Here is a 57671-nt window from a genome sequence, read left to right as displayed (position 1 = left end):
TCGTTTAGGTAACCATTGTCCAAACAAAAAAGGGCGACCTAAAGAAGCAAATCCATTAACAACAATCAATGGGACTACTTGAATCAATTTTAACTCGACCAATTGCGTCCTAAATTGTAGCATAATAATGGAGAGAAAAAGCGCTAACAAAGAAGCAAAATCGCCATACCAAGCAAACGACAAACAAGATAAGACAGAAGTAAAAACTAGCCACCAATGGGATTTGTTTGCGAACTGATTTTTAAAAAAATAAACAATCATTACCGTCAGAAACAAACCAAAAATAGCAAGGTTTAAACCAACAGATTGATTGTAAAAAAGCAAGGTAAAAACGAAGCTTGAGGCAAAAATGAAATGGTGTTTTTTCATAATTTAAAATTTAAAAGTACTTTGCATTTCAAAGTAATTAGACAAAAAAATAGTTATTTAGTTTTCAATAATTTTTCAAGACTTTTGAGATGTTGTTCAAAGGTAACACGCCCTTTATTCGTTACTCGATACGAAGTTTTAGGTTTCTTACCTACAAATTCTTTTTTAACTTCAATATATTCTCCCTTTTCTAAAGCACTGGAATGGCTAGCTAAATTTCCATCAGTTATATCCAATAGCGATTTCATTTCGGTAAAATCTACCCAATCGTTAACCATCAAAATAGACATAATGCCCAATCTGACGCGACTCTCGAAATCTTTATTTAGTTTATCTATAATTCCCATCGATGGTTATTTATATTTTTTGAATAATAATAAACCATAGAAAATGTGCAATATACCGAAACCGAGAATCCAAAATACCAAACCGTATCCCACAAAAAACAAAGCAATACTTCCTAAAACTACCTCTGAAAATCCTAAGTATTTAATATCTGAGTAAGTATATTTCTCTGCATTTAGCAAGGCTAAACCATAAAAAATCAAGGTGCTAGGTGCTACCAAAATAAACATCTGATGATAAACAAGTGCAAAACAAAAGACAGCACCAGCAATTAGAGGAATTGTTAAATTTAAAAGCATGTTTTTGGTAGCTGAAGTCCAGATTGGCAAGTTTAATTTTTTACTTTTTCTAACGGTAAAAAAAATACCAAAAGCAAATGCAAAGAATAAGATAACAAATGCTGTAAGGATTAATTCGGTAATTAAACTAGTAGAATACAACTGATGATTGTCTTCAAAATACTCGATACCATTGGCTTTAAACAATTGATAAACATATACACCGCCTAGTAGAGCAGACAAACCAGCAAAAACGCCAGACAAACCGCTTAAGGAAATAAAACGGGAAGAACGCTCCATCATGGAACGGATATGCACTAAATCTTCTTGATGCTTTTCAGTCATAATAAAAGTACTTTGAAACACAAAGTTATATAAATAAATGAAATATAAAAGAAAAAGTTGGCTTTTTTAAAACCATCTTTTCTTTTTAAACAAAAACACACCAAAAACCGATAGAATGATAGAAACAAGTATAACTATTGGCAAACCATAAGCATTGCCTTCGAGATTATTGGGCACGTTCATTCCATACAAACTGGCAATTACCGTAGGAATCATTAATATAATAGAAATAGACGTCATTTGCTTCATAATCGCGTTCAAATTATTAGATATCACTGAAGCATAAGCATCCATCATTCCGGTCAAGATATCACTATAAATGTTTGTCGTTTCTTGTGCTTGTCGCAACTCAATCTCAACATCCTCTAACAATTCAGGGTCATAAGAATCTCTTTGGGATTTTAGATTTTTTATTCGGTGTAGTAAAATATCATTTCCTTTTAAAGAAGTCATAAAAAATACTAAACATTTTTCAATTTGAAGTAACGCTTGCAATTCCTCGTTTTTGATAGACTCTTCCAAATTGTCTTCGGCCAGCTTAATCTTTTGATTGACTTGTTTTAAATACTTCAAGTACCAAACACTAGAGGACAATAGCAATTTCAAAACTAAATCAAAGTTATCTTTGATGTTTTTTCCTTTACGCTGCGTGTACACCACAAAATCCGTCAACATTTCTGTTTTATGAAAACTGATTGTCACACAAATGTCACCTTTAAAAACGATTCCAACAGGAATTGTATTGAAAGGGAGTTTTACATTATTCGTATTTACTGGAATTCTGATGATAATCAATGTCCAACCGTTTTCTGTCTCGATACGTGGTCTCTCGTCAATATCTTCGATATCATTATAGAATTCTTCGGGAACTTTAAGGTCTTCTAGGAGGTATTTCTTTTCATCTTCTGTTGGACATTCAACATTAATCCAACAATTAGGAGTCCATTCTTTTGACTCAAACAATCCGTTATTGTTTTTGTAAAACGCTTTCATTTCAAAAATCTACAGGTTAAGTTATAGCTTCTTGAAATGATTTTCAAGAGCTTTATTTTTTCAATTTTTCCGAATAATAATCGTCCATTGGGGCTGCTTATTTTAAGTGTTGCAAAAGTATTGTTTAAATTCCGAATAACCCTTTGATGCCTACTATTTATGCAAATCTTAAGACAAAAAAAAGCCCAAACTTACGTTTGAGCTTTATCATTTTTATGAAAGAATATTATTTCATTCTCATTTTTCTCGCTAATAATGTATTTTGCAACAACATCGCGATGGTCATTGGACCTACTCCTCCAGGTACTGGAGTGATGAACGATGATTTTTTGCTTACTCCATCAAAATCAACATCGCCGGTGATTACATATCCTTTTGGATGCGAAGCGTCCTCCACTCTAGTGATTCCTACGTCGATAACAACAACGCCGTCTTTTACCATATCGGCTTTCAAATAATTTGGAACCCCCAATGCGGTGATGATTATATCTGCATTTTTAGTAAATTCTTCAATGTTTTTGGTTCTACTATGAGTTAAGGTAACCGTTGAATCACCTGGATTCCCTTTACGACTCATCAAGATACTCATCGGACGGCCTACGATATGACTTCTTCCAATTACAACTGTATGTTTTCCTACTGTATCAACTTTATAACGTTCTAACAATTGCATGATTCCGAAGGGCGTAGCTGGAATAAAAGTATCCATATCTAGTGCCATCTTTCCAAAATTAGCTGGATGGAAACCATCTACATCTTTGTCAGGGTCAATTGCCATTAATATTTTTTGTTCATCAATATGTTTTGGCAATGGTAATTGTACGATGTAACCGTCTAAATTATCATCTTCATTCAATTCTTTTATTTTTAACAACAACTCAGCTTCGGTAATACTTTCTGGCAAACTCACCAAAGTAGATTCAAAACCAATTTGCTGACAAGAACGCACTTTACTACCAACGTAAGTTAAACTTGCACCATCTGTACCCACAATTACTGCAGCCAAATGAGGCACTTTCTCCCCATTGTCTTTCATTTGTTGGACTTCAATGGCTATCTCTTTCTTGATATCTTCTGATGTTTTTTTTCCGTCTAGTAGTTGCATTTCTATTGTATTTAAAAAAATTAAGAGTTTAAACGTTTAAAGGTTGAGTTGACTTTAAAATAAACTTATAAAAGTGTGTGTTGCTATTAAAAAATAAAGTTCAAAACTTTAAACAAAATTAAACTTTTGAACTTTATCCAATTTTATCTCATTCCGGGCATTCCAGGCATTCCTTTCATTCCGCCCATCATTTTCATCAAATTCTTTCCGCCTGGACCTTGCATCATTTTCATCATTTTACTCATTTGGTCAAATTGCTTCATCAATTGATTGACTTGCTCCACTTTTGTACCAGAACCTTTTGCGATTCTAATCTTACGTTTAGCATCAATTAATGCTGGTTTGCTTCTTTCTCCAGGTGTCATTGAATAGATAATGGCTTCAATATGTTTGAATGCATCGTCTTCAATTTCGATATCTTTCATAGCTTTAGAAGCACCTGGTATCATTCCAACCAAATCCTTCATATTACCCATTTTCTTTACTTGCTGAATTTGAGTTAAGAAATCATCAAAACCAAATTCATTTTTAGCAATTTTCTTTTGTAATTTTCTAGCTTCTTCTTCGTTGAACTGCTCTTGAGCACGTTCTACCAAAGAAACAACGTCTCCCATTCCAAGGATACGTTCTGCCATACGAACAGGGTAGAATACATCAATGGCATCCATTTTTTCTCCTGTTCCTACAAACTTAATCGGTTTGTTTACAACAGTCTTGATAGACAATGCTGCTCCACCACGAGTATCACCATCTAATTTCGTCAAGATAACTCCATCAAAATTCAGACGGTCGTTGAAAGCTTTGGCTGTATTTACTGCGTCTTGACCTGTCATAGAATCTACTACAAACAGGGTTTCTTGTGGTTGAATGGCTTTGTGAACGCGTTCGATCTCGTTCATCATTTCTTCATCCACGGCCAAACGACCTGCGGTGTCGACGATTACCACATTGAATCCGTTGGATTTGGCGTGTTTAATCGCATTTTGTGCAATCTCTACAGGATTTTTGTTTTCTGGCTCAGAATAGACCTCAACGGCTATAGAATCTCCAACAACATATAATTGTTGAATCGCTGCTGGACGATAAATATCACAAGCAACTAAAAGGACTTTTTTATTTTTTTTGGTTTGAAGATAATTGGCTAATTTTCCAGAGAAGGTAGTTTTACCAGAACCTTGCAAACCTGACATCAAAATTACGGATGGATTGCCAGACAAATTGATTCCAGCAACATCGCCTCCCATTAATTCGGTTAATTCGTCTTTGACCAATTTTACCAAAAGCTGCCCTGGTTGCAAGGTTGTCAATACGTCTTGACCAATGGCTTTTTCTTTAACTTTTGCTGTAAAATCTTTGGCAATCTTAAAGTTAACATCGGCATCTAGCAACGCACGACGCACTTCTTTTAAGGTATCGGCTACATTGACTTCGGTGATTTTTCCGTGACCTTTAAGAATATGGAACGCTTTATCTAACTTATCGCTTAAATTATCGAACATAATTTTCTATTTTTTTGAGATGCAAATATACTATAAAGGTTTAGAGGCACAAAGATTTGAACTTTAAACTTTGGAGATTTTAGACGTTTTTGGAAACTAAAAAAAAGTAATTACAAGTTCTTCTATTTTGTTTTTTAGTATGAATCCAAAAAAGCTTTATGCTTACTTTCTAGCCCCGATGGGAACGGCATCCTCCTGACTTGTGACCAAACAAGGCAGGAGATATAGAGGACAGCGGGAAACCTGCCTACAAAAAAAGCCTTTTGCCTCCGCTCCTAAAAAGTATGGTTTGCTAAAACTGGAACAAACAAAATACACAACTAGCTTAAAAACAACGAAATAACCACCCAAATTGAAGAAAAGATAAAGAGTAAAAAAACAAGTCTTATGATTTTACTAAAAAATACCTAAGATATTCTTAAATAACAATCAACATTATGGAATTCGTATATATTTGCAGCTCATAATGGAAAAAAAGTATCTTCCTATGCGCTCAGTATTGATATGGCTTATAATGCTACTACTCTTTGTTGACACTACTGCACTTGCTAGTACAGGAGCATATTCCTCTTTTTCATTAAACGATAAAAAGAATAAACAATCTGTTTTGAATTATTTATCGACTACATCTAAAGATACAAACTCAGACTCACCGCTTGAAACAACAAATGATAGCGAACAAAACTCTGTAAACGAAATTGAGGATAGTTTCGAGACGTCCTTATTCCCTTTTAGCTTTCATTATCAGTTACCATTGGCTTGCAATTACAGAAAAGTATCTGATAATTATATCCATATAGAGCCACGTCAGTATTACCAAGATATTGTTCCTCCGCCTCCAGAAAATTAAATAATTATTACACTAAGTTGCTGTTTTGTTGTGCATCCTAAGTAAAAGGATTGTCGATAAAGCAGAAAAACACTGTACTTACTATTATTTAATTTTCATAAAAATGAACAAAATTATTTTGATTTTTGTCCTAGTTCTTGCTATTGGGACCACTTTCTCTTGCAACTCAAACAAAAGCGAAAAAATCGCTTTAGAAAAATACCCTACTACTAATCCTATTTTGGTAGACACCACTTTTACGATAGACCATGTAGCAGAAATACAATCCCTTCAAAATGTTGAGATTAGAACAAAAATTAATGGCTACATCGAAAAAATATACGTTGATGAAGGTAAACCTGTAAAAGCAGGCCAATTGTTATTCAGTATAAATAGTCAAACATTAGAAAAAGAGGTACTTAAAGCGAAAGCTATGGTCAAAAATGCTTTAGCCGAGGCAAAAACTGCTGAACTTGATTTGCAAAATGTTAAAACTCTAGCCAACAAAAACATTGTATCCAAAACAGAATTAGAGAAAGCACAAGCCGCTTATACAGCCGCTTTGGCTCGTATTGATGAATATCGAGCGAATCAATCTAGTGCAGAAATTCAAGTTTCGTTGACCAAAATAAGAGCTCCTTTTGATGGTATTATCAATCGAATCCCATTTAAAATTGGAAGTTTAATTAATGAGGGAACGCTACTTACCACAATATCCAATAACAGCTCTGTCTATGCTTATTTTAATGTATCCGAAAAGGAATACCTGCAATTTAAAGAGCAAAAAAAAGAGAATAACGCAGCAGATATTACTTTACTCCTAGCCAATAACAAAGCACATGCTTACAAAGGAAGCATTGAAACAATTGAAGGAGAATTTGACAAAACTACCGGAAACATAGCTTTTAGAGCCAAATTTCCAAACCCTGATTTACTATTAAAGCATGGGTCAAGCGGAAAAATTCAGCTGACCAATACTATAAAAAAAGCCTTGCTTATTCCTCAAAAAGCATCCTTTGAAATACAAGACAAAGTATACGTTTATGTCGTAGATGACAACAACATTGTACGCGCAAGAAATATTGAAATCAAACAACGCATTCAACACTTGTATGTAATCGAGTCGGGATTAAAAACATCGGACAGAATTATATATGAAGGCATTCAAAACTTGAAAGAAGGAGATAAAATTTTTCCTGAAACCAAACGAATGCAAGAATTAATTTCAAAACTATAAAGTCTGTGGGCTTTAAAAAAACAAAACAATGTACTCAAAATTTATACATAGACCTGTACTATCAATAGTTATCTCGTTAATTATTGTTCTTTTAGGGGTATTGTCATTGACGCAATTACCCATGACCCAATTCCCAGATATTGCTCCACCAGAAGTGACGGTTACCACAAAATATACTGGGGCAAATGCTGAAGCCTGCGTAAAAGCAGTAGTAACTACTTTGGAACGTGCTGTGAATGGTGTACCTGGAATGGCTTATATGTCGTCTGTATCAGGAAATGACGGAACCAGTGTCATCAACATCATCTTTAAAGCGGGGACAGACCCAGAAATTGCCGCTGTAAACGTACAAAATAGAGTTTCTTCTGTTCTGGATGAATTGCCCGAAGAAGTAATTAAGTCTGGAGTAATTGTTGAAAAGGTACAAAACAGTATGCTTTTGTATCTTAACATATTAAGTTCAGACACCAATCTTGATGAAAAATTCCTATTCAATTTTGCTGATATCAATATCATACCTGAACTAAAGCGAATTGAAGGAGTGGGTTATGCCGATATAATGGGGCAACGAGAATATGCAATGCGTGTTTGGCTCAACCCAGTAAAAATGGCTGCATATAATATTTCGACCGAAGAAGTCATTCAGAATCTTAAGCAGCAAAACATAGAAGCAGCCCCTGGAAAAGTGGGCGAAAGCTCTGGAAAAATAGAACAATCCCTACAATATGTAGTAAAATATACTGGAAAATACAATACCAAAGAACAATATGAAAATGTAATCATAAAGCGTGATTTTCAGGGAGAACTGTTGCGATTGAAAGACATTGCCGATATAGAATTTGGCTCACTAGATTATGATGTTTTATCCAAAGAAAACGGAAAACCATCTGCTGCAATTGTTTTAAAGCAACGTCCGGGAAGTAATGCAAGCGATGTAATTGAAAATATTAAAAATAAAATGGACGAGCTAAAGTCCTCTTTCCCGGCAGGAATATCATATACTTATAGTTATGATGTTTCCAATTTCTTGAACGCCTCTGTTGAAGGTGTACTTTATACATTACTAGAAGCTTTTCTATTGGTTGCCTTAGTCGTTTTTATCTTCTTGGGAGACTTTAGGTCTACTTTGATACCTGCTATTGCAGTTCCTGTATCACTAATTGGTACTTTCTTCTTTATGCAACTCTTTGGATTTAGTATCAATCTTATCACACTTTTTGCATTGGTTTTAGCCATTGGAATTGTAGTGGATAATGCCATTGTTGTTGTAGAAGCGGTACACGCCAAAATGGAAGAAGAACATCTCAATCCAAAAGAAGCTACAGAAAGTGCTATGAAAGAAATTGGTGGAGCTATTATAGCGATTACTTTAGTGATGTCTGCTGTGTTTATTCCGGTAGCCTTTTTACCAGGACCTTCGGGGGTATTTTTCAGACAGTTTTCTGTCACAATGGCCATCGCAATTGTGCTTTCAGGTGTTATCGCACTAACATTGACACCCGCTTTGTGTGCGCTTATGCTAAAGAACACTCATGGTCAAGAACGCAAAAACACCCTTATCAATCGCTTTATAGATGCGTTCAACGCTCGCTATAATACCATAGCAGCAAAGTATCGAAAAATACTAGAGTATATTGTAAACAGACGTGTGGTAACGGCTTTAGCACTTGGTCTATTTTGCATCGGAACTTTTGGAATTGGACAATTTTTGCCGACGGGTTTTATTCCAAATGAAGACCAAGGAACCATTTATGCGAGTATCACAACTCCTTCAGGCGCCACATTAGAACGCTCTGAAAAAGTAGTAGATGCGATACAAGAAGCTGCTTTAAAAATAGAAGGTGTTGCCTCTGTTTCTACCTTAGCAGGCTACAATTTCCTTACCGACGGAACTGGTGCGTCATTCGGGATGAACTTAATTAGCTTAAAAAGCTGGAAAGAAAGAAAAGGAACGACTGACCAGGAAATAATCCAGAAGCTAAAAGAAGACACTAAAAACATCAAAGATGGTAAAATTGAGTTTTTTACCCCTCCTCCTGTTCCTGGGTATGGAAACTCAAGCGGATTTGAATTGCGAATTCTAGATAAAACAGGTAAAAGTGATTTGAAAAAACTAGAAGAAGTAGCACGAAATTTTGCCTTAGAATTGAACAAAAATGAAGCAATAAAAAACACCTTTTCCTCTTTTGATGCAAGCTTCCCTCAATTCCTTGTAAACATTGACAATACCAAAGCTGCGCAAAAAGGGGTGGTAATAAGCGAAATTTTGAATACGCTACAAACCTACTTAGGAAGTGAATATGCCACTAATTTTATCAGATTTAATCAAATGTATAAAGTTATGGTGCAGTCTTCTCCTGAGTTCAGAACAAAACCTGAGGATATTTTAAAGCTTTATACCAAGAACTCTCAAGGTGAAATGGTTGCGATGTCCTCCTTTTTATCTATTGAAAAAGTATATGGCCCTGAACAAATTACTCGCTACAATATGTACCCAGCAGCGATGTTAAACGGTGAACCAAAAGAAGGATTCAGTAGTGGGCAAGCCATTGCTGCTGTCAAAGCTGTTGCTAGCGAAAAACTTCCAAAGGGGTACGGTTTTGACTGGGGTGGTTCTTCGCGAGAGCAAGCGAATGCTGGTAATGAAGCCATTTATATATTCCTTATTTGTTTACTTTTTATTTACTTCTTGTTAGCGGCACAATACGAAAGCTTTCTTTTACCACTACCAGTAATTTTATCTTTACCAACGGGAGTATTTGGAGCTTTTTTCCTCTTGGTCGCATTAGGTTTAGAAAACAATATTTATGCTCAAGTAGCGATGGTAATGCTTATTGGACTACTAGGAAAGAATGCCGTATTAATTATTGAATTCGCCATTCTAAAACAAAAAGAAGGACTAACTCCATTTCAAGCCGCCATAGAAGGAGCTATAGCACGTTTGCGTCCTATTCTAATGACTTCGTTTGCATTTATTGCAGGCTTGCTTCCACTTATGCTCGCTTCGGGTGCTGGTGCCATCGGGAATAGAACTATAGGTACAGCAGCTGCCGGAGGAATGTTGTTTGGTACCATTTTCGGGATTCTAATTATTCCTGGGCTTTACTACATTTTTGCAAGTTTGACCTATAAAAAAACAGAAGCAAAATAAATTTTATTCATTAAAGAATCAACTTCAACAATTATGTTACAATTCAAAAGAATCGTTTTTTACCTCATTATAATCCTTGGTCTTTTTGGATGCAAGTCAACAAATAATGTAGCGGAACAACAACTTACACCTTTACCCGCTACCTACTTGGAGTCAAAAGACACGCTTAACAGTGCGAGGGTAAAATGGGAGCTATTTTACAAAGATGATAATCTAAAGAAACTGATTACCACAGCCATCAACAACAATTATGATTTGCAGATTGCGATTCAAAAAATTGAAATTGCCCGTGCAGGAGTACAATTCACCAAAGGAGCTCAGCTCCCTGTTTTGAGTGCCGGATTATCAGCCGCACAGCGCAAATTTGGATTGTTTACAATGGATGGCGCTGGAAACGCCAGTACAGATATTCAACCTGGAAGAGTCGTTCCAGAAAACCTACCTGACTACTTTGCGGGCTTCAATGCAAGCTGGGAAGTGGATGTTTGGGGGAAACTTCGCTCTAATAAAAAAGCAGCAGTTGCCCGCTTTAGTAGTTCTATAGAAGGTAGAAATGCCATTCAAACCGCATTAATTGCAGAGGTCGCTTCGACCTACTTTGATTTACTTGCCTTAGACAATGAACTTGATATCATTAGAGAAACCATTGCGCTTCAACAAGCCGCTCTTGATATCATTAGAGTAAAAAAACAAACGGGCATACTCAACGAATTGGCCGTAAAACAATTTGAAGGGCAAGTCAATAATTCCAAAGGATTTGAATTTAAAATACTGCAACAAATTACAGTAGTAGAAAATAAACTTAATTTTCTTTGTGGTCAATTTCCACAAACTATAATTCGAGACAAAACTAAATTCAACACTTTAGACCCTAGTATTGTTAACTTAGGTATTCCCTCGCAATTACTCACAAATAGACCCGATATCAGACAAGCAGAACTTACGCTACTTGCGGCTAAATGTGATGTGAAAGCAGCAAAAGCAGCCTTTTATCCCAACTTTACAATTACTGGGATAGCTGGATTCCAAGCCTTTACTACTGGATTGCTTTTTCAATCTCCACAATCAATAGCATACACTATTCTTGGAGGAATGACAGCACCCATCTTAAACAGAAGTGCTATTAAATCACAATTTAATACGACCAAGGCGAATCAAACCGAAGCATTACTCAATTATCAAAAGACAATTTTAAACGGCTATATCGAAGTGTCCAATGAAGTGTCCAATATAAAAAACTTGAAAGAGCTTTATGAATTAAAAAACAAAGAGGTTTCTTCCTATGCGCAATCAACTGAAATTGCCAACGATTTGTTTAAATCCGGAAGGGCGACGTACTTGGAAGTACTATTGGCACAAAGGATAGCTTTGGACTCTAAAATTGACCTCATCATTACCAAAAAATTACAACATCAAGCCATTATCAATTTATACAAAGCTTTAGGTGGTGGAATAAACTAGTAAAACTTATTCTGCTAGTCATATTACTTTACACAACAAGGGCTTAAAGCCCTTGTTGTTTTTATACTAAACTTAAATAAATAAGAGTTCAGTTATAATATGATAAAACCAGAAAATCATCAGAACAAAATGATACCTACTTTCTGAAGTTTTATATAAATCAATTTTTTTTACACTTGACAAGTATTGCTAAATCTAGGGTTGCAACTGATACCATCTTAAAAAATTAAAACTGGAAATAAATAAAAGGCACTAATTCGCTTGATGCCATTGCAGCAACCAACCAGAAGGTAAGCGCAAGAATTAGAGCTTTGAAAAGCATCGGTAGCCTGTCGAAAATTGTTTTTAGTCCTTGAGTGATTTTGGCTGGAACAAAGTGCAATGCGTACCCAATGGCAATCATTATAAATACGTTTTCGTAGCCTGAAATGACTATCGCCCATTGTTCCCAATTGAATTGTAATTCCCCAATTGAAGTAATCATATCTAAGGCCACTGTAAAATCTTTGGCTCTAAAAAATATCCAACAGAAAACTACAAAATGAAAGGTAACTAATACCGAAATAACTGTAGTAATGGCTTTCCAAAACGTGAATTTAGAATCTTTGGAAGAAGGAAAATAATCTGAAAACAATTTATTAACTGCCAAAGCAATGCCGTGTAAAGCACCCCAAATAATAAATTTCAAACTTGCGCCGTGCCAAAATCCACCCAGCAACATCGTAGTCATTAAGTTAACATTGGTAAACATAGTTCTTTTCTTGTCTTTGGCTAATAAGAAAGTCAAACAGAAAACCAACAGTGAAGCAATAGCTATCACCAAAGGAATTGGACTCACGGGATAATACCAAGTTGCCCAAGCCACTAATCCAGCAAAGAACAACGAAGGAAATAAAAACCCTCCAAAACTACCGCGACGGTTTCCTCCTACTGAAATGTACAAGTAATCACGCAACCAAGTGGACAATGAAATGTGCCATCTTCTCCAAAACTCGGTGATAGAAGCCGATTGATAAGGAGTTCTAAAATTGACTGACAATTTGAATCCCATCAACAAAGCTATCCCGATAGCCATATCAGAATAACCTGAAAAGTCACAATAAATCTGAATCGTGTAGCCATACGATGCCATAAGGTTTTCGAAGGCGGTATAACTTTTGGGCGCATCGAATACACGGTCGACAAAGTTCAAAGAAATATAATCGGATATGACTGTTTTCTTAATCAAACCCCCAATAATCAAGAAGATTGCAGAGTCAAAATCGGCACGAGACAATTGAATCTTACTGTAAATTTGCGGAATAAACTCCGAAGCACGAACAATTGGACCCGCTACCAACTGTGGAAAGAAGGATACGAAAAACATATAATCCAACATATTCTTTGTTGGCTCTAATTCTCGTCTATAAATATCGATGATATAACTCATCGATTGAAAGGTATAAAACGAAATCCCAACAGGTAAAATCACATCGATAAAATGAATCTGACCTTCGAATAGCTGATTGTAGTTGTCGATTAAGAAATTAGAATATTTAAAATACCCTAAAAATGACAAATTGAAAATGATACTAAGAATCAAAAAGAATTTACGATAGCCTTCTTTGGTTTCTTCATACAGAAATTTAGCCAACGTATAATCGACCAAACCAGAAAACAACAACAGACAAAAATAGATTCCGCTGGATTTATAATAAAAGAACAACGAGAAGGCAAAAACATAAATGTGTCGGTAGACTCTAGTTTTGGCTTTGGTCGTAAGAATATAAATAGGATAGAACAATAAAAAAAGTCCTAGGAAAAAAGCGGTATTAAAAAGAATTGGCTCTTTTGGATTGAAGGTAAGCCATTCATTCACTTGAGCTGCATCTATAGTGCCAAAAGTGGCTTTTAACCAATTTGTTATATCAGTAATAGTAATCACAATCTAGTTTATTTATTAAATTCTTTAAAAGCGTTGAGCAATACATTGGACAACATATTTCCTTGTAGCTGATACCCGTTTGTGGTATAGTGCACGCGGTCTGGATTCATTAATCCTTTGCCATAAATTTTACTAACGCCGTGCATTCCGCCTAAAGTCTGGAACAAATCCCAAACTGCGTATTGTCCTAACCTTGCGTAACTCACCAAACTCTTAGCATATTCATCTACATAAGTATTAAGACGATGATGGGGTAAAAATGATGGTGGTGGCGTAATGATCAAAACATCGGCATCTGGATTTTGTGTTCTAACTTTCAATAAAAACTCTTGAACTTGTCTGAGGTAATCCAATGGTGCAATTTTCCCATAGGATTCATTGGTTCCCAAAGACACAATAATCAAATCGGGCTGCAAGGCTTTTAACTGATCAAAAAACAGCGGATATTTATTGTAATCAGAGTATTTAGCGCCATTTACACCAATATTATGATAGATAATTCCAGGGTTGTTACTTTCTAAAACCACTCCATTCAAGGCATACAACGGAGCTTCTTCATTTGGCAAAAGAACAAAACGATCTAATGGTTTTTCGGACTCAAAAAAATGATAATTCATATCTTCTTCAAAAGATTCAGAATGATATTTCGTATTGACTACCGATTTCTCACTGGTTTGATTGGTTGGAATTTTTAATGTCTTGCCCGCCGTAATTTTAGTACTTGTGAGTTTGTTTTCTTTTTTAAGTTTTGCCGTACTTACGTTGTAATGATCCGCAATGGTCGAAAGCGTTTCGCCTTTCTTTATGGTATGAACGACCTTTTTTGGAACAGTTTTTATAGTAACCATTTTTTCAACCTCACCCGCTCTTTCAAAAAGCGATTCGTTGTTGGGAGTGATTATTTTTAAAGTATTAAAAAAATAGTCTTTGTTTTTGACTTGCAAAGTAAGGCGCAAACTTTTTGATTTGCTAGTCAACGAAATACCGCTTATACCAACTGGACTTCCGTTCAAAGGCAAAATATTGCGGTGATTTGTCCATTTTACATTTGATGAAAAACGGACATCTGGAGAGCCATTCGTATGCGCTAGTGTATATGGAAAAACCAAACCACGACCAGCATTCCCAAAATTCTTTTGCAAATTGTACCTACAAACTGCTGTCATTACATCGCCTTGAATATGGGAATCACCAATATGAACTATATTCAATTTTCCTTTTTGGGTGTTTTGTAGCACCTTCAATTTGGTAAAAAATGAAGTCAGCCTCTCCGTATTCTGAATTCCTCTTGGATAAAACTCAGGATCAATGATTTCGTTAACAGATGATATAGACATAAGCACAGGTAAATACGCGTTTTGAGAAAACATTTTAAAGCATACAAAACAAAAGAAAAAAAGGAATTTAGTTCTCATCGGTTTCTTCTGTTTTAGGAATCACGGGTTGGGCTATGACACTATCTTTTGGAGCTACCGGTTTTGCAGTTTTTATCGTTCTTCGCAACCTTTTGTATTCCTGATAACCATTCATAATCTGGTCATAAATCATCCCTGCTACTTTTTTAGAACCTCGTATATTGAAATGGGTGTAATCCTTATTAGCCATTACAGGTTCTTGCTCAACCCATTTTACCATCGAACCATCTCCTCCCATAAGTGTGTACAAATTCACAAATCCGGATTGGGTTTTGAGTGCATAATTTCGTTGAGCGTGAGTCAAAGGCACTACCGCAGAATCGGTTTTCATTTCAGTTTTGTATTTCGAAGCTTTATCAGCAGTCGAAACAATCAAGATGGAAGCCCCAGGAAAACCTTCTCGTAAACGGTTTACGGTTTTGGTCATACTTCTGGCGTACCAATTGTAATCTTTTGTACCATAATTCAACACGTTCGTACCGTAATGCAAAACGATTAAATTATAGTTCAATTTCTTTTGAAAAGCTTGCATCAAAGCAGGATCAAACTTTGAAATTGGAATTCCAGAATTACCTCGTTGTGAAAAATTATCCACATGAACCCCTTTTCCGTCATCAAAATTAAACCCATATACTGGCACCGATTGCGCGTTCTTGAAATTCACCTTTAACGCTTTCATATTACCGTTTTTCAACACGATTGTATTTAGCAGATTATTGGCGGTCAAACTTTTGTTGATGGTGTCCTTTTCGAGTTGGTAACTTATGTATCCAGAAGTATTTGCTGAACTTCCGTAAAATAAAGTAGGATTATCTAAAGACGCCGAATTCCTAGTTCTACCCGCACCAAATTTCACCCAAATATCTTTATTGGTATCGTTGGCAAAAAACACGTGACCATTTACCCCAAAAGGACGAATTGGATTTTTCACATTCAGATAGGATTGCATTTTCCAATTATCTGAAAATTGGTGTAAAACAGAACCTCGAGAAGCCGCAGATTCTGAGGTAATAGAAACAAAACCAACACCTTTTCCACCAAAATTATTTTGAAATGCTGCACGAACATCTTGCACAATCATATCGCCATCGGTCATAGAATCGCCAAAATAAGCGATACGAACTTTACCATTTTGATTTGTTTCTAATTGATACAATCGTTCGTAAAAAGGAATCAAATACTGATATCCCTTGTAACTATCCATCGATTCTTCAGGAAAAGTTACGCCAAAGGACTCCTCAAAAACAATTTTTTGATCGGCCATTGTATCATTGGGGGTAATCGCTACGCTGTCAGGTTCCGACTCAAATGCATCAATCAACATACTGTCGATCAATACATTTTTAGAAGGACCTTTGGACGCTGCAAATATTTTTTTTGGCAACACTTCTTTTAATCCTAAGAAAAAGCAAGCAGCCATTAGGATAATCAGAAAAGAGCGAAGAAAATACGATTTTGGTGTATTCACAAGAATGTCTTTTGGTTTTTACGATTAAAATTACATACGTTCTGGAACATTAATTCCCAACAAACTAAAAGCTGCCGCAATCGTATCGGCTACTTTTTTAGATAATTGTACTCTGAAGACTTTCTTTTGCAAATCTTCTTCTCCTAAAATAGAAACGGCTTGGTAGAAAGAATTGTACTCTCTAACCAACTCATAAGTGTAATTGGCAATCAAAGCAGGGCTATGATATTGAGCTCCATTCTGAATCACTTCTGGGAACAATTCTAATTGTTTGATGAGTTCTTTTTCTTTTTCATTCAATTCGATTAGAGCACTTGGTGCAGAAAAATCAAAAGCCGCTTTACGAATAATCGACTGGATTCTAGCATAAGTATATTGAATGAAAGGTCCTGTATTTCCTGCAAAATCTACCGATTCTTCGGGGTTAAACAAGATGCGTTTTTTAGGATCAACTTTTAGAATGTAATATTTCAAAGCTCCTAAACCAATCGTTTTGTAGAGAGCAGCTTTTTCTTCGGCTGAATATTCGTCTAATTTTCCTAAATCTTCTGCAATTTTTTGAGCGGTTGCTGCCATTTCGTGCATCAAGTCATCAGCATCTACTACAGTTCCTTCACGGCTTTTCATTTTTCCTGAAGGCAAATCTACCATTCCGTACGAAAGGTGATACAAGCTAGAAGCCCAATCAAAACCTAGTTTTTTCAATATCAAAAACAATACTTTGAAATGGTAATCTTGTTCATTTCCTACTGTATACACCATTCCACCAACATCGGGCATATCTTTTACACGCTGAATGGCTGTTCCAATATCTTGCGTCATATAAACCGCTGTCCCGTCTGAACGCAAAACAATCTTACGGTCCAAACCTTCGTCGGTCAAGTCAATCCAAACGGAACCATCAGGGTCTCTTTCGAAAATACCTTTATCCAATCCCACTTGTACGACATCTTTTCCAAGTAAATAAGTATTGCTTTCGTAATAATAACTATCAAAGTCAACGCCCAAATTCTTGTAGGTAGTCGCAAAACCGTCATACACCCATTGGTTCATCATTTTCCAAAGAGCGATGACTTCTTCGTCTCCTGCTTCCCATTTCAAAAGCATTTCTTGGGCTTCTAAAAGAATAGGCGCTTGTTTTTTCGCTTCTTCTTCCGTTTTACCTTCGGCCATTAATTGATTGATTTCTTCTTTATACGCCTTATCAAAAGCTACGTAATAATTACCCACCAATTTATCACCCTTCAAGCCAGTGCTTTCTGGAGTAGCTCCGTTTCCGAATTTTTGCCAAGCCAACATCGACTTGCAAATATGGATTCCTCTATCGTTGATGATTTGTGTTTTGTATACTTTTTTTCCAGAAGCTTTAATAATTTCCGCAACAGAATACCCCAAAAGATTATTTCTAACGTGTCCTAAATGCAAAGGTTTGTTGGTATTGGGAGAAGAATATTCTACCATTACCGCTTTAGCATCTGGACTTGGCGTTACAAAACCATAACGAGTATCGTCTTTGATTCCGTTGAAAAAATTCAAATAATAGGCATCGGCAATAACAATATTCAAAAAACCAGATACTACGTTAAAACGAGCCACTTCTGCAACGTTTTCTACCAAATAGGTTCCTATTTTGTTTCCTAACTCTACTGGGGTGCTTTTAATTACTTTTAATAAGGGAAAAATAACTAAGGTAATATCTCCTTCGAATTCTTTTCGAGTCGCTTGAAATTCAACTTTATCAAGAGTAACGTCAAACAAGGTTTGAACGGCTTTGTGAATCGACGGAGTAAGAATCTGTTGTAATGACATGTATACTGTATTTTAAAAGTGCGCAAAGATACTGCTTATTTAGCAATTAGAAAACCGCTTGTTCAACGAATTTGTTTGATTTTTCCTAAAGCTCTTCAAAAAAAATAGGGTGATTTTTATTTTTTTTTACTACGGCAATTAAAAAAAATATTTTACATCCTTTTAGAATGATAAACTACTGACCAAAAACCAATTAAAACCAAATATTGTTTAACCTAAATAAACCTCAAAAACCTATAAAAAGGGAATAATCGTCTTTCAAAGTAAACATTTCTTAATTTTCCTTGTAACATATCGCAAGGTTAGTAGTCTAAATAAATCATCAATCAAAATTAATCAATCATGCAAATCAAACTAATCACCTTTCTACTACTGTGCGTAGTCGGAATAGGAACGGCACAAAATTCTGGGAAAATCACCGGAAAAATCACTGAAAAAACTTCAAACGCTCCGATATCTTATGCTATCGTTTCAATCAAAGACAACGGAAAAGTTATCTCGGGCGCAAACACTGATGACAATGGCGAATTCACCATTAAGAATTTGGCTTTAAAAAGCTACACCATCGAAATTCAATACATCGGATTTAGAAAATACATCGGTTCAGCCATTTTAAGCGAAAACAAAAAAGAAGCCACTTTTAAAGTTAGTTTAGAAGAAGAAGCTACTCAATTGAAAGGCGTAAACATCGTAAGTGAACGCTCTACTATTGAACAAAAAATCGACCGAAAAGTAATCACTGTCGGAAAAGATTTGACTACGGCAGGTGCTTCAGCCTCTGACATTATGAACAATATTCCTTCTGTAAATGTGGATCAAGACGGAAAACTATCGTTGCGTGGCAATGAAAATGTGCGTGTCTTAATTGACGGCAGACCGACCAACATTGACCCAGCGCAATTGCTAAAACAAATCCCATCGACTTCTATCAAAAAAATAGAATTGATTACCAATCCAAGTGCCAAATACAATCCTGAAGGAATGTCGGGCATCATCAATATCATCTTGCACAAAAATGCCAATACTGGTTTTAACGGAAGTTTTAGTGGTGGAATTACCTTTGGTGAAACGGCCAAATACAACCAATCTTTGGATATGAATTACAAAGTTGGCAAAGTAAATTTCTTTGGTAACGGAGGACGCAACTTTGGTACTTATTTCAACGATGGAAAAATCGCGAGATTGGACCAAGATTTAGTGCAACGATTAGATATTTCAAATGAAAACGATTCGTATTTGTACAAAATAGGAATGGATTATTTGATCAATGATCACAATACCTTGTCTTTTTATACCAACCAAAACAAAGCAGATGGATTGGGTAAAGTGAATACCGATATTGACTACAACAACGGCAGCTCGATTGACAGAATTCTGCAAAAATCTACTTACGAAGGCCCCAATCAAACAGGAACTTACAACTTGGCGTACAAACATATTTTCAAGAAAGAAGGTCACACGCTAGATGTAGAAGCTAACTTTAACGATTACAAAGAAACCCAAAGAGCGAGTTTTGATACCGAAACAACTACGACTAACAATTCAAACAGCACTGTTTTTTTCAAAGACAATATCCAAGACGCTCAAAAACTAAGCACGTTCAATATTGATTATGTTAATCCAATCGACGAAAAGTCAACACTTGAAGCAGGTGCCGAAGCCAGAATTACGAGAACGGAGAACAACTACAGCACCGGAAATCCATTAGTAGCTCCAGCCGATCAACAATCGAATTACACGTACGATATTGATATTTATTCTGCCTATGCTACTTTTGGTCAAAAATTCAAAAAAATCAGCTACCAAATAGGCGCTCGATTTGAAAGTTATAAAGTTGCTGCCAACTTAAACAGAGGAAAAACCACCTTTGATGACGATTACCTTACCGTTTATCCTTCTGCTTATTTGACTTATAATTTGAATGAGAAAAATACTTTGCAATTCAGCTATAGCCGTCGTGTGGACCGCCCAGGTTTAGAGCAAACCAAACCTATTCGTGAATTTGCAACTCCATTGGTAACTTCTTTTGGAAATCCAGAATTACGTCCACAATTTACCAATTCGATCGAATTGAATTATACCAAAGTTTTAGAAAAAGGTAGTATTACGGCAGGTGTATTCGTAAGAAGCATCAACGACCAAATCAGCCGTATCTTATACCCTGATGAAAATGACCCAAGTGGACAAAGACAGATTTTGACCTACACCAACTTCGATAATAATACAGCTTCTGGATTTGAAGTATCTGCCAATTATAAAATCACCAAATGGTGGGACATCCAGCCTGCTATTGATTTTTCGAGCATCAAACAACAGGGGGTGGTTTTCCAATTCGACCCAACTAGCAACACCAGCAAACCTTTGGAAAGAAATGTGACCGTATCTGCTTTCAATGGACGATTGAACTCTAACTTCAAAGCCAACAAGCGCTTGAGCTTTTTACTTTTCGGATTCTACAGAGGAAGTGTAGATGGATTGCAAAACAACAGCAAAGAAATGTACAAGATTGATAGTGGTGTTCGCTATACTTTGCTAGACAACAAAATGAACATTAGTGTGCGTTTTAACGATATGTTCAACACTATGCGTTATGCTTTTGATGCTGAATATCCTTATCCGCAAACTGGAGCATTTACTTGGGAAAGCCGAACAGTATACTTGGGTGTAACCTACGGTTTTGGTGGCGGAAAAAACAAAAGTTTACAACGCAAACAAAGAGACGACAATACCAATAAAGGAGGCGGAGGTATGTTTTAATCCATAATCCTTTCCTTATTTTTTATTTTCTTGTAGAAAAAGAACCCCTAGAGACTGCCAACTCTAGGGGTTCTTTGTTTTGAAATGAGAAGTATAAAACAATAGTTACAATCTCATTTACTATTTAGTTCTCTTGATTTTGATTGGATTTTGTCTAGTATCAAAAACATCTACTACTTCAATTGTATTGAGTTGATTATTGACGAAATAAATGATTTTATAATTTTTAAAAACTATATATCGAAACTCCTTATCACTATTTTTCAACAATTCTTCCTCTTGTCCAATTGTCGGTTGAAGCTTTAACCTCAACGTTTCATTTACAATTCCCGTGACAAGTTTTCTAGCAATAGCAACACTGGCTTTGTCTTTGTAGTATTCAAAAATATTTTTCAACTCATTCTTAGAAAAATCGGTCCACTTGACTTTTAACTCCATTTTTCAATTTCTGTTAAAAGGTCATTCGCATCTGTTACTTTACCATTTTTAACATCTTCCAAAGACTTATTAATTCTTTTATGAAATTCATCTACTGTCATTGGATTCAGTTCTTCCTCATTCGCAGCTGTGTTCCTAAGTAACTTTTCAAATTGAGCAATCGTTTTCTCACTCTCTAATTTTAGAAAGTCTTGGATGAAATTTAATTTTCGTGTTTGTAAATCCATTTTCCAATCTTTTTTTTCAAAATTACAAATTAAAATAACTCCTAAATTGCTTTATGACTATTTTAAAAATAAAGATTATACAACCTAATGAATTAAAAGACATTTTTTAGATAACTTTTTGCTCTAAAAACAAACAATAAAAGGCTACCTTAAGTAAGGAAAATACAACCGCTATTCTTCACGCAACAACTCCACCAACTTAGTCAGTGTTTTTTGAAAAGCTAAAAGCTCCTCTTGGCTGACAGAAGCATTGGCAAAAGATTCCATAATTTTTTGCGGAATGCAAACGGCTTGTTCTTTGAGTGCTTGCCCGCTTGCTGTTAAAGTAACCAAAACCGCTCGTTCATCTTTCGAAGAACGTGACCTAGAGAGCAATTCCTTTTGTTCGAGGCGTTTCAAAAGAGGCGTCAACGTATTGGATTCTAAAGCCAAACGAGTGCCTATTTCAGTTACAGTTTGTGCATTCTTTTCCCATAAAACCAGTAACACTAAATACTGAGGATACGTAATCCCCAAGTCTTCCAAAAAAGGAGTATACAGCTTTGTGGTCAAACGCGAAGCCGCATACAACGGAAAACAAAGTTGGTTCTCGAGATATAACGTGCTAAAATCTTTTTCCATTGTTAGAGGATTTCTTGAAGGTATTTTTCGATGGCTTCAGGGGTTGTAATCGGTGCAAAACGTTGTACAGGACGTCCGTTTTTATCGATGACAAATTTAGTGAAATTCCATTTTATGGTACTTCCAAAAATACCTCCTAAACTTGCTTTCAAATACACAAACAAAGGATGCGCTTGGCTTCCATTCACCTCAACTTTGGAAAACATTGGAAAACTAACACCATAATTGACTTGACAAAAGGACTCAATTTCTGTCTCGCTTCCTTTTTCTTGCTTCCCGAATTGGTTGCAAGGAAATCCCAAAATTACCAACCCTTGGCTCTCATATTTTTGATACAACTTTTCAAGACCTTCGTATTGTGGCGTCAATCCGCATTGACTGGCGGTGTTGACAACGAGTACCGTTTTTCCTTTATAAGCACTCATTGGAATTCGTTTGCCTTGAATGGATTCAGCTTCAAAATCATAAAAGGACTGTTGGGAAATAGCTATTCTCTTTTTCAACAAATAAGCCAAAGCTCCAGTGGACCAAAGTGCCCAAAGCACTAAAACGGGTTGAAAAAACAAACGAATCAAACGCTTGTTATCGGTATTCAATCCGAAAGAATCGATGCCATAATAGTATTGTGAAAGATTCCCAGGAAAAATCAAAACAAAGAATATCCCAAGCGCTATTCCAACATATATTTTTTGGCTCACCCAAAAAATAAGTGCTAAGCCCAAGGCCATTTCGACTATCCCTGAAGACAACACCACAAAATCCATAAAACTAGGGTCTGTTGTAAGCCATTTGGGAACTTGTGCTAAAAATGCCGTTCTGTTAAATGTTAAGTGACTTACACCTGCGTAAGTCATAAATGCGCCCAAAAGAATGCGCATACTGTTTTGAAAGAATGTTGTTTTCATTATTTTATCTTTTACGATTAAATCGTGTACGATACAAATGTAAGTGTTTTTTAAATAAAAAAACACGAATTAAACGAATTAACACCAATTTATTTATGACTGTCAACAAACAAGCTCAATATATTGATGAAATAATTCGAGAAATTCGTGCTTCTATTCAGCTTTTACTTCTTTGTTAGCGAAGTACTAAAGGAAAACAAACTATTTCTTCAAATACACCTCTCCTTCAGAGAAACCATTTTTCCTGATAAATGCTCTAAATTGCTTTTTTGTAGGTTGCACTATAAATGGCGTTGTTGTATCTCTTTTGGTTTCTGTAATTTGCTCTAGCAAGGCGATATCCTCTTTGCTAGCAATAGCATTAATCCCTAATTGTCCTTTTTTAAGAAAAAGTTTTTTTACCAACCATACATCATTGCTGCTTTTGGAACTAAGGAAATAATAGCCTTTCATTTTGCGTAAGACATTATCCTTATTGATTGTAAAAACAGTATCCACAAACACATAGTTTGTAAAAAGAGAATCGTTGATTTTTTTGATAACGTATTTTTCTGAAGTCTGTAAATTGGTTAATGTATCTTCAGTAATGCGTTCATATTTCGATAAATCTTTTCGGCTAAAGGTATCTTTCATAACCATCGTTCTGACGATTTGAAACGGACTAATTTTCAAGCCTTTTTCTTGTTCTACGTTATAGTATTCCCCTAGTAAGTGTTTGGGAAACGACGATAAATCAGAGGTTTTTTCAGGTTGCGCTTCAGCAAACGCTACTTCAGATTTTTTGCAGGAAATAATTCCAAGCACACAAAATAACAGCACTACTTTTTTCATCTTTTTTGGTTTTTATAGTTAATAATCGCACTTTAACTACAAGCCAACTTTATAAAATAGAGAAGAATGCAATGGAATCCAAAACCTCCTTTCCAATAATAAAATGCTGTAGCAAAGAACACTATAGTCACTTTAACCAAAAATTAAGCCAAAATCTTACTGCTTTTTTCGTTTGAGTATTCGGCCACGCGGTTCATCCGATTCATAAAGCACGATATCCGAATGCAGAAATTCAGCGGCGGCGGCGGAGTCTTTGACTTTTATGGCACTTCGGGCAATCATTTCAGCTTCAAATGGAAGCAAAACACTTTTTCGCAATCCTACTGTTCGCCATTGAGAAGAAGGTTTACAGCCTTTAGTGATGCCACGAGCCAACGCCAAAGCATCCAACAAGGCTTGATTCGCTCCTTGCCCTTTGAACGGACTCATAGGATGTGCGGCATCGCCTATCAAAGTGCTATTTCCAGCGTTTTCAAACTGGGCTGCGGTCAACAAAGTTCTATCATATACGGGATAACCCGATACCTGAGCAGCAGCCGTGGCATCGACTATTTCTGGAATAGGAGAATGCCATTGCGTTCTTCGAGACGCTTCTTCCTTTAAGGCTTGTGCGCCTTGTGCGCTTAGTTTTTTGGCTTCGGCTTCTTCCATCGGGAAACTCAATTGCCACATCACCGAATTTGCTGTAAAAGGCATAATATAAATACGTTCGTGACCATTGGCCGTCTGAAAAACCGTAGCCGAATCCAACAAATCTGAAGTTAGCGTTGGCAGAACATCCAAAGGACAAATTCCTAAAATCACAAGACAACCCAAATAACGCAAAGGAGTAACTTCCTCTCCAATCAATTGTTGACGGACGACACTTCGAATCCCATCGGCACCCACCACCAAATCGGTTGCAATTGTTTTAATTTGCGCACCAACTTGAAAGCGCAACTGAATTTTACCCGAAGCTTCCTCTTCAAAATCGAGCAATTGATGTCCCCATTGTATGTTGTCCTTCCCTCCGAGTTGCTCCACGAGTGCCAAACGCAACGCTTGTCGCGCAATATGAATGTTGGAACGTTTGGTGTATTTTTTTTCGGTAGGCTGCACCCATTTTCTCATCCCCCACTCGCCTACAACTGTTCCGTCTGTTTTGTGGACCAAATGCCGTGTAGAAACCACCCCTTCAGTCAAAGAAAAAATCCCAAAACCTTCTATGGCTTTGCTCGCTTGCTGCAAGGTCAATCCATAGCCTTGCGAACGGGCCTCAAAGTGCGTGTCTCTTTCAAAAAGCGTAAACGGAATGCCGCGATGCAAACAAGCCACAGCCAACGCCACGCCACCTATTCCGCCACCAATAATGGCGATATGGGGATAGTTTTCGTAATCTACTACAGGAAAATTTTCTGAAGGAAGCAATCCCGAACCACCGCATAACGAACAAGACACCAAAGGCGCTTTGGGCGCTTCAGGCAAAACCACTTCACCAGCAGCAGAAAGGCTGGCTACCAACTGCTGATACTGCAATCGCACTTTTTTACGAAGTCTTTGACTTTTCTTGCCTTGCCCCAGACAGTCTGGACAACTGCTCCAGCAAGGCGTATTCTTTTTATCCATATCCTATTCAACTACTCAACAGTATTGGGTGCAAAAATAGCGATAAAAAACGAGTCGGTTTTTTGGAGTTGGTGTACTAAGCGAGGAAACAAATAAAAAGTAGAAATAGTAAAGTACTTTAAGGATATAGAGAGCATTGGCACCAATGATGATTTTTTTTCCAGAAGCAGCACTTCTTTGCGTACCACACGAGTCGTCCCGCTTTCCGCTACACCCGAGCGATAGCGAATTGACGAAGTAATCTCTTATGCCGAACCCTGGCACAAGAGGATTTCCACTACAATCGGGGCTAAGCGAGTACGTTTTGTTTTCATAACCCAATACCAGATTGTATAAAAACAAAAACTACAAAATAGCCCAATGGTTATTTTGTAGTTTTCTTTACCCTCTTCAAGTGGCAATTAAAGATATTTATCGTAAAAAGTCGTGAGACTTTAATCATCTTTACGGACTAAAATCGTTTTAAAATAGCTCGAAGTTAGAGATGTTCGAGCAACATATACAATAAATTTATTTAGAAGTAAGAATAGTGTGGGGAGCAGGACATAAATTATTCAGTCAATTTTAATTTATACTGAACATAATGTATGCTTTTTACAGGCTTTCCATTTTTCAATGCTGGTTCAAATATCAATTCAGACATGCTTCTCTTAACTTGCTCATCCAACCACCCATTATCAGCTACAGCAAAATTTATCTCAGCTATCGCTCCTTTTTCATCTACATGTAAAAAATAACCATAAGTCAAAACATAGTCATCATCATAATGCTCGAAAATCGACGTTTCTGCTTTAAATTTTTCTGCGATTATTAAATGATTTACTGGTGAAGGGGCATTATCAGGCAATACATAATCCTCATAATTTTTATAACATTCCGAACATAACTTTGATACAATAGTTGTGCTCACTTTTGGGTTTTGAAATTTTGATCTTTTGAATGAAGAAATCTCCTTATCATTTTCATAAATAGTTTCATCCCTTAAATTCCCATTTAAATAATATCTTCTAGTAATTCCGTTATGCTTTCCGTTTTCCATTTCTTGATAGAAAGTCAGAATTCCATTAGTATAGATTTTTTGCTTGCCGTGTCTTTTATAATTTTTATACTGTTCCTCGTGCCTTTCAACTTTATTATCGAACGTTAAAATTTCATAAATATACAATCCAGTTCCATTTGTAAGTGTCTGTTCACCTTTTTCGCTCCAACAATTAATTAATTTGTAATCTCCAACAGTATAGGTAGCTGTAATTTTCCTTCCACCATTTTTATAAAATTCAAGCCATTGTCCATCGCGTCCTGATTTATATGATCCAATTACAGCAAGCTTCCCGTTTTCGTACCATTCTTTATACTCTCCAAACCTTTCGTCTTTATTGAGTAGTCTTGTTTCAAGTTTTTTTTCTTTTCCATTCTCATAATACCATTTATGAATTGCTAAATTTTTCTTTTCATCTATTGAAACATCATATTTAAATTTTCCATTTTCATAAAATTCTTTACGCTCACCAGTTTGCTTTCCATTATTGTATACTATTATTTCTTTTGGATTACCATTTTCATAAAAAGACCTGAATTTCCCATTTATCAAACCTTGTTCGAGAGTAAATTCTGCTTTAATATTTTTATTGGGATAAAATGTCTTTTGAAATCCTTTAAAATTTACATCAAACTCATTACCATTTTCATCAAGACATATTTCATTTGAATTTTTACGAATGTAATTTTCAATTATAGTCATCGTCTTTTCATTAATTCGCATATATTCTTCATCCAACAAAGACATTTCATCAAAATCATCACTAAAATCAATATCTAACAAATCAGTATCCTGCTTTTTATCTACTTGTTTTTTGTTTTTGTTATATATTATAAATGATTTTTTCACAAGACTTGCCGCCTCTGGTGCTCCAACATATTCTAGACCTTTAATAATTGCCGGAACATACTTTGAATTATCATTTTCATAAAATAGAGAAAACCCTCCATTTGCAACAAGAGAATCGAAATTAAGCCAGAAGTAAAGTGCTTTTTGTCCAAAAGACAAAGACTGAACAAGTTGAACTTCTTGATTTTTATCCTTTAAAAATTTAGATATGGGTTCAAATACAAACCAGCCAAAATCATATCCTTTTAACTTAAAAAAATCTCCCTTTTCAAGTTGAGGTCGAAAATGCTTGTCTTTATCAAACTTCCAATAAGGATCGTCTTCATTTTGAGCTTTACAAACAAAAAAGTTTAAAAAAATCATGAGTACGATCGATCTTATAATTAAATATTTCATCAGTAAAAATGTTCGTTATTACAACTATATATTAACTCTAAAGTAGCACTACTATCTCAAAAAAGTCACTCTAAAGGAAAAGAATATCCAACAGCAAAAGCACCATTAAATTGCTCAGCAGCATTGTGATAATAATACGTAAATCCAACATCAAAATTATGATTACGACCAAGAGCCAAACCAAAACTTAAAGGCACATGCATCAAAACGCCGCTTTTTTTAATATTGAATTCTGTTGTAATTGTTTTAAATGAACCCATCGAAGCTCCAATACCCACCTCAAAATAAGGAGCAACCCACGGAATTGGTGCTGCAACACGGGCTTTTCCTCCTAGAAAAAAGGCCTTTGTAGTAACCTGAAAATCTTCTGGGAATTGTTGGTTTTTGTTGTCATCTGGAGAGGTAATAACAAGACCTGCATAAGGACGAATTCCGAACCATTTGGTTATATTGTGCACATACTCACCTTGAGCATAAAACCCAGAACCACTAACATCGATATCTGAATCAGGAAAGCTATAACCAATACCCACCGCAGCAGTAAGATAGTTCCCAGGCTGTAATTGCGCTTGGGATGAAAAAGAAAAAAGAATAAAAACGAATGCAACAATAGCACGTAAAGGGAAAAACAAATACTTCATTTTGTGTTGAAATCTAAATAAAAGGATTATTATAATTATATGGACTTATTTAAGGATGAGACATCGTTATGGGCAAGAGCGGGACGCTCACGCTAGCGAAGTAATTTTTTGAAAATCTTTATTTTTTAATATTCTTCCTCTTTCCAACGTTCAAGAAAACAGAGGCTATTGAGTACCAATTTTCTTTTCAACCAACTTTTAGTTTTAAGCGTTTCTTTCACTTGATTAAAAAAATCTTCTTTCGTTAAATTTGAGTTTGTAAACTCTCCATCTGTAAAGCATTCTTTACAAAATGAATAATTAAAACTTTTATCATAATTCAATCCATAATTCCTTATTGAGGAGAATTTTTTTCCACAACTTTGACAATTTTTGTAGACCTTTTCATTCTGCTTTTCGATTAATCGTCTATCATTAAAAAATTCATCTGCAATCCACATAAATAGTCCTATCAGAAAAAACATTACGCCCAAATCCATAAGGGTTTTATTTAATTTGTAATGGCTTTCTCTAATTTTATCTTCTGAATCCATTTCAAATTTTAGAATTCTAAGCTTTTCTCTCAAAAGTTTAATATTAAATTCGTTGTTTGAATAAATCTCCCATTGAGCTTTCAATTTCTTGTTTACAATTAACTCTTTTCTATTATTGTTAATAGAAACAATTATTGTTAATAAGGAATCTTTCTTATTTAAATTACTATCTTTTTTATATTGTTTTGATAACAATTCTGTTTCATTTTGAAGATTATTTAAATAATTATTTGACTTTAAAGTACTAACCATTAATGAATCTTGGTATACAAAGTATTTTTCTTGTTTTACAGTGTCTAATTTTTCATTTATGTTACTTTTATATTCTGAATATCCAATCAATATTAAACCTAATAATATTACTAATTTATATACTTTGTCTGGTATGTTAAGTGTCATTTATTTACGGATTAAGATGTTTGCTAACTTTTAATAATTCTGTCATAATTATCTCTATCAACCCAAAATTAAAGCGGTAGTTATAATTCTCATCAAACTTCATTTCTTCAAATATATCCTTTTTTCAGCGAAACTTATAAAAATTTTCTGAAATCTTCTTACAAAATTTGACCATTGCTTACTGCTTTCTGAGCACTAATAATTGCCGACTTGCCCGCATGAGGGATGGAAGCGGCATCCTCTTGGGGCGGGGTTCGCCCCAAGAGATATAGCGTACAGCCCGACCCCGAGGAGCAGGGATTTGTGGTTATGTAGGGTCGTGTGCCTCGGGGACATGCCCAAAATATAATTTTAAAAGGTATTCAATTGTTGTTTTAGCTGGGCGACTTCGGTGGGATTGGGAAGTTCGCTGTGGTCGGTAATCGCGGCGGAGTGATAGTACACGGCTCGGGTGGTTTGGCTCAGCCAGTGGGCATTGCTCGAGCGCAATCCGCCTCCGGGCATCACCGTAATGCGGTCACCGGCGTGAGCGACCAATTGTTGTAGGAGGTCAGCGCCTTCGGTCACATTGGTGCGCACTCCAGAGGTGAGGACGGTTTTGAAGCCACAAGCCACTAACGTTTCTAACCCTTGCAGCGGATTAGCGATGCCATCGAAAGCGCGGTGAAAGGTGCAAGGCAACGGATGCGCCAAGTGCACCAAAGCCGCGTTGGCCTCGGAATGAATGCTGCCGTCAGGATGGAGTATCCCAAACACAAATCCATCGACGCCAAGATTTTTGAAAGCGGTAATACTGTTTTTCATCGCTTGGAACTCGGTTTCGGTGTAGACAAAATCGCCTTCGCGTGGGCGAATCATCACGTTGAGCGCTACGGTGGTCAGGGCACATGCGGCTTGTACCATTTCGGCGGGAGGTGTAATACCACCAGCGGCTCGGTCGAGACACAATTCGATTCTGTCGGCGCCATTTTCTTGGGCGATGGCAATGGCGTCTAGGCTAAAACAGGCGATTTCTAATTGGTTCATTTTTTTGTATTGGGTAGATTAAAATGAGTTTGAATATAAACTTGAAGGTATTAGTTGCATCATTTTTTTACCACACTTCGATACCTCAGTGCAGGCAAAAACATAGAAGTTTATAGTCTTTAAAGAAAAAGGAAGACGTTTTACTATTCACATAGCTATTCTATGTGGAAAATAGTGCTATTTCTTATTTGCTCTAACGCTTTACATTTAATCTATGTTTCTATGTGGTTATTTTTTAAGTTTAAATTCAAGCCTAAGTTATTTTAAAAAGTAGTTCGCATCGATGAGTTGGTTGCCCGAAGCATCGTGCACCGCATAATTGAATCCCCCTTGAATACAATACGAGCCATACTCGCCTTGCTTGTTCAAAGCAATAAATCCAACTTGTATGTCTTTGAGGTTTTTGCCACGGTTTTGGGTGAGTTTTACAATGCGCGCCACGGCTTCTTCGCAGGCTTTCTGAGGGGATTTTCCTTGTCGCATCAACTCGACCACCAAATGACAACCCGAAATACGCACGACTTCTTCGCCGTGTCCTGTGGCGGTAGCGGCTCCAATTTCGTTATCGACATACAAACCTGCTCCAATAATGGGCGAATCGCCCAAACGACCGTGCATCTTGAACGCCATACCGCTAGTGGTACAAGCGCCAGACAAATCTCCGTGACTGTCTAAGGCAATCATTCCAATGGTATCGTGGTTTTCGATATTGGCAATGGGTTTGTACTCGCTGGTTTTGAGCCATTCTTTCCACTCTTTTTCGCTGGCTTCGACCAATAAATTTTCTTTGGTAAATCCTTGTGAAAGGGCAAACTGCAAAGCACCATCGCCTACCAACATCACATGAGGCGTTTTTTCCATAACGGCACGCGCCACCGAAATAGGATGCTTGATGTGTTCCAAACAACCCACGGCACCAATATTGGCTTTTTCGTCCATAATGCAAGCGTCGAGCGTAACACGTCCGTCGCGATCTGGTCGGCCACCGTAACCTACGCTGCGTTCGTTGGGATCGCCTTCAGGAACTTTCACTCCTGCTTCCACTGCGTCTAAGGCTTTGCCACTATTTTTGAGGACTTCCCAAGCAGCGGTATTGGCTTGAAGACCAAAACGCCAAGTGGACAGTACTATAGGTTTTCGGATTTTGGAAGGGGTTGGAATAGGTGTTTCTTCTGAAGTAGCTGCAAACGAAGGTAAAACCACAGCAGCTGATGCAATTGAGGCAGTTTTTAAAAATTGGCGACGGTTGGTCATGATACTGTTTTTTTGGTTGTGACCAAATTAGGGAAATAAATGCAATCCCAAACCTATAACAAAACACTAATAATCAAAAAAATTAAAAAAAGGAAAAAACTTAGTAACTTTCAAGAATAGTGCTTTAACTATCTTATAATTTTATCTTCACTATTTTATTGTCTCTGATAATTACAAGCTCACTTTTACGCTCTTTTTTAAAATCAAGCATTTTATCATAGGCTTTTTCAAGTCCCTTTAGAATTTTATTTCTTCGCTCTATTTTAGTTTCAGTAGTCATAATATTTTTTTAATTCAGTAAACTTTTTTTCATCAAGAATCATAAGTTGATTACTGCAATAATGCATAAGTTTGTTTCTTCCATACTTCCAAATATAGAAAAAATCAATCACTAACTATTCATAATCCATTAAAGTCTTTTGAATTCACTAAAAACAATAAAAACTCTCGAACTTACAGGAGTCAATGCTAATTAACAAAAAAAAGGTCCAGAACATTTGCTCTAGACCTTTTCGTATGGTTTGTATGCTATTTAATTTACCATTTGATAATCGCGCTTGCCCAAGTAAATCCACTACCAAAAGCAGCTAAAACAACGGTATCACCTACTTTGATTTTTCCTTGTTCCCAAGCTTCAGTCAAGGCGATTGGCACAGAGGCCGCAGTTGTGTTTCCGTATTTTTGAATATTATTGAATACTTGATCATCACTCAATTTGAATTTGTTCTGAATGAACTGAGAAATTCTCAAATTCGCTTGATGTGGAATCAACATGTCAATATCTGAAACTTCTAAATTATTCGCTTGTAAGCCTTCGTTGATTACCTCAGCAAAACGAACTACTGCATTTTTGAATACAAATTGCCCGTTCATATAAGGAAAATAACTTTCGTCATTCGGGTCATTATCGGCCAAAATATCATTTACCCAACGACCACCCATTCCCGGTGCGATAAGTGATAATTCCTCAGCATGTTGCCCTTCTGAATGCAAATGCGTAGACAAAATTCCTTTGGTCAAATCTTCTTCTCTTGACAAAACAGCTGCTCCTGCTCCATCACCAAAAATCACAGATACACCACGACCTCGAGTTGTCATATCCAATCCTGAAGAATGCACCTCAGATCCAATCACCAAAACGTTTTTGTACATTCCAGTTTTGATGTATTGATCAGCCACAGACAATCCGTATACAAAACCTGAACATTGATTTCTAATATCAATAGCGCCAACAGTTTTTAAACCCAAATCGCGTTGCACCAAAACTCCTGGTCCTGGAAAATAATAATCGGGACTCAAAGTAGCAAAAACAACAAAGTCTATATCTTCTTTGGCAATACCTGCTCGCTCAATAGCAATTTTGGCGGCTTTAACTCCCATACTCGTTGTTGTGTCTTCTCCTTTAATGATGTGGCGACGTTCCTTAATTCCGGTGCGTTCTTGAATCCATTCATCATTGGTATCCATTATTTTAGATAAATCATCATTTGTTACCACATTCGAAGGAACATAAAATCCTAATCCTGCTATTCTAGAGTGATACATAAGTATTTGTTTTTCATTAAAAATTGATTGGCAAAATTAAACATCTTTTAAAAAGACAGCTCACAATTTAGTCATTTTTTTGATATAATCATTTTTACACCCAAAACAAGCCCATAGACTTCTTGTAATATCACTTGTTTGTAATAAAAAAAAGGCAAAAACTATGTCTATTCAAAAATTGCTAAAATAACAAAGGTACCTAGACACCGAATCTTTCTTTTACAAAAAAATAAATCCATTTGAAAGACTTGACTTTATGATTTCAAAAAAATTAACTCGGTAATGGATGTAACATATTTTTAAAAAATCAGTCTAATTTTATCACATACTAATTCTAATAACTAAATCAATACTTCATGAAGTTAAAACTCACACTCCTCTTGCTGGGATTTGGTTTTTCGATGTTGGCACAAGAAAACCTAAGCTACCAAAAACCGTCTAAATCTATTTTAGATTTAGCCGATTACGAACGAGCGCCTTCGGTTTCGATGGACACCAAAAAAGAGTATTTACTCCTTTCCTACAGAAACACCTACAAAACGCTCGACGAACTCAACCAAGAAGAATTGCGTTTGGGTGGGTTGCGTATTAATCCCATTACCAACATTTCGAGTACGGTAACCTATATCAACAACTTAAAACTTCGAAAAATAAAAGACAAAAATGAAGTTCAAGTGGCGGGATTACCAGCAAATGCTAAAATTAGCAATTTATCATGGTCGCCGAACGACACTAAAATTTTGTTTACGAACACTGCTGCCAATGGTGTAGAGCTTTGGGTAATTGATGTCGCTTCGGCACAAGCCAAAAAATTAACCGAGGCGAATTTGAATGCCAACTTAGGCACTCCGTTTAGCTGGTTTGGTGACAACGAAACAGTATTGGTCAAACTATTGCCAAGCAACAGAAAGCCTTTATTAGATGCCAAAAAAGATTTGCCAACTGGACCAATTATCTCGAATACTAGTGGTGCAAAATCCCAAAATAGAACCTATCCAGATATGTTAAAAAACAAAAATGACGAGATCAATTTTGAAAATATCATCACTTCTGAATTATACAAAATCACCTTAAGTGGTAACAAAACCCTATTCAAATCGGCAGATATGTTTGCTGGTCAGAGTTTATCTCCTGATGGGAATTATGTTATGATTACTACGATTCAAAAGCCGTTTTCTTATATCGTACCTTTGAATCGTTTCCCAATGAAATCTGTAGTGTACGACAAAAGCGGAAGGGAAGTAAAAGTCGTAAACGAAACTCCTTTGACCGAAATTATGCCAAAAGGATTTATGGCGGTTCAAAAAGGAAAAAGATCCCTGATGTGGAGAAACGACAAACCAGCTACTTTGGCTTTTGTTCAAGCCTTAGACGAAGGAGATCCAGCAAATAAAGTTGCCTTTAGAGACGAAATGTTTTTATGGGAAGCTCCTTTTACAGCCAATCCAACTTCGTTAGTTAAAACACCTCAACGTTTTAGTGATATTACTTGGGGGAATGACAACGTTGCCATCGTATCGGATGAATGGTATGACACCAGAAATACCAAAACTTACTTGATCAATCCATCGAATCCGTCACAACAGCCAAAAGTAATTACCGACAGAAACTCACAAGACGTTTATGCTGACCCAGGTAATTTTGAAACTAGAAAAAACCAATACAACCGCTATGTTTTGGCTATCGAAAACGACAAAGCTTTCCGTATTGGAGATGGGTACACCAAAGAAGGACAATTTCCGTTCATTGACGAATTGAATTTAAAAACGTTACAAAGCAAACGTTTGTATACCTCAACTTACAAAGACAAAAAAGAAGATTTGATTGAAGTAGAGGATTTCAAAAAAGGAACGGTTTTGGTACAAATTCAATCCAAAAACGATTACCCAAATTACTACTTTAGAAACATCAACCAAAAAGACAAACTCACCCCTATCACCGATTTCAAAAATCCATTTGAAAGCATTAAAAATGTGAGCAAAGAAGTAATCAAGTACAAACGTAAAGATGGTGTTGAATTATCTGGAACTTTGTACTTACCTGTAGGTTATGACAAAGCCAAAAAAGAAAAATTGCCGTTACTAATTTGGGCCTACCCTGCCGAATACAAAGACAAAAACAGCGCAGGACAAAGTACTCAAAATCCTAACGAATTTACCTTTCCTAACTATGGTTCGTTTGTGTATTGGGTAACCAAAGGCTATGTGGTTTTAGACGACGCTTCATTCCCAATCATTGGAGAAGGCAAAACCGAACCTAACGACAACTTTATTTCCCAACTAGTAGACAATGCCGAAGCTGCTATCAACGCAGTAGATGCTTTGGGTTATATCAACAGAAAAAAAGTCGCTGTGGGTGGTCACTCCTACGGTGCTTTCATGACGGCTAATTTATTGACACATTCCAATCTTTTTGCTTGTGGGATTGCTCGAAGTGGCGCTTACAACAGAACTTTAACGCCTTTTGGTTTCCAAAGCGAACAACGTAATTATTGGGAAACCCCTGAGGTATACAATACCATGTCGCCTTTTATGCATGCAGATAAAATGAAAACTCCTTTACTATTAGTGCACGGAGAAGCTGATAATAATCCAGGTACTTTTACTTTGCAAACAGAACGCTATTTCCAAGCCATAAAAGGATTGGGTGGCCCTGCACGTATGGTAATTTTGCCTAAAGAAAGTCATGGCTATGCCGCCAAAGAAAACATCTTGCACTTACTTTGGGAACAAGATCAATTCTTAGAAAAATACTTGAAAAACTAAGGCTTTTGACGAACTTAAAATAAAAAAATAACCACATAGAATCATAAATTAATGATAACTAGCCAAAGAAAAAATAGAAATAGCACTATTTTACACATAGAATATCTATGTGAACAGTAAAACGTCTTTTTTTTCTTTAATAAAGCTATAAATTCTATGTTTCTATGTGGTAAAAAAAATAATTTCAACCAAAGTGCAAAATACATAAATTCAATTTGGTGCAAAAAAAAGAGACAACCTGAAAAGTTGTCTCTTTTTTTATATTTACTTTGGAAGTTACATGATCTTCAATAGTACTTCTTGATTCAATTCTAATGCAGTTTCGTGTTCAAAGAAAATGGCTTTTCTATCAAAAGCGGCTTTAATTAGAAAACGACTTCCTTTAAAATAAGATTGTTTCACTACGGCTTTCACTGTACCAACTGGTGATACCTTTAATTGATGCGGATACAGTAATACCATTTCATCTTCTCCTTCAATAGGCATTAATTGCGACATTCTCAATTCGTTGACTTCACCAAATAAAGAAGCTACATATTTGTTAATCGGAAATTGATAGACTTCCGCAGATGGTGCTTTTTCAATTATTCTTCCCTGTTGCAATACAATTGTTTCATCAGAAAAAGATAAAGCATCTGTACTGTCATGAGTAGCAATAATGCATGTAATTTCTTTTTTCTTCAGGTAAGCAAATAAATTACGACGTAAGGCATTTTTTCTAAAATTATCAATATGACTAAATGGTTCATCTAACAACAACACCTGAGGTTCTACGGCCAAAACCTTGGCCAATGCAACGCGTTGTTGTTGCCCTCCACTCAAATCTTTGGCGCGTACTTTGGCATAATCCTCCATCTCGACCATCTCGAGTAATTCTTGAATGCGCAATTTCTTTAAAGGCATAAAACCGTTAGACAAGAACTTACCTACATTCTCAGCAACCGTTTCGTAGGGCATCAAATCAAAATCTTGTGCAAGATATTTCATAAAGGGCATACCCGGAATCAAATTGTATTTGGGTCCTAAAACGCGTGTCTTATTAAAGAAAATTTTTCCTTCATTTAAATCATAGATACCATAGATGAGTTTCAACAAAGTACTTTTGCCACAACCGCTCTCGCCGATTAGTGCAATATTTTGCCCTTTTTCTACGGTAAAATCAACATTCTGAATAATCGCTTTGTCTGTGTAAGCGAAGGAAATATTTTGAACTTCAAGCATTATTTATTGTATCATTAATAAAAAACAAAGATAGTGGCTTTAAAAAAAATAAGCTGTTGAAAATTTTATTTTATATAAAAAAAAGCTGTCTCCAAAGAAACAGCTTTTTCGTTTTCTTTTCTAAATCGAATTATTGACCATTTTTGGCGTCTTGAATCATTTTGGCATTGGCGGTAATCGCAAATTCTACTCTACGGTTTTTGGCCATACCTTCTGGAGTATCATTTGGAGCAATTGGATCTGCAATTCCAAAACCTGAAGTTTTAAATCGACTGGCATCCAATCCTTTTCCAATCAAATAAGTTTTTACGGATTCGGCTCTTTTTTCAGAAAGGGTCAAATTGTACTCTGGTTTTCCAGAACTATCTGTGTACCCAAAAATTTCGATGTTTGTATCGCCATATTCTTTAAAAACTGGAATCAGTTTATCTAGATTGGCTTGTGCTTGAGGAGTTAAACTCGATTTGTTCAAATCAAAACGCACGGCATTTTCATTCAATGTCAAATGGATACCTTCCCCAACGCGTTGCACATCTGCTCCCGGTAAAGCTTGACTGATTTCGCGAGCTTGCTTGTCCATTTTGTTTCCAATCAAGGCTCCTGCTCCACCGCCGATAGCCGCTCCAATCGCCGCTCCTAATGCTGCATTTCCTCCTTTACCTAAATTGTTACCAAGGATTCCTCCTATTAATGCACCAGCGGCTACGCCAATTCCCGCTCCTTTTTGGGTATTATTGGCATTTTTTACTGAGTTACAAGCTGTAAAAAAACTGCTAAATAAAAAAACAGCAGTTAGACTTAGTATCGTGATTTTTTTCATGAGTTATAAATTAATTAGTTTTTTTAAAATAATACACAATATCCTTCTGTTGTCCCGCAACATCAATTTTATCGATTAGTTCAAAGCTAGTCTCGGTTTGATTAGCAACTTTCAATAAAAATCCGGATTGTACGGTTTTGGACTTTACACCTGCCTCAACAATCTTCAGGACAAACATACCTTCTTTGTTGATACTCCAAACGATGGGGGAAGAGAACGAGGTACATCCAGCTCCAGCTAATGCCATACTGCCTTTATTGTTATTGGAAATAAAATTCCAAGTACTACCTATAAAGCATTTAGAATCTGCAATGTTGAATGAATTTACTTTAAAATACTCAGAACCAGGATAGGTAACATCTGTAATTTGCCAATTTCCTTTGATGGCAACTTGTGATTTTTTATCCAATTTGGTTGCTGCAACGGGAGCTGTGGGGGCAACTGCTGGGGCACTTGATTTACATGCAAATAGCAAAAAAACAAAGGTACCCAATAGAATAAATTTCCTCATAACTATAACTAGTTTAAAATTAATAGATTAACAAAGATACAACGCAAAAAGTTGCTTTAACACGAATTCAACTGTTTTTTTTAGAAAAAAACAACGATTGCGACATTTTGTCATTTTCTAGTCAAATGGTATTCTATTTGAAGCGAGGTTTGCATCAAATTCAACTTAAAATAGTATTATAATTATGACAACAGGTAAAATTAATGTTTCGGTAGAAAACATCTTTCCTCTAATCAAAAAGTTTTTATACAGTGATCACGAAATTTTCTTACGTGAATTGATTTCTAATGGAACCGACGCTACTTTAAAATTAAAACACCTTACTAGCATAGGAGAAGCTAAAGTAGAATATGGCAATCCAATCCTTGAAGTTAAAATAGACAAAGAAGGAAAAAAAATCCACATCATTGACCAAGGAATTGGTATGACTGCTGATGAAGTTGAAAAATACATCAACCAAGTCGCTTTTTCTGGTGCCGAAGAATTCCTAGACAAATACAAAGATTCAGCTAAAGACTCCGGTATTATTGGTCATTTTGGTTTAGGATTTTACTCTGCTTTCATGGTGGCTGAAAAAGTAGAAATCTTTACTAAATCGTATAAAGACGAACCAGCCGCTCACTGGACTTGTGACGGTAGCCCAGAATTTTCATTAGAACCTTTTGACAAAACCGATCGCGGTACCGAAATCGTGTTGCACGTTGCAGAAGATTCTTTAGAGTTTTTGGAAGAAAGCAAAATCAGAGAGTTGTTGAACAAATACAACAAGTTCATGCCTATTCCAATTAAGTTTGGAACAAAAAAAGAAACACTTCCTAAACCTGAAGATGCTCCAGAAGACTACAAACCTGAGACTATTGAGGTTGACAACATCATCAACAACCCAAATCCTGCTTGGACGAAACAACCTACGGATTTAAAAGATGAAGATTACAAAAACTTCTATCGTGAATTGTATCCAATGCAGTTTGAAGAACCGTTGTTTCATATTCACTTAAATGTTGATTACCCTTTCAACTTAACTGGAATTTTATACTTCCCTAAATTAGGTGCCGATTTACAAATCCAAAGAGATAAAATTCAATTGTTCCAGAACCAAGTTTTTGTAACTGATAACGTAGAAGGGATCGTTCCTGAATTCTTGATGATGCTTCGCGGGGTAGTAGATTCTCCAGACATTCCGTTGAACGTTTCACGTTCTGGATTACAAGCTGATGGTGCTGTGAAGAAAATTTCGAACTACATCACTCGTAAAGTTGCCGATAAGTTGAAATCATTATTCAACGAAAACAGAGCTGATTTTGAAGCCAAATGGAACGATATCAAAATAGTGTTAGAATACGGAATGCTTTCTGAAGACAAATTCTATGAAAAAGCAGGAGCCTTCGTATTGTATCCAACAGTAGACGATAAATACTTTACACTTGATGAATTGAAAGAGGCTATCAAGGAAAACCAAACAGATAAAGATGGTAAATTGGTAGTATTGTATGCTGGAAATAAAGAAGCACAACACTCTTACATAGAAATTGCAAAAGATAAAGGCTATCAAGTATTGTTGCTAGATTCTCCAATCATTCCTCACTTAATTCAAAAATTAGAATCAGACAATAGCGGACTAACTTTTGTTCGTGTTGACTCTGACCACATTGATAATTTAATCAAAAAAGAAGAAACGGCAATTTCTAAACTTTCTACTGAGGAGCAAGAAAGTCTAAAATCAGTAGTGGAAAACATTGTCCCTAAACAAACTTATACCGTTCAGTTAGAGGCATTAGATAGTAGTGCAGCACCCTTCATCATCACACAACCTGAATTCATGCGTCGTATGAAAGAAATGAGTCAAACCGGTGGTGGCGGAATGTTTGGAATGGGTAATTTCCCAGAAATGTACAACTTAGTGGTGAACACCAATTCAGATTTGGCTACTAGTATCTTGAACAACGAAGACAAAACGGTTCAAGAAAACTTGGTAAAACAAGCTTTAGATTTGGCGAAACTATCTCAAAACTTACTAAAGGGAGAAGCTTTGACTGCCTTTGTAAAAAGAAGTTTTGAAATGATTAAATAATTTTTTTTACCTCAATCCAAAACCTGCAAATCATAATTTGCAGGTTTTTTTTTGCTTTCTACTGAGAAAAAATAGAACTTTTACAACTGTTTAACCGAATCATAAAATTTTGTGTATTTTTATTGAGAAATTCCAAAGGTATTCCATCATGTATAGACAAGCAACTAACGACTATTTTCTTCCTTCCTTCTTAAAATCGACCCCGATAAAGATTTTCTTAGTCGCATTTATTTATAATGCACTTGCTTTTATTAGCTATCAAATCACCGTCACTCCTGATAATATTGCACCAATCTATACCGCAGCAGGTTTTGCATTAGCTTCGGTTTTAATTATGGGTAGAAAAACGTTAATCGGTATTTGGATTGGCTCAGTAGTCGCCAATATGTTTTCGTTTTGGGACACTAGCAAAATGCTTGAGTTGCCCTTAATTTCAACCATTTCATCGGCTGTTTTAGTAGCTACTGGTGTTACCTTAGGCGCCGCTTTGGGTGCTTATTTTATCAATATTTTAAATAAAGGAACTTATCCTTTAAAGACAGGATGGGGTGTCATTATATTTTTAGCTATAAGTGTGTTTTATTCCGCTATCTGTTCCCTAATTGGAGTAAGTATTATTTCTTTATTTGGGCTAAGTGCTCCCAATCATTTTATTTTCAATTGGACAACCTGGTGGCAAGGAGACTTTATCGGAACGATAATCCTAACGCCATTTTTGACTTCTTGGCTATACCGATATCATATCAAAATCATTGCTACTTCTTTATTAGAAGCTTTAACTTTAGGATTAGTCACTATTTTCATCTGTGTTCTAGTAGCTTTTGATCATGCTGACGACCAATACCTATTGATCATCGTATTACTTTGGGCGACGTTCCGTTTCAGAATTCGAGGAGTTTCTATTATCGCCGCTTTATTTGCGTTGTTATCTACTCTTTACGGAAGCTTAGGCTATGGTACATTTGCCATTTTAACACCAGAAGATTCCTTGACTTATATCAATTCCTTCTTCGGATTAAGTACCATAATCGCTTTAATAATGGCAGGTTTCTATTCTGATTATTTGCATAAAAAAATTGACAAAGCTAAAGTCTAAAACAAGAAACCCCATACTTAAACAGCTGTTAATTATTTTCTGCATTTTTTTATGGCTATGTCAATGGTTTTACTATTTTTGAAGCAACCAAACCTTAAACTTATCCGTATGAAAAATGCAAAAAAAATTCTTTTATCCGTAATTGCAATGGCTTTTTCGGTTACTTCTTGCACCAAAGATGAAGCCGTTACTATTACAGACACCAACACCGTAGTAGCTTCAGCAACAATTGACGCCATCAATGAACTGGATTTCAAAACGGGAACGCAAGTTACCTTCGAAAATTCTCTATCAAAATCAACCAACAAATCTACTGTAAATTCTTTAGTAGGTACCTGCGCAACTATCACTGTAGACAACTTAACGCCTAATGTTTTTCCAAAAGTAATAACCATAGACTTTGGAACAGGTTGCACCACTAACAACATCACTCGTAAAGGAAAATTAAAAATTACTTTATCTGGCTTAGTTAGTACTCCAAAAGCTACAATGAAAATAGAACGTGAAAACTATTATGTGAACGGATTAAAAGTAGAAGGCACAATAGTTTATGTTAATGAAACGGTAACTCCAAATGTTCCTCAATGGAGCAGAACCATTACCAATGGAAAACTTACCAACTTAGAAGGAATGGTGTTCTTAAACTCTGGAACACATACCATCAAACAAACTGAAGGAGTTGGTACTCCATTAGTACTTTCAGACAACACATACGAAATGACTCAAGGAAATCATACTGTTAGCAAAGAAAACGGACCAAGTTTAACATTAACAGTTGCTGAGCCATTATTAAAAAAATACGACTGTAATTATGTTTCAAAAGGGAAACTAACCGTAAAAGGCAATCTACTTAACGGCACAATAGATTATGGAAACGGAGATTGTGACAACAAATTCACCTATACCCATGAAAATGGTTTAGTTTTTAACTTAACTATGTAATTCAAAATCTTCATTAAAAAAAATCTTCGTTTCAATTACTGAAACGAAGATTTTTTTTTGAATTCAAGTCAAAGTTATCCGACCTTTGTAAAAAAAAAGATGACCTTACAAATAGAAACCCCAGCATTGCTATTCTCTGCAACTTCCTTGATTTTATTGGCTTATACCAACCGATTTTTAACATTGGCCACGATTATACGTGGGTTAAAAAAAGCCTACAAAGAGAAAGAGAACAGCATGATTTTGTTAGAAATCAAAAATCTTAATTTGAGGTTAACGCTAATTCGGTACATGCAAATGGCAGGCGTAATGAGTTTATTTTTATCTGTTTTTGCCATGCTTTTGCTGTATCTTAACCAACAAATCGCTGGGATTTACTTATTTGGATTTAGCCTCTTGGCTTTACTAGTTTCATTAGGATTATCATTTTGGGAAATCAATATATCCGTAGGCGCCTTACGATTACATCTCAGTGATTTAACGCATAAGGAAAAATCTAAAGACTATCCTGCTAATACGATTGACAAATAAATGGGCATCCCGAATGTTATATTGAAAGGGAATGTGACTGCTAAAGCCATTGGCAGAAAAATCCCTGGATTTGCCTTAGGTACAGCAATTTTCATTGCAGCTGGAACGGCGATATAAGACGCACTAGAAGCTAATACAGCAAAAATAAAGCGATTCCCCATATCTGTTGTAACATATTGACTCAGGTAAGCAACAATACAACCATTAATCAAAGGAATAATGATGGCAAAGAAAAAGCTGAACCAACCACTTTTAAAGAAGTCACCTAGTTTTCTACCACTTACAATTCCCATATCAAGTAAGAATATTGCTAAAAAACCTTTAAAAATATCTGTTGTAAAAGGCTTGATTCCTAAAGCTGCTTTATCACTAGCCAGCAAACCAATTATTAAACTACCTATAATTAACAATACGCTTCCATTCGTAAATGAATGTTTAATAACCTCAGATAATTTAGATGGCTGTTCAGTAGCGCTTTTTTTACTATACATTCTGATTAAGATTACACCCACAATAATTGCTGGAGCTTCCATAAGTGCCATAACCGCGACCATATGTCCACTAAAACTATGACCTTGCATCTCTAAAAAAGAAATCGCCGTCACAAAAGTAACCGCACTCACAGAGCCATAGGCCGCAGCAATAGCGCCTGAATTGTCTATGCTAAATTTTTTCTTTAAGATGAAAAAAGTGTATAAGGGTATCAAAACAGAAACTGCCATTCCAAATACAATGGACCAGAATATATCAATATTGATTTCGCTATGCGCCAACTCCTGCCCACCTTTAAACCCAATAGAAAACAAAAGGTAAAGAGAAATAAACTTTGAGGTATTATTTGGAATTTCTAAGTCACTTTTTAAGTAAACGGCAATAATTCCGAGTAAAAAGAAAAGCAATGCTGGATTGGTAACATTTTCAATTAATAAGTCTAAATTCATAGGTTTTGTTTTTTTTTAATTTATACTGCTGAGGCTCTTAACAACTTGTCGTTGATGGCTACCCCAATACCTTCGTTAGGAACTTTTTCGACTATAATAACATCAATAGGCTGAGTATCCATTTCATGAAGTGTTGCATACAATCTACTGGCAGCTTCTTCTAAACTAGCATTGCTTGACAAAATTTTTTGATAATGAATAGCTGGGTGCTTATATTCTTTGCAGAAAGACACCACTCCTACTCTTTTTTCAGTGATTGTTGCCAATGTTTTTTCAACATCTTCTGTAAAAATGGTTCTAGTGGATGGCGCATAATGCTTGGATAACATCCCCGGTGCCATAGGTGCTGCATCATCTTTAGTGAAAACTTTTATAGGCCCAACTATTGCTTCAATAGCCGTTATTGATGTTGCACCAGCTCGATACAAAACAGCTTGGTCTTCTTCAAATCCAACAATCGTAGACTCAATACCTTGCAAACATGCTCCTCCATCTACAACATGAACTAAACTCGAATCAAAATAATTCGCAACATGTGCTGCTGTGGTAGGGCTGATTGAACCAAAAGGATTCGCACTTGGAGCAGCTAAGGGAAAATCTAACTGATGTAAAAGTGCCAGCGCTACAGGATGATTGGGCACACGAACCGCAACAGTATCCTTACCAGCAGTAATCAAATCAGAAATACTATTTTGTTTTTTAAGAACTAATGTTAATGGTCCAGGCCAGAAATTTTCAGCTAGCAATCTCGCTTTATCTGGTATATTAGCAGCAACTTTTTCTAATTCGGTATACGATTTCAAATGAACAATCAAGGGATTGTACATCGGGCGATTCTTTAACTCAAAAATACTTCGGATGGCTTTTTCACTATATATGTTTCCAGCCAAGCCATAAACGGTTTCAGTAGGAATAGCTACTACTGATTCCTTTTGTAGCAATTGTATTGCTTTTGTTAAATCTGCATTATCACTCATTCTTTTAAGGATTACAATAATTACAAAAACCAGGATCTTCGGTTTTTTTATGGTTAGGGTAGAATTGTTCTTTGGCAAAACCACATTTTTTACAACTGTAGATATGACTCAACACAGATGAAGTAGCACTTCCACACCATGAACAAGGTAAACCTGTTTTGACATCTGTAATGGTAAATCCAGGAGTTTGACATGCTGGACACAAGGACCGTACGTGCTGTACTAACTGCTTTGTTGCCATACTTATGATCTCCATTCGAGTAGGATTGTACAAGGCTCTCATATCGGTCTCGACAAATACTTCTTGATGCTTATTTTTTAGGTAACGAAACTGTTCTAATAAAACATTAGGAGAAACAATTCCTTTGAGCATATCTTCGGTACTATGCTGACTCGGTCTTAGTATTAGTCCATGAGTCGGAAATTTAGCTTCAGCAGCAAAATCCCAAAGTTCTTGCTCAGTAGCAATAGATGAACCCGAAAAATTCGTTTTAAAACTTACAGAACGACCGATAATCTCAAGTTGATTTTCTCTATCTAGCAAAACGACAAGTTCATCGTCTGCTGTTGCAAAATAAGCAGAAGGATGAGGACCAAAAGACCCCTCGGAGGCAACAGCCAAATCACAATCTGTGGCCACAATTGCCGCTAAACACTTCTGACGTGCCACGGTCAAGGCGTCCGAAGTTCTGGCGGTTTCACCCGAAAAAGTACCAAAACTATCGGTATCAAAATCTTTTGGCGTAGTACAAATAACACCTAAGCCCTGCTCTAAAATAGGAGCCATTACTCGCTCTTTATGATGCATAGTGGCTATCACAAGCTGCCGCCCTTTGAAACTATTTAGCGCTGTCGAACTCAATTTTTATTTGACTAGAAATTTTTAACTTCAAACCGATATCCTCAGCTTTTTCTAATAATTCTTGAATTTGAAGCTGCACTTCTTGCAACTCTGCAATTCGCTTCTTAGAATTAGTCACATCTTTATCGAACCGAATTTCATTACTAAAACTCTCCAAAGAGTGGTAATTAATCTTGTTATTAATCAACGGAAATAGCACTTTGGCCGCTCCAGCGGGGGTAAATTCTCCATCGATTAATTGAAATTTGAAGTCTTTTTCCATAAAAAGAGCAATTTTAATTAAAGTTTATATTTTAAATCTTTCAATATCTGTGTACCACAAAGAACTCCAATTGCTAAGAGTACACTAAAAAAAGAATTCTCAGGTTCTAGAAAAGCAAAAACTAGCAGAACAAGTAACACAATAAGTACTGCCGTTAATTTCACTTTTTGAAATAATGTCAATTCTTGATGGTTCATAATTTTATTTTTTCTGTGGCAAAATTCAATAAATCAAGTCATTAATTTTTATTTATCTTTGTAATAAACATCATTAAATATTTTTATGAACTATACACTCCACCAATTACAGGTATTTCTAAAAGTAGCACAATGCCAAAGCATTACTAAAGCAGCTGAAGAACTGCATTTAACCCAGCCCGCTGTTTCTATTCAACTCAAAAATTTTCAAGACCAATTTGAAATTCCGCTAACAGAAATTATTGGCAGAAAACTGTATATAACTGATTTTGGAAAAGAAATAGTTGTGGCTGCCGAGAAGATTATCAATGAAGTGCACGCCATAAATTATAAAATGCAGGCCTATCAGGGAAAATTGAGCGGAAGGCTTAAGATTTCTATCGTCTCCACTGGAAAATACATTATGCCTTATTTTCTAACCGATTTCTTAAAACTGCACCCCGATGTAGAATTAATTTTGGATGTAACCAATAAATCAAAAGTGATTAAGAGTTTAGAAAGAAATGAAGTCGATTTTTCTTTGGTTTCTATTTTACCCGAAACATTATCGGTAAATCGGATTGAATTAATGCCCAATCGTTTGTTTTTGGTTTCAAACTCAGCTACCGAGTTCCCAGAAAAAATTTATGACAAAAACATTTTAGAAAACATCCCAATTATTTTGCGAGAAATGGGATCAGGAACCCGACAAAGTATGGAGCAATTTATGCTGTTGAACAATTTGAATGTCAAGAAAAAACTTGAACTAACGAGTAATGAAGCCGTAAAACAAGCAGTTATTGCTGGACTAGGATGCTCCATTATGCCAATTATTGGAATAAAAAATGAAATCACGACCGGTAACCTTCAAATCATTCCTGTGCGCGGCTTGCCCATACAATCTACTTGGAATTTAATTTGGCACAAAAACAAAAATTTCTCTCCGATAGCCAAGGCCTATCTTGCCTTTTTAGAAGAATACAAACAAGATATCATCAAAAGTAAATTTGATTGGACGAATTCTATTTAAAGCTGAATTAAACTTTTAGCAACCGCTTGAGTCTTAAACTAAAATAGATTCGACTATGAAAAAAGAGTTTCTTTGGTCTCAACGACTAGGTTTTAGCAATCAACAAGCCCTTTTGATTCAAAAATTAGGAATGGAACGTTTTCTTCAACAATCGTTTCAAGCACCTTTCAATACTAGTGCACCTGCATTACTTTCTGACAGTCCAAAGTCATTAGAGGATCTCAAAAAAATCAGACAAACCCGAAAAGAAGATTCAGAAGTTGGCAAAGAATTGCTAAAAAAAGAAATTCAAACTTCGAATGAATTAAAAGCTTGGTGGATTAATGAAATGAAAACAGCCGATTTTCCGTTGAGAGAAAAGATGACTCTTTTTTGGGAGAATCATTTTGTTACAGCTTACCAAAAGGTTAAAGTAAATTATTGGATATACCAAAAGAACCAACTCCTTAGAGAAAATGCTTTTGGTAATTTTAAAACATTGACCAAAAAAGTAATGCAAACCAACGCAATGGTGCGCTACCTTGATAATGTTGACAACAAAAAAGGAAAATTGAACGAAAACCTGAGCAGAGAACTTCTAGAACTTTTTACTCTCGGCATAGGGAATTACTCTGAAGCCGACATAAAAAATGGAGCCAAAGGATTGGCTGGGTTAGGAATTGGAGAAAATACTGCGGTGTACCGTCGATTTTTCGAGGACAATGATCCCATTGAATATCTCGGTAATAAAGGGGTTTTAAAACTAGATGAAATGGTAGATACCATTTTTAATCACCCAAAAATTCCATATTTACTAACACAAAAAATGCTAAAATGGTTCCTTTACGACGAACCTAAACAAGAATTAGTAACTTATTATGGCGATTATTTTAGAAAAGTCAATTTTGAAATTAAACCTTTGTTGGTCAAAATATTTTCGGAAGAATATGCTAAAAACGAAACTGGAGGTTCGAAGATTAAAAATCCTTTGGAATACATTTTATTACTAACAAACGAATTGCACATCCAAAAACCAGAATCTAGTACTGTTGCTTTTTTCTTAAAACAACAAGGTATGGATTTATTCAATTCTCCCAATGTAAAAGGATGGGATGGCGGAAAAAGCTGGCTTACCTCTCAAATTTACTTGCAACGAAACAATGTTGCCGATTTGCTTTGTAGCGCAAAAAACATTCCGAGACCGAAACTAGAGAGAGAAAACACATTAAATAAAAAACAATCCTTATCTATTTCATTAGAATGGAACAATAAAGGAACCAACAAGGAAATCATAAAAGAACTAACAGACCGATTGCTGTTTTCTACCGATGACACCCTACAAAAAGACCTTGAAAAAATACTAAAATACGACTTTGAACCTCAGTCTCCAGGAGCAGATAATGCAGTACTTCGGCTTTTTAATGCTATCATAAAATCACCTGAATTTCAACTTATTTAAATCCAAGTTATGAACAGAAGAAATTTTTTAGCGCTAACAGGAACTTTTACAGGAGGAACATTGATTCTGCCTCAGTTTCTTCACGCCTTTGGCACACAACAACAACTTGTTACTAGAAATGAATGCGTGATTTTTGTTCAGTTGAATGGCGGAAACGACGGGCTCAATACTTACATCCCCTATCAAGACGAACTGTACTATCATCATCGTCCAGCCATTGGGATAGCAAAACAAAACGTTATTGCTGGAAACAATGGAATGGGCTTTCATCCTGCGCTTAAAGATTTTGCTAGAATGCAACAAAATGGTGATTTAACGATCATTCAAAATGTAGGATATGCAAATCCGGTTCGCTCTCATTTTAGAAGCCAAGAAATTTGGCAAACTGCCCCAACTAATCAAGAATACCTGAGTCAAGGTTGGCTTGGACGCTACTTAGATTTGCAATGCAATGACCATCAACCCACAGCAGGAATCAACATCGATACTATTGACACCTTGGCTTTAAAAGGCGAAGAACCCAACAGTATTACAGTAAAAGACCCCAATCGGTTCAACAGCCGTAACGCTACGGAAACCAAAGATCAATTATCTAACAACCCACAATTGGATTTTGTTAGAAAAATTGCCAATTCTGTTTCAGAAGGCGCTGATGCCATTCAAGATGCTCTCAAAAAAAGTACACCTTCTGAAGTTAGCTATCCAAAAACTGGCTTAGCCAAAAATTTAGAATGGATTGCCAAATTGATAAAAGGAAATTTAAATTCTAAAGTATACTATACCTCACTCGGAGGATTTGATACACACGACAATCAATTGGCTATTCATCAAAATAAATTAAGCGAGCTTAACGATGCCATTTTTAGTTGTTATAGTGATTTGAAAAAAGCACAAGTATTGCAAAACACAACTATTGTGGTCTTTTCTGAATTTGGTCGCCGAGTAAAAGACAACGGAAAAGGAACCGATCACGGAACAGCAGCACCACTCTTTGTGATTGGTGGGAACACAAGAGGTAATGTAATTGGAAAAAATCCAAACCTAATAGACTTAGATGAAGGCGACTTAAAATACCAAATAGACTTTAGAAGTATTTATGCTTCTATTTTACAACAAAAATTAGCTTTTGATCCAACAAGAATCGGCATCAAAAATAGTGCGCTTCAAGGCTTATTCTAAACCTATTCTCATCTCAAGCTTCTTTTCAAAAGAAATGCCGTATCTTTGCCCGCTTTTTAAAAATTAAAAAATGACAAAGAATCAAGTTGTAAAAGGAGTTTTTCTGGTAGGATTAGGTGCAACTAGTTATGGTATGTTGGCTACTTTTGTAAAAATGGCCTACGATGAAGGCTATTCGACTCCAGAAGTAACGACTGCTCAATTCGTACTTGGTATTCTTGGTATGCTATTGATTAACTTATTTCAAAAAAACAAAAAAGGAAATACGGTTGTAAAAGCATCTCCCAAAAACATTTTCCAACTCATCGCCGCTGGAACTTCACTGGGTATGACTAGTGTTTTCTATTATTTAGCTGTAAAATACATTCCTGTTTCTATTGCTATTGTACTGTTGATGCAAACCGTTTGGATGGGCGTTGTTGTGGAGATGGCCATCGACAAAAAATTACCAGCACTCAAAAAAATAATCGCAGTCATCATTGTGCTTACAGGAACATTTTTGGCAACTAATGTAATGGCTACAACAGTTTCATTGGATTGGAGAGGAATTGCACTAGGTTTACTTGCCGCTGCATCTTTTACCGCTACTATGTTTACCGCAAATCATATTGCTAATCACATTTCATCTGCTCAACGAAGTTTATATATGTTGCTTGGTGGCGCCATCATCGTGTTTGGTTTTGCACTAGTTACCCAAGTAGGTCCTTTTCAAATGGGAATTTTTATGAAATGGGGAATTGTTTTGGCTCTTTTCGGAACAATTATTCCACCTTTGTTGATGAATGCTGGTTTTCCTCTTACTGGAATTGGGCTTGGCAGTATAGTTTCTGCCCTCGAATTACCCGTTTCTGTAACAATGGCTTACGTTCTTTTGAATGAAGAAGTAAATTTTCTTCAATGGTTTGGTATAATTTTAATCATCACTGCTATCATAATAATGAATACCAATTCTTCAAAAAAGTAATCAAAGCCAAAATATTTTTCAATAACACCACCAAACTGTTAAATTTTTTATAAATTCGTAACAAACAACTTGTTATGAATTCACCTTGGCATTTGTATGTAATGGCTCTTCTCTATATAATTGCTGGAATCAATCATTTTAGAGTCCCTCGTTTATATCAAAAAATCATACCTACAAGTTTTCCCAATCCGCCTTTATTGAACATTTTAAGCGGAGCTATCGAAATTATTCTTGGGGTTTTATTACTATTTTCACCAACTACCCAATATGCTGCTTGGGGAATTATCTTGCTCCTAATTGCTGTTTTTCCAACACATATTTTTATGTTAACTAATCCAAAAGCAAGTATGGGACTTCCCAAATGGTTTCTATACCTGCGTTTACCCTTACAATTCCTACTGATGTATTGGGCTTACACTTATACTTTATAAATTTTAAGAATTCACCACAAATTAGTAACCATATAAAAACTAAATACTTATGAAAAAACTATTTGCAGAATTTTTTGGAACATTTTGGCTTGTTTTTGGAGGTTGTGGTAGCGCTTTATTCGCTGCTGGTATACCTAATTTAGGAATTGGCTTTGCTGGAGTATCTCTAGCTTTTGGATTAACAGTATTAACAATGGCTTATGCTGTTGGACACATTTCTGGTGGGCATTTTAATCCCGCTGTTTCATTTGGTTTATGGGCTGGTGGCCGATTTTCAGCCAAAGATTTAGTCCCTTACATCATCGCACAATGTGTTGGTGCAATAGCTGCCGCAGGAACATTATATACTATTGCTGCTGGAAAAGTAGGCTTCGTGATTGACAATACCAAAGCTGGAGCTTTTGCCTCAAACGGTTTTGGAGCTTTCTCGCCTGATGGTTATTCAATGCAAGCTGCATTTATAGCAGAGTTTGTTTTAACTTTATTCTTTCTATTGGTTATACTAGGTGCGACCGATAAATTTGCAAACGGAAAATTTGCAGGCGTTGCTATTGGTTTAGCATTGACGCTAATTCATTTAATCAGTATTCCAATTACCAATACGTCAGTAAACCCTGCTCGTTCATTGTCACAAGCTATTTTTGTGGGAGGAGAACCTTTGGGACAAGTATGGTTATTTTGGGTAGCTCCCATTTTAGGTGCAGTGGTTGCAGGTTTCATCTATAAAAATCTATTACAAAACCACTCGGAAGCATAAAAAAAATCTTTGACCAAAAAGAGAAAAAGGACAAAATTGATGTTCTTTTTCTCTTTATTTTTACAAAATGAAATCCCTTTTTGATTCTGAACCTATTGTTTTTGATGTCCCAGATGCATCGATTATTTATTACCCTAATTTCTTCTCAACTGAAGAAGCAACCATCCTTTTTGACACTTTACAAAAGGAAATTCCTTGGCAACAGGACGACATCAAAGTCTACGGAAAAGTGTATCCACAACCCCGATTAACCGCGCTTTTTGGCAACGAAGGAAAATCCTATTCCTACTCAAATATTACTATGCAACCTCATAAATGGTCACCATTGCTGGTGAGCATTAAAGAAAAAATAGAAAAAGTAACAGAAGTAATTTATTCTACAGTATTACTTAATTATTATCGTGACGGCAAAGACAGTAACGGATGGCATGCCGACAATGAAAAAGAATTAGGAACCAACCCCATCATAGCATCATTAAGTTTTGGAGCAGAAAGAATGTTTCAACTCAAACACAATACTATTTCAAATCAAAAAATAAATATACCTTTAGCACACGGCAGTCTTTTAGTAATGAAAGGGGCTACACAACACTTTTGGAAACATCAAATTCCGAAAACAACAAAACCAATTGGCCCTAGAATTAACCTAACTTTCAGAATTATTACATAAAAAACCAAAAAACTTAACCAAATTAACTATGAATGAAATTGTCTCTTATTTTACCACTATTCCTTCTTCGCATAGAAGCCTAATTTTAGTTGGAGGAATTACGATTTTCTGGCTTATCGAAAATGCATTTCCATTGTTCCGTTTTGATTATAAAAAATGGCAACATGCAGGGATCAATATCTTTTTTACACTAACAACAATTATCATAAATTTTTGTTTGGCCTATCTTTTACTAAAAACAGCCGATTGGACTGTTGAGAATAATTTTGGAATCCTTCAAGTACTTCCAAAAATGCCATTGTGGTTGTATACAATTATTGGATTATTACTATTAGATTTGATTGGAGCTTATTTGGTTCATCTAATTGAACATCGAACAAAAGTATTGTGGCGTTTTCATCTTATCCATCATACAGATACGTGGATTGATACTACAACGGCCAATAGACATCACCCTGGAGAAAGTGTGATTCGTTTTGCTTTTACTTTGTTGGGCGTTTTTATTGTGGGAAGTCCAATGTGGATGGTGTTTTTATACCAAACATTATCGGTTGTAGCCACGCAATTCAATCATGCAAACATAGCCTTGCCAAAAAAAATAGATCTTTTTTTAAGTTACTTCATTGTTTCACCTGATATGCATAAAATTCACCATCATTACAAACTCCCATATACGGATAGTAATTATGGTAATATTTTTTCAGTTTGGGACCGTCTGTTTGGAACCTTTAAAACCATGCCAAGAGAAGAAATAATCTACGGAATTGACACCCATCAAGACCCAAAAGAACACAATGAATTAAAAAACTTATTAAATATTCCGTTCCAAAAACATAGGTCTCCTGAAATGGATTAAGATAAAAAAAAGAAGTATTTTAATTAAAGTAATTATTATTTTTATTAATATTGGTATATCGTTAGATACCTATTTTATTAATCATTAACACCAATTTGAATTAATTTTCATGTGATGAAAAAGAGTAACCGCAAAGAATTGAACTGGGAACAAACAGAAAAGCTTGTTACGTTGGCCTTAGAAGAAAGAAATCCCTTCGAAATAATTAAAAAAGAATTCGGACTTTCTGAAAAAGAAGTATTAGAGTTTATGAAAAAGAAGATGCCTGCTGAAAAATATGAAATGTGGAAGAAGAAAGCAATTGCGAGTAAACCTAAACCTAAACCATTAAAAATAGACGATTTTGATGAAGATTTAGATGGTAAATATTATATAAAAAACAAATTAGATTAACCTATACCAACTCCTACTTATCGTAGGAGTTTTTTTTTGTCTTTAGTACAAAACATCACTGTCTCTAATTCCGTGTAACAAATACATTACTTTTTAGTCTAACTTGAAACCTAAATAAAAAAAAATGAAAAAAATAATAGTATCCTTAGCTTTGGGCTCAATACTACTAAGTTGTAAATCTGGTATTTCAACGACAAACAAAAGCAAAGAAGAAGTTAAAGTTGCCATCAATCTTACTGATGTAAAAGATGATAAAGTACAAGTAACTGTTTACGCACCCAAACTATCTTCTGATCAAATTAATTATAGTATTCCAAAAATAGTTCCGGGCACTTATTCTAATGACAACTACGGGCGTTACATAGAAGATTTACAAGCATTTGACGAAAAAGGAACACTATTAGAAGTCAAAAAAACAGATGAGAATACTTGGTCTATCCAATCAGCAAAAAAATTAAATAAAATTACATACTTAGTAAACGACACTTACGATACCGAAAAAGGTAGAGGTTTTGGACAAGAAGATATTTTTTCTCCTGCTGGGACTAATATCGAAGCAGGAACCAATTTTGTAGTAAATATGCATGGTTTTGTGGGATATTTTCAAGATAAAAAAGAAATCCCATACCGAGTAAACATTACTCACCCTGAAACACTTTGGGGAGCTACATCGATGGTTGATTTGGACACAAAAAACAACTCTGATGAATTTGTGGTTTCAAGATATGGTGAACTTGTTGAAAATCCTATAATGTATGCTAAGCCAGATTATACCACATTCACTGTTGATGGAATGGATATTACAATTGCCGTTTTTTCTCCAAATGGAAAAATTACAGCCGAAAGCATCACTCCTGAAATGAAAAAAATGATGATTGCTCAAAAAACATTTTTAGGTAAAATCAATGCTAATAAAAAATATACCGTTCTATTATATCTATCCAGCATGAAACCCAACGATGCAAGAGGTTTTGGCGCTTTAGAACACCCAACTGCTACCACAGTGGTAATGCCAGAAACTATTCCTTTAAGCATGCTACAAGAACAAATGAAAGATGTTGTTTCGCATGAATTCTTTCATATTGTTACACCACTTACCATACATTCAAAAGAAATTCAATATTTTGATTATAACACACCAAAAATGTCAGAACACCTTTGGATGTACGAAGGAGTAACTGAATATTTTGCTAACCTATTCCAAATCAATCAAGGCTTGATTACAGAAGAAGCTTTCTATGAAAGAATTGCTGACAAGATCGAGCAAGCCAAAAGAATGAATGATACAATGCCTTTTACTACAATGAGCGCAAACGTTCTTCAAGAACCATACAAAGAACAATATCTTAATGTGTACCAAAAAGGAGCTCTTATCGGGATGTGTGTCGATATTATCATTCGTGAAAAATCTGAAGGAAAAAGAGGAATTCTTGATTTAATGCACAAATTATCTAATGAATATGGTGTTACAAAAGCTTTTGATGACAAAGAGTTATTCGACAAAATTGTAACTTTAACTTATCCTGAAGTTGGTGAATTCCTAAAGACTTATGTAGCTGGACCGACACCTATTCCTTATGACTTATTTCTAAACAAAGTAGGAGTAGCAAAATCCGTTACTAAAGTACCCGGAGGCATTTTCCTAAAAGGACAATCTCCATACATAACTATTATTCCTCAAACAGGTGAAATCGCAATATTACCAAACATTGAATTAAATGAGTTCTTCAAGGGATTATCTTTAAAAGGTGGAGACATTATTTTAGCGATCAATAACAAAGTTTATAATAAAGAAAATATCTTTGAATTAATCACAACCAGTCAAGAATGGAAAGAAAATGACAACATCTCTTTAAAGATAAAGAGAGAGGGTAAAGAAGAAAATATTACCGGTAAAGTTTCTTTACCCTATGAAGAAAAAGAAACATTCAGTGCCAAAGATGCTTCAAAAGGTACTTTAAAAGATGCTTGGCTTAAAGGATAATTCCTTTTATCTACGATTCAATCCCAATTTAGAAATAGATTGGGATTTTTTATGAATTAACAGTAAGAGTAGTATAGCAATTCAACATTTTTCTTTATTTTGCGCCAAATTAAAATTCAAATGAAAAAAACTATTTTCGCTCTAGTAGCTCTTTCAACAATACTAGCTTGTTCAAAAAACGAGTCTAAAGACAATTTGCATCTCACAGGAAATGTGGCAGGATTAAAAAAAGGAACTTTATACATTCAACGACTAAAGGACACCACTCTAGTTACGATCGATTCAATCAAAATTGATGGTGACTCAAAGTTTGAAACAAATATTCCATTAGAGTCCCCAGAAATGTTTTACTTGTCTTTAAACAGAGGAGTATCCAATTCATTAGATAACAATTTACTTTTCTTTGCCGAACCAGGCAATATAACAATTGAAACCAATCTAGATCAATTTTCATATGGTGCGAAAGTGACAGGCTCTGTAAACCATGACTTGTATGAAGAATTTAAAAAAATCGACTCACAGTTTAAAGATGAAAATTTAACTATCATTGAGCAAAAATTTAAAGCAACAAAATTCAACAATATCAAAAAACTTGATAGTCTAAAAACAAAAGAAGAATCAAACATTAAAAGAAGATATCTTTATGCAACAAATTTTGCAGTGAATCATAAAGACCATGAAATAGCACCATACATTGCCCTTTCAGAAATTTATGATATCAATATCAAATTTTTAGATACCATACAAAAATCAATGACTCCAAAAGTCGCAAAATCTCTTTATGGAAAAAAATTAACCAAATTCGTAAACGAAATTAAAAAGCAAGAATAAAACAATATTTTTCATACAAAAAAGGCTGTCTATACAATATGTAGACAGCCTTTTTTGTTAAAACATAATTTTATAACTAAACAAAATACCAGTAAATAATAGCAACCTAAGACACAAGACATTTAATGATATACATTATATAATTATTGATACTTAAAATGCTTTAAAAAAAGAAAAAAATAGTACTAGAAAGTCCCTTTAGTCAAAAAATAATGTTTTAAGTAAATTTTAAAGCCAAAACCAATAAAAAATTACAATTGGCACTGGTAAAGTAAATGAACCTAATATACGTGAAAAGAATAAAAAGTTGATTCTAATAAAATAAATCAATAAGAATACAAATTAATTTTCTAAGACAACAATTAAAAACACCGTATACAATTCATTACCAAGTCAATACACGATAAAAAGGCACAAATCTATATATAAAGATATAATTGAATCTACTAGCTAACAGAACAAAAGGTCATAAGTAGTATATTCCAATCTTCACTCTTTTCATTAAATCCTTTCGTCCATTACTTTCTTAAAGCAATAAGATAGTTGTAAAAAAAGAGCAAAAAAAAACCCCTTCATCGAATGATGAAGGGGTTTTAAAAGAATCTGAAAATATTTCAGATTAAAGAAAGGCGGCGACATACTCTCCCACAAAATGCAGTACCATCTGCG

The 57671-nt window shown here is 35.6% G+C and carries 52 protein-coding genes (1 of these 52 running past the window's edge); 21 read left to right on the top strand and 31 right to left on the bottom strand.

Translation table 11 applies throughout. The features are described 5' to 3' along the window. The 6 genes from ACZ1AQ_RS09580 to ffh all read right to left on the bottom strand — a co-directional run. A protein-coding gene (locus ACZ1AQ_RS09580) for a DUF4153 domain-containing protein (protein WP_489632691.1) crosses the window boundary here: on the bottom strand, window positions 1-369 show its 5' portion. The gene continues 1011 nt to the left of window position 1, outside the view; 369 of the gene's 1380 nt are visible here — the first part of the coding sequence; the start codon lies at window positions 367-369; its stop codon lies off the left edge, out of view. A gap of 53 nt (window positions 370-422) precedes the next feature. Then, complete coding sequence (locus tag ACZ1AQ_RS09575) at window positions 423-716, bottom strand: winged helix-turn-helix domain-containing protein (protein ID WP_159686814.1); 294 nt, start codon at window positions 714-716, stop codon at window positions 423-425. Between the two features lie 6 nt (window positions 717-722). Then, window positions 723-1337: a hypothetical protein gene (locus ACZ1AQ_RS09570; protein ID WP_489632690.1), complete on the bottom strand. Its 615-nt coding sequence runs from the start codon at window positions 1335-1337 to the stop codon at window positions 723-725. Window positions 1338-1403: 66 nt separating this feature from the next. Further along, the gene (locus ACZ1AQ_RS09565; RefSeq protein ID WP_489632689.1) at window positions 1404-2330 is read right to left on the bottom strand and encodes a magnesium transporter CorA family protein; all 927 of its coding nucleotides are present in this window, start codon (window positions 2328-2330) and stop codon (window positions 1404-1406) included. A gap of 226 nt (window positions 2331-2556) precedes the next feature. Further along, complete coding sequence (locus tag ACZ1AQ_RS09560) at window positions 2557-3435, bottom strand: bifunctional 5,10-methylenetetrahydrofolate dehydrogenase/5,10-methenyltetrahydrofolate cyclohydrolase (RefSeq protein ID WP_489632688.1); 879 nt, start codon at window positions 3433-3435, stop codon at window positions 2557-2559. 143 nt (window positions 3436-3578) lie between these two features. Further along, on the bottom strand, window positions 3579-4934 hold the full coding sequence (gene ffh / locus ACZ1AQ_RS09555; protein WP_489632687.1) for a signal recognition particle protein: 1356 nt from the start codon (window positions 4932-4934) through the stop codon (window positions 3579-3581). A 487-nt stretch (window positions 4935-5421) separates the two neighbouring features. Between ffh and ACZ1AQ_RS09550 the strand changes: the two genes are divergently transcribed. The 4 genes from ACZ1AQ_RS09550 (at window position 5422) to ACZ1AQ_RS09535 (ending at window position 11612) form a co-directional block, all read left to right on the top strand. After that, window positions 5422-5784, top strand: a complete 363-nt coding sequence (locus ACZ1AQ_RS09550; RefSeq protein ID WP_489632686.1) for a hypothetical protein — start codon at window positions 5422-5424, stop codon at window positions 5782-5784. Window positions 5785-5887: 103 nt separating this feature from the next. Further along, entirely contained in the window at window positions 5888-7000 is a 1113-nt protein-coding gene (locus ACZ1AQ_RS09545) for an efflux RND transporter periplasmic adaptor subunit (protein ID WP_489632685.1), read from the top strand. 28 nt (window positions 7001-7028) lie between these two features. Next, window positions 7029-10151, top strand: a complete 3123-nt coding sequence (locus ACZ1AQ_RS09540; RefSeq protein ID WP_489632684.1) for an efflux RND transporter permease subunit — start codon at window positions 7029-7031, stop codon at window positions 10149-10151. Window positions 10152-10184: 33 nt separating this feature from the next. Further along, window positions 10185-11612, top strand: a complete 1428-nt coding sequence (locus tag ACZ1AQ_RS09535) for a TolC family protein (protein WP_489632683.1) — start codon at window positions 10185-10187, stop codon at window positions 11610-11612. A 226-nt stretch (window positions 11613-11838) separates the two neighbouring features. On the opposite strand, the gene ACZ1AQ_RS09530 is transcribed toward ACZ1AQ_RS09535, so the two are convergent. From ACZ1AQ_RS09530 to argS, 4 genes are all read right to left on the bottom strand, one after another. After that, entirely contained in the window at window positions 11839-13536 is a 1698-nt protein-coding gene (locus tag ACZ1AQ_RS09530; RefSeq protein ID WP_489632682.1) for an MBOAT family O-acyltransferase, read from the bottom strand. Between the two features lie 8 nt (window positions 13537-13544). Further along, window positions 13545-14873: a GDSL-type esterase/lipase family protein gene (locus tag ACZ1AQ_RS09525; protein WP_489632681.1), complete on the bottom strand. Its 1329-nt coding sequence runs from the start codon at window positions 14871-14873 to the stop codon at window positions 13545-13547. Window positions 14874-14940: 67 nt separating this feature from the next. Continuing rightward, window positions 14941-16419 (bottom strand): SGNH/GDSL hydrolase family protein, encoded by a 1479-nt coding sequence (locus tag ACZ1AQ_RS09520; protein WP_489632680.1) that lies wholly within the window; start codon window positions 16417-16419, stop codon window positions 14941-14943. Window positions 16420-16449: 30 nt separating this feature from the next. After that, the gene (gene argS / locus ACZ1AQ_RS09515) at window positions 16450-18228 is read right to left on the bottom strand and encodes an arginine--tRNA ligase (protein ID WP_489632679.1); all 1779 of its coding nucleotides are present in this window, start codon (window positions 18226-18228) and stop codon (window positions 16450-16452) included. 342 nt (window positions 18229-18570) lie between these two features. On the opposite strand from argS, the gene ACZ1AQ_RS09510 reads away from it, so the two are divergent. Further along, window positions 18571-20985 carry a TonB-dependent receptor gene (locus ACZ1AQ_RS09510; RefSeq protein WP_489632678.1) on the top strand — a complete coding sequence of 805 codons (2415 nt, stop codon included), beginning with the start codon at window positions 18571-18573 and terminating at the stop codon, window positions 20983-20985. Window positions 20986-21105: 120 nt separating this feature from the next. Here ACZ1AQ_RS09510 and ACZ1AQ_RS09505 read toward each other — a convergent pair whose 3' ends face one another. The 13 genes from ACZ1AQ_RS09505 to ACZ1AQ_RS09445 form a co-directional block, all read right to left on the bottom strand. Then, window positions 21106-21423, bottom strand: coding sequence for a type II toxin-antitoxin system RelE/ParE family toxin (locus ACZ1AQ_RS09505; protein WP_489632677.1), 318 nt, complete (start codon window positions 21421-21423; stop codon window positions 21106-21108). Then, window positions 21414-21650 (bottom strand): hypothetical protein, encoded by a 237-nt coding sequence (locus ACZ1AQ_RS09500; protein WP_159686850.1) that lies wholly within the window; start codon window positions 21648-21650, stop codon window positions 21414-21416. Before ACZ1AQ_RS09500 ends, ACZ1AQ_RS09505 begins: the two co-directional genes overlap by 10 nt. A gap of 171 nt (window positions 21651-21821) precedes the next feature. After that, complete coding sequence (locus ACZ1AQ_RS09495) at window positions 21822-22271, bottom strand: MarR family winged helix-turn-helix transcriptional regulator (RefSeq protein ID WP_489632676.1); 450 nt, start codon at window positions 22269-22271, stop codon at window positions 21822-21824. Window positions 22272-22273: 2 nt separating this feature from the next. After that, window positions 22274-23176 carry a hypothetical protein gene (locus ACZ1AQ_RS09490; RefSeq protein ID WP_489632675.1) on the bottom strand — a complete coding sequence of 301 codons (903 nt, stop codon included), beginning with the start codon at window positions 23174-23176 and terminating at the stop codon, window positions 22274-22276. Between the two features lie 201 nt (window positions 23177-23377). Next, window positions 23378-24007: a hypothetical protein gene (locus tag ACZ1AQ_RS09485; protein ID WP_489632674.1), complete on the bottom strand. Its 630-nt coding sequence runs from the start codon at window positions 24005-24007 to the stop codon at window positions 23378-23380. Window positions 24008-24163: 156 nt separating this feature from the next. Further along, window positions 24164-25612, bottom strand: a complete 1449-nt coding sequence (locus tag ACZ1AQ_RS09480) for an FAD-dependent oxidoreductase (RefSeq protein WP_489632673.1) — start codon at window positions 25610-25612, stop codon at window positions 24164-24166. Window positions 25613-26162: 550 nt separating this feature from the next. Next, entirely contained in the window at window positions 26163-27896 is a 1734-nt protein-coding gene (locus ACZ1AQ_RS09475) for a DMP19 family protein (RefSeq protein ID WP_489632672.1), read from the bottom strand. 65 nt (window positions 27897-27961) lie between these two features. After that, complete coding sequence (locus tag ACZ1AQ_RS09470; protein ID WP_489632671.1) at window positions 27962-28537, bottom strand: hypothetical protein; 576 nt, start codon at window positions 28535-28537, stop codon at window positions 27962-27964. A gap of 125 nt (window positions 28538-28662) precedes the next feature. Next, window positions 28663-29469, bottom strand: coding sequence for a zinc ribbon domain-containing protein (locus ACZ1AQ_RS09465; RefSeq protein WP_489632670.1), 807 nt, complete (start codon window positions 29467-29469; stop codon window positions 28663-28665). 351 nt (window positions 29470-29820) lie between these two features. Beyond that, window positions 29821-30495: a copper homeostasis protein CutC gene (locus tag ACZ1AQ_RS09460; RefSeq protein WP_489632669.1), complete on the bottom strand. Its 675-nt coding sequence runs from the start codon at window positions 30493-30495 to the stop codon at window positions 29821-29823. 258 nt (window positions 30496-30753) lie between these two features. Next, window positions 30754-31749 carry an isoaspartyl peptidase/L-asparaginase gene (locus ACZ1AQ_RS09455; protein WP_489632668.1) on the bottom strand — a complete coding sequence of 332 codons (996 nt, stop codon included), beginning with the start codon at window positions 31747-31749 and terminating at the stop codon, window positions 30754-30756. A gap of 133 nt (window positions 31750-31882) precedes the next feature. Then, window positions 31883-32029: a hypothetical protein gene (locus tag ACZ1AQ_RS09450; RefSeq protein ID WP_489632667.1), complete on the bottom strand. Its 147-nt coding sequence runs from the start codon at window positions 32027-32029 to the stop codon at window positions 31883-31885. 257 nt (window positions 32030-32286) lie between these two features. Continuing rightward, window positions 32287-33294: a 3-oxoacyl-ACP synthase III family protein gene (locus ACZ1AQ_RS09445; protein WP_489632666.1), complete on the bottom strand. Its 1008-nt coding sequence runs from the start codon at window positions 33292-33294 to the stop codon at window positions 32287-32289. Between the two features lie 356 nt (window positions 33295-33650). Between ACZ1AQ_RS09445 and ACZ1AQ_RS09440 the strand changes: the two genes are divergently transcribed. Then, window positions 33651-36059 carry an alpha/beta hydrolase family protein gene (locus ACZ1AQ_RS09440; protein WP_489632665.1) on the top strand — a complete coding sequence of 803 codons (2409 nt, stop codon included), beginning with the start codon at window positions 33651-33653 and terminating at the stop codon, window positions 36057-36059. Window positions 36060-36335: 276 nt separating this feature from the next. Here ACZ1AQ_RS09440 and ACZ1AQ_RS09435 read toward each other — a convergent pair whose 3' ends face one another. The 3 genes from ACZ1AQ_RS09435 to ACZ1AQ_RS09425 form a co-directional block, all read right to left on the bottom strand. Then, window positions 36336-37280 carry an ABC transporter ATP-binding protein gene (locus ACZ1AQ_RS09435; protein ID WP_489632664.1) on the bottom strand — a complete coding sequence of 315 codons (945 nt, stop codon included), beginning with the start codon at window positions 37278-37280 and terminating at the stop codon, window positions 36336-36338. Window positions 37281-37410: 130 nt separating this feature from the next. Then, a complete protein-coding gene (locus tag ACZ1AQ_RS09430; RefSeq protein ID WP_489632663.1) occupies window positions 37411-38100 on the bottom strand; it encodes a YiaD family glycine zipper/OmpA-like lipoprotein in 690 nt (229 codons plus the stop codon). A 10-nt stretch (window positions 38101-38110) separates the two neighbouring features. Continuing rightward, window positions 38111-38611: a hypothetical protein gene (locus tag ACZ1AQ_RS09425; protein WP_489632662.1), complete on the bottom strand. Its 501-nt coding sequence runs from the start codon at window positions 38609-38611 to the stop codon at window positions 38111-38113. Between the two features lie 184 nt (window positions 38612-38795). Here ACZ1AQ_RS09425 and htpG point away from each other — a divergent pair, with 184 nt between their 5' ends. The 4 genes from htpG (at window position 38796) to ACZ1AQ_RS09405 (ending at window position 43251) form a co-directional block, all read left to right on the top strand. After that, window positions 38796-40682 carry a molecular chaperone HtpG gene (gene htpG / locus ACZ1AQ_RS09420; protein WP_489632661.1) on the top strand — a complete coding sequence of 629 codons (1887 nt, stop codon included), beginning with the start codon at window positions 38796-38798 and terminating at the stop codon, window positions 40680-40682. Window positions 40683-40830: 148 nt separating this feature from the next. Further along, window positions 40831-41778 (top strand): MASE1 domain-containing protein, encoded by a 948-nt coding sequence (locus ACZ1AQ_RS09415; protein ID WP_489632660.1) that lies wholly within the window; start codon window positions 40831-40833, stop codon window positions 41776-41778. Between the two features lie 108 nt (window positions 41779-41886). After that, window positions 41887-42720 carry a hypothetical protein gene (locus tag ACZ1AQ_RS09410; protein ID WP_489632659.1) on the top strand — a complete coding sequence of 278 codons (834 nt, stop codon included), beginning with the start codon at window positions 41887-41889 and terminating at the stop codon, window positions 42718-42720. A 99-nt stretch (window positions 42721-42819) separates the two neighbouring features. After that, window positions 42820-43251: a DUF2721 domain-containing protein gene (locus tag ACZ1AQ_RS09405; RefSeq protein WP_489632658.1), complete on the top strand. Its 432-nt coding sequence runs from the start codon at window positions 42820-42822 to the stop codon at window positions 43249-43251. Here the strand turns inward: ACZ1AQ_RS09405 and ACZ1AQ_RS09400 are convergent. The 5 genes from ACZ1AQ_RS09400 to ACZ1AQ_RS09380 are packed head-to-tail and all read right to left on the bottom strand — an operon-like array spanning window position 43224 to window position 46490. Then, the gene (locus ACZ1AQ_RS09400; protein ID WP_489632657.1) at window positions 43224-44192 is read right to left on the bottom strand and encodes a sodium-dependent bicarbonate transport family permease; all 969 of its coding nucleotides are present in this window, start codon (window positions 44190-44192) and stop codon (window positions 43224-43226) included. The two genes, ACZ1AQ_RS09405 and ACZ1AQ_RS09400, sit on opposite strands and share 28 nt — an antisense overlap. 20 nt (window positions 44193-44212) lie before the next feature. Continuing rightward, the gene (locus ACZ1AQ_RS09395) at window positions 44213-45169 is read right to left on the bottom strand and encodes an L-threonylcarbamoyladenylate synthase (RefSeq protein ID WP_489632656.1); all 957 of its coding nucleotides are present in this window, start codon (window positions 45167-45169) and stop codon (window positions 44213-44215) included. A gap of 4 nt (window positions 45170-45173) precedes the next feature. After that, window positions 45174-45956, bottom strand: coding sequence for a DUF6671 family protein (locus ACZ1AQ_RS09390; protein WP_489632655.1), 783 nt, complete (start codon window positions 45954-45956; stop codon window positions 45174-45176). Between the two features lie 52 nt (window positions 45957-46008). Beyond that, entirely contained in the window at window positions 46009-46293 is a 285-nt protein-coding gene (locus ACZ1AQ_RS09385) for a hypothetical protein (protein WP_489632654.1), read from the bottom strand. A 17-nt stretch (window positions 46294-46310) separates the two neighbouring features. Next, window positions 46311-46490, bottom strand: coding sequence for a hypothetical protein (locus tag ACZ1AQ_RS09380; protein WP_489632653.1), 180 nt, complete (start codon window positions 46488-46490; stop codon window positions 46311-46313). Between the two features lie 85 nt (window positions 46491-46575). On the opposite strand from ACZ1AQ_RS09380, the gene ACZ1AQ_RS09375 reads away from it, so the two are divergent. The 11 genes from ACZ1AQ_RS09375 to ACZ1AQ_RS09325 all read left to right on the top strand — a co-directional run bounded on the left by ACZ1AQ_RS09375 (window position 46576) and on the right by ACZ1AQ_RS09325 (window position 57002). Next, the gene (locus ACZ1AQ_RS09375) at window positions 46576-47499 is read left to right on the top strand and encodes a LysR family transcriptional regulator (protein ID WP_489632652.1); all 924 of its coding nucleotides are present in this window, start codon (window positions 46576-46578) and stop codon (window positions 47497-47499) included. Between the two features lie 55 nt (window positions 47500-47554). Next, entirely contained in the window at window positions 47555-48937 is a 1383-nt protein-coding gene (locus ACZ1AQ_RS09370; RefSeq protein ID WP_489632651.1) for a DUF1800 domain-containing protein, read from the top strand. A gap of 9 nt (window positions 48938-48946) precedes the next feature. Further along, a complete protein-coding gene (locus ACZ1AQ_RS09365; RefSeq protein WP_489632650.1) occupies window positions 48947-50116 on the top strand; it encodes a DUF1501 domain-containing protein in 1170 nt (389 codons plus the stop codon). A gap of 70 nt (window positions 50117-50186) precedes the next feature. Then, complete coding sequence (locus ACZ1AQ_RS09360) at window positions 50187-51080, top strand: EamA family transporter (RefSeq protein WP_489632649.1); 894 nt, start codon at window positions 50187-50189, stop codon at window positions 51078-51080. Between the two features lie 74 nt (window positions 51081-51154). Further along, window positions 51155-51511 carry a DoxX family protein gene (locus ACZ1AQ_RS09355; RefSeq protein WP_489632648.1) on the top strand — a complete coding sequence of 119 codons (357 nt, stop codon included), beginning with the start codon at window positions 51155-51157 and terminating at the stop codon, window positions 51509-51511. 49 nt (window positions 51512-51560) lie between these two features. Continuing rightward, window positions 51561-52268, top strand: coding sequence for an aquaporin Z (aqpZ, locus tag ACZ1AQ_RS09350; RefSeq protein ID WP_489632647.1), 708 nt, complete (start codon window positions 51561-51563; stop codon window positions 52266-52268). A 67-nt stretch (window positions 52269-52335) separates the two neighbouring features. Further along, the gene (locus tag ACZ1AQ_RS09345; RefSeq protein ID WP_489632646.1) at window positions 52336-52938 is read left to right on the top strand and encodes an alpha-ketoglutarate-dependent dioxygenase AlkB family protein; all 603 of its coding nucleotides are present in this window, start codon (window positions 52336-52338) and stop codon (window positions 52936-52938) included. Between the two features lie 28 nt (window positions 52939-52966). After that, window positions 52967-53794, top strand: a complete 828-nt coding sequence (locus tag ACZ1AQ_RS09340; protein ID WP_489632645.1) for a sterol desaturase family protein — start codon at window positions 52967-52969, stop codon at window positions 53792-53794. Between the two features lie 114 nt (window positions 53795-53908). After that, window positions 53909-54187: a DUF2805 domain-containing protein gene (locus tag ACZ1AQ_RS09335; RefSeq protein WP_159686937.1), complete on the top strand. Its 279-nt coding sequence runs from the start codon at window positions 53909-53911 to the stop codon at window positions 54185-54187. A gap of 124 nt (window positions 54188-54311) precedes the next feature. Next, complete coding sequence (locus ACZ1AQ_RS09330) at window positions 54312-56171, top strand: M61 family metallopeptidase (protein WP_489632644.1); 1860 nt, start codon at window positions 54312-54314, stop codon at window positions 56169-56171. A 120-nt stretch (window positions 56172-56291) separates the two neighbouring features. Beyond that, complete coding sequence (locus ACZ1AQ_RS09325) at window positions 56292-57002, top strand: DUF4369 domain-containing protein (RefSeq protein ID WP_489632643.1); 711 nt, start codon at window positions 56292-56294, stop codon at window positions 57000-57002. The last annotated feature ends 669 nt before the right edge of the window (window positions 57003-57671 follow it).

It is taken from the genome of Flavobacterium sp. UM26 (assembly GCF_057922445.1).
This window is presented reverse-complemented; position numbering and strand designations above follow the sequence as displayed.

Bases quoted from the DNA above. Each gene is read 5' to 3' on its own strand.
- ACZ1AQ_RS09575 (WP_159686814.1), bottom strand. From the start codon at position 716: ATGGGAATTATAGATAAACTAAATAAAGATTTCGAGAGTCGCGTCAGA.
- ACZ1AQ_RS09570 (WP_489632690.1), bottom strand. From the start codon at position 1,337: ATGACTGAAAAGCATCAAGAAGATTTAGTGCATATCCGTTCCATGATG.
- ACZ1AQ_RS09565 (WP_489632689.1), bottom strand. From the start codon at position 2,330: ATGAAAGCGTTTTACAAAAACAATAACGGATTGTTTGAGTCAAAAGAA.
- ACZ1AQ_RS09560 (WP_489632688.1), bottom strand. From the start codon at position 3,435: ATGCAACTACTAGACGGAAAAAAAACATCAGAAGATATCAAGAAAGAG.
- ffh (WP_489632687.1), bottom strand. From the start codon at position 4,934: ATGTTCGATAATTTAAGCGATAAGTTAGATAAAGCGTTCCATATTCTT.
- ACZ1AQ_RS09550 (WP_489632686.1), top strand. From the start codon at position 5,422: ATGCGCTCAGTATTGATATGGCTTATAATGCTACTACTCTTTGTTGAC.
- ACZ1AQ_RS09545 (WP_489632685.1), top strand. From the start codon at position 5,888: ATGAACAAAATTATTTTGATTTTTGTCCTAGTTCTTGCTATTGGGACC.
- ACZ1AQ_RS09540 (WP_489632684.1), top strand. From the start codon at position 7,029: ATGTACTCAAAATTTATACATAGACCTGTACTATCAATAGTTATCTCG.
- ACZ1AQ_RS09535 (WP_489632683.1), top strand. From the start codon at position 10,185: ATGTTACAATTCAAAAGAATCGTTTTTTACCTCATTATAATCCTTGGT.
- ACZ1AQ_RS09525 (WP_489632681.1), bottom strand. From the start codon at position 14,873: ATGTCTATATCATCTGTTAACGAAATCATTGATCCTGAGTTTTATCCA.
- argS (WP_489632679.1), bottom strand. From the start codon at position 18,228: ATGTCATTACAACAGATTCTTACTCCGTCGATTCACAAAGCCGTTCAA.
- ACZ1AQ_RS09510 (WP_489632678.1), top strand. From the start codon at position 18,571: ATGCAAATCAAACTAATCACCTTTCTACTACTGTGCGTAGTCGGAATA.
- ACZ1AQ_RS09505 (WP_489632677.1), bottom strand. From the start codon at position 21,423: ATGGAGTTAAAAGTCAAGTGGACCGATTTTTCTAAGAATGAGTTGAAA.
- ACZ1AQ_RS09500 (WP_159686850.1), bottom strand. From the start codon at position 21,650: ATGGATTTACAAACACGAAAATTAAATTTCATCCAAGACTTTCTAAAA.
- ACZ1AQ_RS09495 (WP_489632676.1), bottom strand. From the start codon at position 22,271: ATGGAAAAAGATTTTAGCACGTTATATCTCGAGAACCAACTTTGTTTT.
- ACZ1AQ_RS09490 (WP_489632675.1), bottom strand. From the start codon at position 23,176: ATGAAAACAACATTCTTTCAAAACAGTATGCGCATTCTTTTGGGCGCA.
- ACZ1AQ_RS09485 (WP_489632674.1), bottom strand. From the start codon at position 24,007: ATGAAAAAAGTAGTGCTGTTATTTTGTGTGCTTGGAATTATTTCCTGC.
- ACZ1AQ_RS09480 (WP_489632673.1), bottom strand. From the start codon at position 25,612: ATGGATAAAAAGAATACGCCTTGCTGGAGCAGTTGTCCAGACTGTCTG.
- ACZ1AQ_RS09475 (WP_489632672.1), bottom strand. From the start codon at position 27,896: ATGAAATATTTAATTATAAGATCGATCGTACTCATGATTTTTTTAAAC.
- ACZ1AQ_RS09470 (WP_489632671.1), bottom strand. From the start codon at position 28,537: ATGAAGTATTTGTTTTTCCCTTTACGTGCTATTGTTGCATTCGTTTTT.
- ACZ1AQ_RS09465 (WP_489632670.1), bottom strand. From the start codon at position 29,469: ATGACACTTAACATACCAGACAAAGTATATAAATTAGTAATATTATTA.
- ACZ1AQ_RS09460 (WP_489632669.1), bottom strand. From the start codon at position 30,495: ATGAACCAATTAGAAATCGCCTGTTTTAGCCTAGACGCCATTGCCATC.
- ACZ1AQ_RS09455 (WP_489632668.1), bottom strand. From the start codon at position 31,749: ATGACCAACCGTCGCCAATTTTTAAAAACTGCCTCAATTGCATCAGCT.
- ACZ1AQ_RS09450 (WP_489632667.1), bottom strand. From the start codon at position 32,029: ATGACTACTGAAACTAAAATAGAGCGAAGAAATAAAATTCTAAAGGGA.
- ACZ1AQ_RS09445 (WP_489632666.1), bottom strand. From the start codon at position 33,294: ATGTATCACTCTAGAATAGCAGGATTAGGATTTTATGTTCCTTCGAAT.
- ACZ1AQ_RS09440 (WP_489632665.1), top strand. From the start codon at position 33,651: ATGAAGTTAAAACTCACACTCCTCTTGCTGGGATTTGGTTTTTCGATG.
- ACZ1AQ_RS09435 (WP_489632664.1), bottom strand. From the start codon at position 37,280: ATGCTTGAAGTTCAAAATATTTCCTTCGCTTACACAGACAAAGCGATT.
- ACZ1AQ_RS09430 (WP_489632663.1), bottom strand. From the start codon at position 38,100: ATGAAAAAAATCACGATACTAAGTCTAACTGCTGTTTTTTTATTTAGC.
- ACZ1AQ_RS09425 (WP_489632662.1), bottom strand. From the start codon at position 38,611: ATGAGGAAATTTATTCTATTGGGTACCTTTGTTTTTTTGCTATTTGCA.
- htpG (WP_489632661.1), top strand. From the start codon at position 38,796: ATGACAACAGGTAAAATTAATGTTTCGGTAGAAAACATCTTTCCTCTA.
- ACZ1AQ_RS09415 (WP_489632660.1), top strand. From the start codon at position 40,831: ATGTATAGACAAGCAACTAACGACTATTTTCTTCCTTCCTTCTTAAAA.
- ACZ1AQ_RS09410 (WP_489632659.1), top strand. From the start codon at position 41,887: ATGAAAAATGCAAAAAAAATTCTTTTATCCGTAATTGCAATGGCTTTT.
- ACZ1AQ_RS09405 (WP_489632658.1), top strand. From the start codon at position 42,820: ATGACCTTACAAATAGAAACCCCAGCATTGCTATTCTCTGCAACTTCC.
- ACZ1AQ_RS09400 (WP_489632657.1), bottom strand. From the start codon at position 44,192: ATGAATTTAGACTTATTAATTGAAAATGTTACCAATCCAGCATTGCTT.
- ACZ1AQ_RS09395 (WP_489632656.1), bottom strand. From the start codon at position 45,169: ATGAGTGATAATGCAGATTTAACAAAAGCAATACAATTGCTACAAAAG.
- ACZ1AQ_RS09390 (WP_489632655.1), bottom strand. From the start codon at position 45,956: ATGGCTCCTATTTTAGAGCAGGGCTTAGGTGTTATTTGTACTACGCCA.
- ACZ1AQ_RS09385 (WP_489632654.1), bottom strand. From the start codon at position 46,293: ATGGAAAAAGACTTCAAATTTCAATTAATCGATGGAGAATTTACCCCC.
- ACZ1AQ_RS09380 (WP_489632653.1), bottom strand. From the start codon at position 46,490: ATGAACCATCAAGAATTGACATTATTTCAAAAAGTGAAATTAACGGCA.
- ACZ1AQ_RS09375 (WP_489632652.1), top strand. From the start codon at position 46,576: ATGAACTATACACTCCACCAATTACAGGTATTTCTAAAAGTAGCACAA.
- ACZ1AQ_RS09370 (WP_489632651.1), top strand. From the start codon at position 47,555: ATGAAAAAAGAGTTTCTTTGGTCTCAACGACTAGGTTTTAGCAATCAA.
- ACZ1AQ_RS09365 (WP_489632650.1), top strand. From the start codon at position 48,947: ATGAACAGAAGAAATTTTTTAGCGCTAACAGGAACTTTTACAGGAGGA.
- ACZ1AQ_RS09360 (WP_489632649.1), top strand. From the start codon at position 50,187: ATGACAAAGAATCAAGTTGTAAAAGGAGTTTTTCTGGTAGGATTAGGT.
- ACZ1AQ_RS09355 (WP_489632648.1), top strand. From the start codon at position 51,155: ATGAATTCACCTTGGCATTTGTATGTAATGGCTCTTCTCTATATAATT.
- aqpZ (WP_489632647.1), top strand. From the start codon at position 51,561: ATGAAAAAACTATTTGCAGAATTTTTTGGAACATTTTGGCTTGTTTTT.
- ACZ1AQ_RS09345 (WP_489632646.1), top strand. From the start codon at position 52,336: ATGAAATCCCTTTTTGATTCTGAACCTATTGTTTTTGATGTCCCAGAT.
- ACZ1AQ_RS09340 (WP_489632645.1), top strand. From the start codon at position 52,967: ATGAATGAAATTGTCTCTTATTTTACCACTATTCCTTCTTCGCATAGA.
- ACZ1AQ_RS09335 (WP_159686937.1), top strand. From the start codon at position 53,909: ATGAAAAAGAGTAACCGCAAAGAATTGAACTGGGAACAAACAGAAAAG.
- ACZ1AQ_RS09330 (WP_489632644.1), top strand. From the start codon at position 54,312: ATGAAAAAAATAATAGTATCCTTAGCTTTGGGCTCAATACTACTAAGT.
- ACZ1AQ_RS09325 (WP_489632643.1), top strand. From the start codon at position 56,292: ATGAAAAAAACTATTTTCGCTCTAGTAGCTCTTTCAACAATACTAGCT.